Raw genomic sequence first — 57,671 nt, forward strand, 5'->3', positions numbered from 1 at the left:
TGGAATGTAAGTGCCTGTGCAGAAGCGTAAATTTGTCCAGATAGACTGTCCAAAACTGCTGCCCTGTTTGAAGAAGTAAGTGCCTGAAGTTTGGCAGCTTTTCTTTCAAATTGGGCGACATTTCCAGCAGTTCCATTTTCAATGTTTTGATCTAACTTTTGGAATGCAGTTTCCAAGTTTTCGGCAGTAGTTTTTTGCATTTCATCAGATTCTGCAATTTTTTCTACATAATCCACCATATTTTTTCTGCTTAATTTTACATTTACCTTATTATCGACAGTTTCCACAGCCCCATTTATCAATTCAGGAGTTTCCACCTTATCAAAACTTCCATTAATTCCTTTTTCCGCTTCAATTACAGTTGAAGACAAAGGTTTTGCAGTAATATATCTTCCATTGCTTAATGTCTGTAAAGTTGCATTACCACCATTTAAGTTTACAGTTCCTTTTACTATAAGTTTTGATCCTATTTGAGCTTTTGTTACAGAACCTGCGGTTGCTTCATAGTTTCCAGTTATAACTGCTCCAGAACCTCTATTTTCTAAAGTTCCACCTTCATTTTTAACATCTTTTGGATAGGAAGTGGTTCCAATTACTGTTGTTGGAGTCAGAACTAAGGTTCCAGGAGATTTTATTGTGATATTTGAAGTGTTTGTGCTATATAGTTCCAAAGTTCCATTTTTTATCTTGGTAGAACCAGAATAGGAATTGGAACCTGACAGAATTAGTGTTCCTGAGCCATCTTTTATCAGTCCTGCCTCTCCTGAAATATTATTGGAAAAAATATAAGCTCCACGTGGAATATTCACAGTTACGTTATCAGCAAGTGCTAATCTTTTATCAAATCTGGCAGGCCCTTTTAATGCCTTCTGGACATTTAATTTTCCCCATCCGTAAGTAGAATCAACGCCAGTGGCACCAATATCTGTTGCTGTTGATAAAATTGTTTGACGAATCAAATTTCCATCCATAAAAGGATATTTCTCTTTTATTCGTGCAGCTGTTGCTACAACGGCAGGAATTGCATAACCTGAACCTTTAATAATTGTTCCGTCATTTAATTTATATTTTCCATTTGATGAAATTGTCCAGTTTTTTGCATTTCCAGCTTTTGCCATAGCAGTGTTTTCATCCAGTCCAACTACATTTATCCAGCCTTTTTCAAGTTCTGGATAAGTGTATGGCATTTTTGCCAAATCACTTACGGAATATTCGTTATTTCCAGCGGACCATACGAATAAAGCTCCATTTTTTATAGCGGATTCAAAATATTTATGTGTAGAATAATCTATATATCCATACAAACCTTGATTTCCCCAAGATTGTGCATAAATATTGATATTTTTTTTATTCAATTCAGAATAAATATTATGAAGATCATATCCGTTTATATATGTTAGTCCATTTTTTTGGACTCCTAAATCACTAACAATCAATGAAGTATTTTTAGCATATTTACGAATTAATTGAGAAACTATCCATCCACGTTCATCATTGGAAGTTGATGTTCCATGTATATCAATTTCTGAAAAATTTTTTTTAAACTGACTTGAATATTTATTTGATAAATAACTATTGTTAAAACCTATATCAACAATTCCTATTTTTACACCTGTTCCATTGTAATAGGTATCTGAATATGTTTCTTTATAGTAATAATTTGATGAAGATCCCGAAGAACTGCTTGAACCTGTTCCACCTGCACTATTACTCCCACTTCCGCTTCCTGAGGGAGTAAAATTTGATGATGAGCCTGATGAACTGCTTCCACCACTGCTGCACCCGATTATAGCAATTGCCGTTAATCCTAGTAATATTTTTTTTAATTTATTTGTATTCATATTAATGCACCACACTTTCTGAAAATAGTATTTAATAACTTAAGTAGAACTTTATAAAATTTGAGTTATGTTGGAAAGGAAAATAGATTTTTATTTGATAAATTAATATTAGCATAAAAAGATTAAAGAAAAATGAGAATTTTATTTTTTGTTACACCTTACTTGACAATACACTACAAATTAAAGTCAAGAAAAAAAACTTGACAACTTTTGAAAATTTTAGTATAATCATAACATACTTAGAATAATAAATTTTCAAGTTATTAAATAAATGGAGGTAAAATTTAATGTTAAAATTAAGATTAACTAGATTAGGAAGAAAAAAAGTTCCTTTTTATAGAATAGCGGCTATGGAGGCTTTATCAAGAAGAGATGGAAAAGCAGTTGCTTACTTGGGAACATTCAATCCACTTGCTGAAGAAGGAAAACAAGTAGTATTAAAAGAGGAAGAAATCTTAAAATACTTATCAAACGGAGCTCAGCCAACAGAAACTGTTAGAAGCATTTTGACAAAAGCAGGGGTATGGGAAAAATTCCAAGAAACTAAGAAAAAATAATTATTTATAAAAAGGCACTTGTATTGGTGTCTTTTTGTTTACCTAAATTTAAGAAAATTTATTATAAATTTTCAATTATACGTTATTTTATAAGAGAGAATTCTTCTCGTTGTTAAAAAGATTTTATTTTTTTATGAGGTATAATGCTAGAGTGAAAGGGAAAATTAGATAATGAAAATAGATGAAGTTCTGCAAAAAATTTTTAATATGAGAATGATTGATAAGAGAATAACTAATGAATCTTTAAATCAAAATAATGAAAAACTGAAAAAAATTTATGAGTTGCTGGGAGAGCCGTGTAAAAATAAGAAGATTATTCATATTGCAGGAACGAATGGGAAAGGTTCGACAGCTACATTTTTAGAGGGGATTTTTTTTGCAGCGGGATATTCTGTTGCAAAGTTTACTTCGCCACATATTTTACGGTTTAATGAGAGAATTTTAGTAGATAAAGAAATGATTTCTGATGAGGATGTTGTGACATATTATGAAATTGTTATGGATATTTTGGAAAAAAACTTGTTACAGATAAATTTTTTTGAGATAACAACTTTTATGGCTCTACTTTATTTTGAGGCAAAAAATCCTGACTTTATATTTCTGGAAACTGGTCTTGGTGGAAGATATGACGCTACAAATGTTGTAAATTCGACAATTGCGGTTATAACAAATGTGAGTTTTGATCACGTCAGTCTTTTGGGAAATTCACTTGAGAAAATTGCAGACAGGAAAACTGGGATTATAAAGGACGGACAGCTGTGCATTTATGCCCAAAATTTAGTCGAATTGGAGAATGCTGTAAAAAAGGAAACTGATAATTCGGTAAATGTCTTGAAAAAGTATGAGAATTTACAAGTCGAACTGGATACACAAAATTATAAGACAATTGTGAAGATTTTGAAAAATGAAAATTTAGACGAATCTGAAAATATTGAAGATAAAAAAAATAAACATAGTTTGGAAAAAACATTTATATTGCCACTTTTTGGAAAATTTCAGGCAAATAATTTTTTGATTGCTTATGAAATTGCTAAAATTTATGGTATCGGCGATGAAATTATTCAGAAAGGGCTTGATGAAATTTCGCTGGCTGGGCGGTTTGAGATTTTTTCACAAAATCCAGCTACAATACTGGATGTGGCTCATAATGATGATTCTGTACGAGTTCTTGTAGAAAATTTGAATGAACTTTTTAAAAATGATGAAGTAATTTTTATTCTTTCGATACTTGGAACAAAGGACATTGCAAATATTTTTGAGAAAATTTTGGAAAAAAATTACAAAATTTTTATAACGTCTTTAAAAGACGTTACTTACGGACTTTCTGCCAATGAAATAAAGAAAAATCTGGAAAATGCAAATATTTTGACAAATAATATAATTTTTGAAGATAATATTTTGGATGCCTATAATCAGGCAAAAGAAATGATTTTGGAAAAGAATAGTCGGTATAAGGCGATAGTGGTTTGTGGCTCTTTTTATGAAATTGCGAAATTTAAGAAGTTGTGTGGCAAAAGGAATGAGCACTTTTAACAGTAGAAAAGGGAATTATTTAATGCCTGTATAGAATTGTTTCACACGACATTAAAAAATAAACACACAATGAAAGATTTGAAAAATTAAAGGCTAGAATGTACGAATAAGTAAAAATATGATATAATAAAAAAATATAGAGAAAAATCTCGAAATATAAATGAACAGTTAAAGAAATTGAGAGAAAGAGTAGGTAATTAAAATGAAAAAATTGAAATTGTTGATATTATGTTTATTAAGTATTTTCTGTTTAAATTCTTGTTTTACTGTATCATCTTTTGTCATGGATCATGGACTTGCTAAGAGTTCAAATAATCTCTTTCGTGAAAGAGTGGAAGATATATCTTTAAATAATAAAATAAAAGTAAAAATACCAGAAACTAATAAATATATATATATACCAGAAGGATACGAATTGATAGAATATAATGAAAAAATTCAAAAAAAGTATGATGATAAATTTCCTCATTTTTTTGGTTCAATAAGTTTAACATTTTTAACTCCTGAGTATATTTTATATAATAAAAAAACTAAAAGTTCTTTTCCATTAGGAATACGTAAAAACTATAAAGTATCAAATGTTACTGAAAATTTGAATGAATTAATAAAACTAAAAGAAAATACGTATGTGGTTAAAGCTAGAAAAGGATATGGAGATGCATTTTTAAAACAAATAAACGATAACATTTTAGTTTATTCAGTATTTTCTAGTGCTATGGCAGTAACAGAAAAACAAAATGAAGAAATGTTAAAAGCTTATCTTGAATTAACTAAAGATTGGTAATAAATATTTAGATATTAAACTATTGAATAAATTTTAAATGTTGTTGGTAAGATTATGAAACAGGAAGATTTGATTAAACAAAGAAAGGACAATGTAAAAGATATGCTTATGAATGTTCCAAGAGTAAATCCAGATTATGGAAAAAATAAGGATGAAAAACTATTTAAGGCAAGAGATGATGCATTAACAGAACAGTTGAATAATGATTTATCAAGAAATAAACAAAGAAAAATCTCAAGATATAAATGAACAGTTAAAAAAATTGAGAGAAAGGGTAGGTAATTAAGATGAAAAAATTAAGATTATTGATATTATGTTTATTAAGCATGCTTTGTTTAAATTCTTGTTTGACATTAGGAATTGCTGCACAATCCTATATTTCAGAACATCAACTTTTTCAACCCAATCCTAAATATTTTTATGATGATACAAAAATGTCTTTAAATAAACGAGTGAGAGTAGAAATAGAGGGAACTAATAAAAAAATTTATATTCCTGAAGGATATGAATTAGTTAAATACAATAAATTTAAGCAAAAAAATGATGAAGATTTTCCTAATATTTTTATTGGTTCAAAAAATGTAACTCTTGAAGTTCCTGAATACATCTTATATAATCAAAGCAAAAAAACAGCTTTGTTATTGGGAATAAGAAGGAATTATAAAATAGAGGATATAATAAAAAATAAAAACGATTTAATAAAACTAAAGGAGAATACATATTTGGTTAAAGCCAAGAAAGGATACGGTAATTTATTTTTGAAACAGATAGATAAACAAATTTTAGTATATTCAGTAAGTTCTAACTGGCAGGGAACAACAGAGGAGTATAATAATGAAAAACTAAATTTTTATTTAGAATTAACTAAAGATTGGTAATAAATATTTAGATATTAAACTATTGAATAAATTTTAAATGTTGTTGGTAAGATTATGAAACGGGAAGATTTGATTAAACAAAGAAAGGATGAAAATATCAAAAAAATAAACTTTATATCAGTAACATTGATTATTGTATTTAATATAAATTTATTTACGGAATCATTTTTTTATAATCGTTGTTGTAAAAATAGCGGTTATTTTTTTATTTATAATTTTAAAAAATTTTTTTAATAAAATTTTCAATCCCTTTTCTTTCGTAAAAAATATGTTATACTTATAATGAGAGATTAAATATATAATAATATCATTTTAAAATAGAGGAAAATATGGAAAAATATGTGATATTTCGAGGAAAAGTTATAGATAAATGGTACGACTTTGATAAAAGGGCACATTATCATATTGTGGCGATGGATAGTGAGGGGAAAAGATTTGATTTGGCGGTTAATATCGGGAGTATTTATGAGAAGATGAATGAAATTGTTTCTTCCAATTTGAAGGTTTATTATAATGAGAATTATAATTGCCGAAAGAGAATTGTCTGTAAAATGCTGTTGCAAAAAAATGGGATTACAGAATGTCACAAGGATTTATATCTGGATTATATTAGAATGAAACTTTTTCCACATGAAAAAATGGTACAGATGAAGGGCTTTGATGTAACAAGTATTTACTTGACTGGGATTATTGAAAAGAATGTTGTGCAGGCTATGAATAATGATGATTATGAAGTGATTGCGTTTGGAAGGCTTTATGCGAATGGGAAAGGTTTGCACGATATTCATATGAATCAGGGAAGTACAGATAAATTTAGGAAAAATGATGCTTCGTATTCTGATGGAGGGCTGTTTTTTAGAAATAAACGAGATAATAAGATTACAGCTGTATTTATTGCATTTATTACTCAAAGTTTGAATATGCCTGAAAGTGTTTAGAGTCAGATTAATAAAAATTAGACGGAATTTATAAGATGGATTTAAAATAAATTTTTATAAAAATAATTAATAAAATATGGGGAAATATAAAAGTTCGAAAAGAAAAGAGGTGTGACAAAGATGTCTATAAGAAATCTTGCTACAAAACTTAAAATGAAACGTGAAGAGTTTTGGAAATACATTTCCATATCGCATAAAAAAGCTAAAAATAATAATGAGTTTGTAGACTATTTAATAGATATTCTGTCAAAAAAAACAGATGAGGAAATTTTTGATTTTGAAATAATTACATTTGAATTAATGCGTGAAAGTTACAATGAAAAGTTGTGGTGTGCCTCGTATCTTGTAAACGGTGACACAGCAAGCTGGAGTTTTGATTTTTTTAGGCTATGGTTGATTTCGCAGGGAGAAAAAATATATCATTCAATTATAAAAAATCAGGATAATTTATCAAAATATATAAACATATCTTTTGAAGCGAAATTTATGACAAATTATTTTGAAAATGAAAACTTTGCTTTTATCCCAGCCTATGCCTTTTCCAGAAAAAACTGCTCACACAATATTTTAAGCAAGAAAAGCTACAAAATTAATAGCAAAACTATTTTTCAAGATGATTTCATTGACGATTATAATAAAAAGTTGAATAACTATAAAAGAAAAATAGGATATATTAATAAAAAATATCCAAAAATAATATTTCACTGGTGTGCACAATTTCCAAACAGTATGAAAGAAGTGTGTCCAACATTATTTAAAAAAATGTACTTTTAAAAAAACAAGGGAGTGCCTCAATTTATGGGACATTCCCTATTTTTATAATTAATTTTATAATATTTAGTGTAAAATAATTAATTCCTTATTACTTTTATTTAATATTTCTCTACCATCTTTTTTAACTACAACGTCATCTTCAATTCTAACTCCTCCCCATCCGTCAAAATAAAGTCCTGGTTCAGAAGTTACAACCATATTTTCTTTTAGTTCAATGTGTGAAGCGCTTGATAAGTAAGGCAATTCATGAATTTCGGCACCAATTCCGTGTCCTAATCCGTGTCCAAAATATTCGCCATATCCTTTTTCAGTCAAGAAATTTCTGACAACTTTGTCAACATCATCTGACATAATGCCTTCTTTTATAGTATTTGCACCCAATATTTGTGCTTCCAGGACGGTATTATAAATTTCTACGTGTCTATCAGTAATGTTGTCACCATAATAAACAGTTCTTGTCATATCAGACACATAACCCTCATAATATGCTCCAAAATCCATTGTAATAAATTCTTCCTTTTGAATCTTTTTATCAGAAGCCACCCCGTGTGGCATAGCTGAACGATACCCGCTGGCTAAAATTGTCGTAAATGAACGATCATCAGCTCCTAGTTTTCTTTGAATATATTCCATGTATGAAGAAACTTCCTTTTCAGAAACACCTTCCTTTATAATTTTTAAAGCCTCTGAAAATGCCACATCACTAATTTCTACAGCCTTTTTAATAAGTGCAATTTCTTCTTCCGATTTTACCATTCTTTCCATCACAAGTTTATTTCCGACTGGCACTAATTCCACTTTGAAAATGTCTTTTATCGTTTGATAAAGAGAAAATGACACATTCACATCTTCAAATCCCACATTTTTTAGCCCAAATTTCTTTATGTATTCTCCAACTGTCTGAAGCGAACCACGTGAAACTTCTACAAATTCAAATCCCATTTCACTAACTTGTTTAGTCGCTTGCGTCTTGTATCTAAAATCCGAAAAGAAAAAATTCCCATTTTTTGTCGCAAGAGCAACTCCAGTTGTTCCAGTAAACCCAGTAAAATATCGAAGATTATACAAATCTGTAATAAACAATCCATCAATATTCAGTTCATTTAAAATTCTTGATAATTTTTCAGTTCTTTTTTCCATGTTTTTTCCTCTTTTTTATTAAAATTTTTTTACTTTTAAAGTGTAACACAAATTCAAAATTTTTTCTATTTATTTTTTCTAAAAGATTTCAATCAATGCTTATTTTTCCTTAAATTTTAGTTATATTAGCTTTTTTAACGCAGAGGTATCAAACGCCATACCTCTGCACTCTGGCTTGACGCAAAACTTTCTTATAAAAGAAAAATAGGACTCGCTTTTGAATACAAATTATTTTAATCCAATTAATTTTATTTAACTTAAAGTTTATTTCAAAAGCTCAAACAGCTATTTTTCTTCTAACGAAATTTTGCTTGAAATATATTTAGTGAGTTTTTCTAAATCTAAATGGTTTTGTTATTACTCCAGATGAGCAATTGTTAGTTTTGAAGTTTATTCTTATTCCTTTAGCGGCTTTTTTGGCTTCATTTAGAAAAATAGAACTTGCTCCTGAAGCTGAAATTACTGAGATGCCGCCACCTCTAGTAAATTTTACTGTAACATTTACAACAACATTAAATTCTCTGTTTAAACGTTGACTGCCTTGTGGCATTTCCAATGTTTCTCTGTATGAAACTGAAAAATCAGTACCTTCATGACATCCACCTCCCCGTGTACTTCCAGACTTTTTATCATTTCCATTTCCAGAACTAGTTGAATTTCCGCTTGTTCCTGTTCCATTTCCGTTTTTGTTACTTGTAGAGTTTCCGTTAGCAGTATTTCCATTTTTGTTTCCATGTGAAATTCCTGAATTTGAGAGAGTGTTTTTATGTCCAGAATTATTGGAAATAGTGGAGTTTGAAGCAGTTATGGTGTTTTGTACTGGTTTTGTACTGGCAGAATTTCCTGTGGATTGTGAAATTACTGGTTGTGTAGCATTTTTAGGGGTGGAGGTAACTGGGGGGATAATTGGGTGTGATGTAGGTTTTGGTTGTTCTTTTGGTATGGTGTTTTGAGGTACTTTGGGAGGTTGTGGTGCTGGTTGTTGTGGTTGTTTTGGCTGTATTGGTTGTGATGGTGGAAGTTCGGGCTGTTTTTGATTTTTAGGTTTGTCTGGCTCTGTGTTGTGAACTTTGGAATTTGTATTGTTTTTATTTTGTGGATTCCCCTTCTGTAAACCAGCCGTTCCGTTACTTTCCTCATCGTTATCCGTATTAACTGTGCTTTTTGTCTTATTTTCTTCTAAAATACTATTTTTTAAGTCAACGACAATAGTCTGTTTTTCTTTTTTTTCTTCAAGTTTCTGTTTTAAAACTGGAGTTGCAATTGGAATAAGGAGTATTCCTAAGTTTATTGCAGCTGAAATTATGTAATATTTCATTTTTCACCTTCATTCGTTTTCTTTAAATATCTAATTTTATATAGTTTTAATTTTTATTTTGAATATTTAAACTTATATTTTCTATATTCATATTTTTTAAAATACTCATCGTGTCCACAATGTCCCTATATTCCAAATGCTCATCGGCAGTTAAAGTTATATTTTTTAATGCTTCCTTTGGCAATTTTGAAAATTCAGAAGCTATTTCATTTTGGGAAAGTTCCCTAGTTTTGTCGTCTATTTTTAAAAAGTATTTTTTATCTTTATTTACGATTACTTCTATTTTTGTATCTTCCTTTTTTTCAAGCTGTGCTGATGTTTTGGGAACTGACAGCTGAAATTGGGAATAATTGTTAAATGTAGTTGCAAGCATAAAAAATATTAGCAGCATAAAAATTACATCAATTAAGTTTAACATTGATATATCCACATTTTGACGTTTTCGTCTGTTAGAAAATTTCATATTTTTCTCCTAAAATTTTTTTATTATATTCATTTGTAAAAGTTTATAAAACTTATTAATACAGTTTTTGTCAAAGATTTCTTCCTTTACTGTATAGATATTGTTGTTATTAAGTTTTTGTAATTTTTTATTTTTACAATTGCCTAGTTTTGATTAACACTTTTAAAAAATCAATCTTTTACTCTGCTTAAAAACTGTAATGCCGCTCTTTCCATCTCTGCCACAATAACATCAATTCGTCTATTAAAATAATTATAAAAGACTAATGCAGGTATCGCAACTATTAATCCAAATGCAGTTGTGTAAAGTGCTTCTGAAATTCCGCCAGCGACTATTTTCGCCGTGCTAGTTCCATTTCGGGTAAGAGCTGAAAAAGCTGTAATCATTCCTGTAACAGTTCCCAGAAGCCCCAGCTGAGGAGCTGCATTTACAACTGTTCCCAATAGACTCATACCTTTTTCAAGTTCAGTAGTCTGTTCCAGAATACTTTCACTAATAATCCCTTCTATAACTTGTCTATGTGAATTATCAAGTTTAGCGAAGTTAATATCCATATTGGAAACGATTTTTGTCACACTTTTTGAAACTGAATCAGTCTTATCTTTGCAAAGTTTTAAAATTTCTTCCTTCTTTCCAGTTCTAAGTGCTTTATAAAGCTGATTTTTCTCATTTTCTGACAATTTTTTTTCTTTTGATAAAAAAGTATACATTTTTTCAATAATAACGGCAAGTCCAGATATTGAGGCAAGTAAAATTACCCACATAAATATTCCGCCATCAATAAGGTATTTTAACATATTTTTTCCTTCTTTCTATATTATTTAGTTAATAAAATTATTCTACTATAAAAATATTTTTGTGTCAAATTTTATTTGTGAAATGGAGAAGCTGTCTTAATTGCACGACAATAAGGGAATTTGAATATATATTATATTTAAATTTTTTGGTTTAATTTTGAATATATCGAGTAATTATGCCATTTTAATTAAAAAAATTTAATTATAATTGCTATTTTAGGTTGATTATAATTAAAATAACTGTTATAATAATTATGCAATATAACAGATGGTATATTTCAGATTGAAAATTAAATAATTATAATTTGATAGGAAAAAAAAACTATTTTATAAGCGAAAAAAAATACACTATTAAAATTTATATGGTATTATTATAATATAAAGCTAGTATTTTAAATTGATTTTATATTCATATAAGTCTAAATAATTGGCTATTTAAAGGATAATTTTGTTAAAATCATGTATTTAAATACAAAAAATATCTTTGTATCTGAAAGGAAAAATATGAATAAAAAAACTAAGAATAAAAGCACTAATACATTGTCAGAAATACACAAAAAAGCAGAAAATTTTTCTCGTGGTGAAGAAATTGCCAATTTTGTAAGCCATACTGTTGGTGCTGGACTTGCTGTTGTCGCTTTCATTGCATTAACAATACGTGCGAGCTGGAGGCAGGATACTGGAACAATCATATCATTTATGGCATTTGGATTTGGATTGGTAGTTTTGTATACAATGTCTGCAATATATCATGGGTTAAAGCCGGGAACAGCTAAAATGATTTTTGAAATTTTTGATCATTCTGCAATATACATTTTAATTGCGGCATCCTATACACCTTTTCTATATCTGGTAGTTAATTCACCAATGAATAAAATCATATTGGTAATCCAATGGATAGTGTGTTTCTTAGGAATTATATTTAAAGCATTTTTTACTGGAAAATTTAAGTTATTTTCTACGTTGCTATATTTAATAATGGGATGGATGATTGTATTTGCCTGGAATGATTTGATACACAATATAAATCAGATTTCATTAATTTATTTAATTTTAGGGGGTGTTCTGTACTCGCTTGGAACAATTTTTTATTCATGGAAAATATGTAAGTTTAATCATATGATTTGGCATATTTTTGTTATTTTAGGAAGTGCTTTTCACTTTTTTGCTGTGTATTATTTAATCTAAATAAGTGTATTTAAAATGTTTGAAAAGGGTTAAGCAGGTTATTATATTATAAAAGTAAAGAATATATATTTTATTTTAAGAAAGGGTAATTTAATGGGAAGAAAATCGAAAATATCTAATGAACTAAAAATTGAGCTCGTAAAACGGGTATTATCAGGAGAAGCAAGCATTAAAAGTTTGGCAAAGGAATATGACATTGCAAAATCTTCGTTAATGACTTGGAAAAAGAAATATGTTGAAATTGGTGAAGAAAGTATAATGGTTGGTGATAAAAATAGACGTTATAGCCGTGAAATCAAGGAAAAAGCCATTAAAAGCTATTTAAGTAACGAAGGCTCACTATTTGACATTTGTAAAAAATACGATATTGCTTCTGTAAGTGTACTAAATTACTGGATTAGAGATTATAGAAGAAGTATGGATGCAAATGGAAATTATACAGTAGTAAAAAAACATATAAGAAAATCTATTGATGCAAAAGTTGAAGCTGTAGTTTTTTGTCAGAAAAACAATTATGATTACAATTTAACAATCAAAAAATTTGGCGTTTCATATCAGCAAATTTATTCATGGGTAAAAAAATATGAAAAAGGCGGAGTTGACGCATTAGTTGATAACCGTGGTAAAAGGCATGTTGAAAATAAAGATGAAAAAGCTAAAAAAGAGAAGTAATAAAAAACTGTCACGTTCTAATAATGAATTTGACAGTTTTTTTGTATGTAAATTTTTAAATTATAGTGGTTATATTTTATACTATTTCCTATTTAAATAGCGAATATTTAATAAATTTTGAATTTCATACTATTTTAACTAGAAATTTTAATTTCTAGTTTCTAATGGGGTTTAGTATCAGGTTATTCAGCTGAATCATTGCTTTTATTTTTTTCTTCTTTTTTAACTTCAACAGGCACAAATTTTCTATTTGGACTGCTAAAGTATTTTATTCCGATAATAGCGATAATAATCATAGCTATACTTATCAAATATGGAAGTCTTATTCCGAAAATTAATAAATCTTCCGCCCTGAATGTACTTACAAACATTCTGATAATTGCGTACATAATTAAATAAATCATTGATAAAACACCAGGATTATACTCTTTTTTTCTAAAGTAGAACCAAAGAATTATAAATCCAATCAAATTTAAAAATGCTTCATAAAGCATAGCCGGATGTAGTGGTAAATTTGGAAATTCTGAACCAGCAGGTGTATCTAACGGAAAACTTATTCCCCAAGGTACGAGTTGTTTAAACTGGGCTTTTGCAGCAATACTCATTGCCTGATATTCTGCCCACCATTTAGTGAATGTTCCTGAAAAAATTACACTAAGCGGCGTAAATGTTGGCACACCGTGTACTTCTCCATTTGCCAGATTTCCAAATCTTCCTAAGAATTGCCCAAATAGTAAAGGCCCGACAGCCATATCTGTAAGTACCCATAAACTCCGTTTATTTTTTCTGGCATACAGATATGATCCTATAAATGCACCAATAATTCCACCATGAATCGCAAGTCCACCTTCCCAGATATAAAAAATCGACAAAGGGTTTCCTATATAATCTGAAAATTTGAAAATAACATAATAAAGTCTTGCTCCAATTAATCCAGCCAGAATTGTTGTAAATGCAAAATCTTCAATAATTTTTCTATCATCAACCCCTCTTTTTTCGGCAACATCGTCGGCAAGTGCGATAAACATTCCAAAAAGAAAGGCTAAAATATACATTAAACTATAAATTCTAAGTTCAAAACCTCCAATTTTAAATAAATATGGTTTCATTTACGCTCCTTTTCAATATTTTGCAATAGGAACTGTTAAGTTAAACTAGTTTAATTTTTGAAAATTTAAATAATAAAAATACTTTAAAACAGCTCCTATATGTCTTCTATTTTTTTGTAAAATTTATAATTGTTTTTTTACTTCTTCTTCAAAAATTACAAAGAAGTCATCAATCTGTTCTTTGGAAATTTGCCCTAAAATCCCAATTCTCATAAGACTTTCGGCATATTTTCCTTTTCCGCCTGTAACAGTGTATCCCTTTTCCTCAAGTGCAGCAATAACTGATTTTATTACAATTCCTTCCCTGTATACTGAAATTAATGTATTTGTTCTATTTTCTTCATTTTTTACTAAAAGTTCAAATCCTAATTTTTGTGCTTTTTCTTCAACATATTTTCTTAAATCGTGTTTTTGCTTAATTGTACTTTCAATTCCGTTTTTTACCAAGTCTTTTAGTGATTGGTTCAATGCCAGAATTAAAGCGATTGCTGGAGTGTATGGTGTTTCTCCGCTGGCTTCAAAGTATTTTTTGTATTGTTTCAAGTCAAAATAATATTTTGGCAAGTCAGATGTTTCCATGGCTTTTTTTGCTTTGTCGCTTATAGCAACAAACGCAAGTCCCGGTGGTATCAAAAATGCCTTTTGGCTTCCAGCGATTGCCACATCAATATGCCAACCGTCAAAATCAAACTCATTTACCACAAGTCCACTAATTGTATCCACAACTAATAGAATGTCTGTATTTTTTGTTAAATCCCCAAGTGCCTTTATATTGTTTAAAATACCAACTGAAGTTTCACTATGAGTTGCTAAAATTCCTTTCAAATCAGGATTTTCAGAAATCACTTTCTTTACATCGTCCAAGTTATAGCTTTCTCCAAATTCATATTGTAAATTAATTACATTTAACCCATAAATTTCAGCAATTTTTCTAAATCTGTCCCCAAAATATCCAGTATTTATCGCTAAAACCTTATCTCCTTTTGAGAAGAAGTTTACAATGGCAGTTTCCATTGAGCCTGTTCCAGATGAAGTAAGAATAGCCACATCATTTGCTGTTTTGAAGACTTTTTTCAAGTTTTCGTTGTTTTCTTTCATAATTCTTCTAAATTCAGGTGTTCTATGATGAATAATGTCATTTCCTAAAATTTCTAAATATTCTTCCGGTATATTAGTTGGCCCCGGTGTTAATAATAATTTTGAACTCATAATTATAAATCCTCCTAAAAAATATATATTTTTATAATTCTTTTGTTAATCTATCATATTGTATTAATTTTGTTAAAATATCTTCAACATTGTCCAGTTTTAACATATTTGGCCCATCGGACAAGCCTTTGTCAGGTTCAGGGTGTACTTCTGCAAAAACTCCGTCCACTCCAACAGACACAGCTGCTCTAGCAAGTGGATAAACATAAGCACGGTTCCCTCCTGAAGTTTCCCCTTGTCCTCCTGGAATTTGTACCGAATGTGTCGCATCAAACACAACAGGATAGCCGAATTTTCTCATTTCCAGAAGACCACGCATATCAACAACAAGATTATTGTATCCAAATGAAGCTCCACGCTCACAAAGCATTATATTCTCATTTCCAACTTCCTCAAATTTCTTCACAACATTTTTCATATCCCAAGGTGCTAAAAACTGCCCTTTTTTGATATTAACAGCTTTTCCAGTTTCTGCTGCTGCGATAAGCAAATCAGTCTGTCGTGATAAAAATGCAGGTATTTGAAGCAAATCGATTACTTTGGCAGCTTCCTTACATTGCCAAGGTTCATGAATATCTGTTGCAAGAGCCACACCATATTTTTGCTTAACCCGTGCCAAAATCTCAAGTCCTTTTTCAAGGCCCGGTCCTCTGAATGAGGAAATAGAAGAACGGTTAGCCTTGTCAAACGAAGCCTTAAAAACATACTGAATCCCCAGCTTATCAGTAATATCTTTCATTTTTCCAGCCACTTCCATAACCAAGTCTTCCGACTCAATCACGCAAGGTCCGGCAATCAAAAAAATCTTATCATTACCAATAGTAATATCATCAGTAATCTTGACTTTTTTCACCTTATCTATCAACATAATATCAATCCTTTCCTAAAAATTTCCTATATTTTATTTTATCATAATATTGTTTTTTTTGCTAATTTTTTTCTGAAAAAGATAGAATAAAAAAATTTACTTTAAATTATTAAATTTAATCAATATTTGCAAAATAAAGTAAATGTGATAAAATGGAGAAAAATATAAAATATTAATTAGAAAAGAGGGAAATTTTGATGAATACAGATAATTCGAGAAAGATTTATGAAAAGGCAAAGAAATCGATACCGGGTGGTGTTAATAGTCCTGTGAGGGCGTTTCAGTCTGTTGATAAGGAGTATCCGATTTTTATTCAGAGCGGGAATGGAAGTAAACTTTATGATGAAGATGGGAATGAGTATGTGGATATGATTGGTTCATGGGGGCCGATGATTTTGGGGCATAATTATCCGAAGGTTATGGAGGTTGTGAGAAGGGAGCTTGAGAATGGGACTTCGTTTGGGTTGCCTACAAAAAAGGAAGTGGAACTTGCGGAGCTTGTGAAGAGCTGTTTTCCGTCGATTGAGAAATTAAGACTCACTACTTCGGGGACAGAGGCGGCGATGGCCAGTGTGAGAGTTGCCCGTGCGTTTACTGGGAAAAATAAGATTGTAAAATTTGAGGGATGTTATCACGGACATTCGGATTCACTTTTGGTTAAAGCTGGATCAGGGCTTTTGACGTTTGCACACCAGGATAGTAATGGGATTACTGAGGGAGTTGTGAAAGATACGATAACGTTGCCATTTGGGGACTTTGAGAAATTGAAGGAAATTTTGGAAAATGATAAGGATATTGCGTGTGTAATTATTGAGCCAATTCCAGCAAATATGGGACTTATTGAAACAGAGAAGGAATACTTGGAAAAGGTACGTGAAATTACAGAAAAGGAAAATGTTGTGCTAATTTTTGATGAGGTAATTTCAGGATTCAGAATTTCGATAGGTGGGGCTCAAAAAGTATTTGGAATTACGCCAGATTTGACAGTGCTTGGGAAAATTATTGGTGGTGGTTATCCAGTTGGTGGATTTGGTGGAAAAAAGGAAATTATGAATTTAATTTCACCAGTTGGTAATGTTTATCACGCTGGAACGCTTTCTGGGAATCCAATTTCAGTTGCTGCTGGGATAGAAACTATTTCGATTTTGAAAGAAAATCCAGAAATTTATGAAAATGTAAATAAAAAAACGGAGAATTTGGTAAATAAAATTAATGAATTAATAAAAAAATATGATGTTCCAGCAAGTGTGAATCACTTTGGAAGCCTTTTCACAATATTTTTTGCAAAGGAAAAAGTAAAAACTCTCGAAGATGCAATGAATACAAATGATGAATTTTACAGCATATATTTTGATACAATGCTTGAAAATGGTATGATTGTGCCACCTTCAAAATATGAGGCACATTTCATTTCTTACGTTCATAATGATGAGGATGTGGAAAAGTTATTGAAAGGTGTGGAAAAAACTTTTCAAAAGATTGCTGAAAAATTAAGATGAAATCATAAATAGAGGAATATATAAATGGAAAAGAGAAAGAGTGGAAAAACAAGGAAAATTTTATTTGATACAATAAAAAAAATAACAGCTTTAGACAAAAACAGAATGAAAAAAAAGGAAGATGAACTGAATTCATTGCTAAAAACTCCAAAAGGGCTGGGAAAACTGGAAGAGTTGGCAATAAGGCTTGAGGGAATGAGCGAAAATTATAAGCCCCGCAAAAAAATGGTGCTTGTAATGGCGGCTGATAATGGCGTAGAACGGGAAAAAGTGAGCAAATCCAAAAGAGTAATAACTCAATATGTCGTGGAGGCAATGTTAAATGGCAAATCATCAATTAATGCTCTTGCAATGGTATATAATGCTGATGTAAAAGTGGTAGATTTGGGAATTGATGAGAGTTCGGATGCTAAAAATGAGATAAATTTATCTGGAATTATTGACAGGAAAATTATGAAAACTGGTACTAATAATATTGTCAAAGGAGCCGCAATGGATTATGAAAAGGCTGTGAAGGCGATAGAAACTGGAATTGAGATGGTTGATGAATTTGTGAAGGATGGGTATAATTTATTTGCAACTGGAGAGATGGGGATTGGAAATACTACGACTAGCAGTGCTATTTTGAAGGTTTTGACAGATTTGTCGTTAGATGAGATTGTCGGCTATGGAAGCGGGATTGATGATAAAACTTTGGAGCATAAGAAGAATGTTGTCAAAAAGGCAGTTGAAGTGAATGGATTGTCAAAATTTTTTGAAGAAAATATAAATGGAATGATGAAAAAAGAAAATACTGAAAAAAACAAAAAAAATATCAACTTTGATAAAAAAGGAAATATGGCGAATATAGAAATTAACGAAATTAATGTATTTGAAAAAAATAAAATAATAGATATACTGGCAAAAGTTGGAGGACTGGATATTGCTGGAATGGCGGGAACTTATCTGGGATGTGCCAAAAATTGTATACCTGTTGTGATAGATGGCTTTATTTCTGCAATTTCTGCTCTTGTTGCTTATAAAATCTGTCCAGATTGCAGAGATTTTATGATTGCTTCTCATTTAAGTGAAGAGCCTGGAATGAAGTATATTATGAAGGAACTGGATTTAGAGCCGATGCTTTTTATGAATATGAAACTTGGGGAGGGAACAGGGGCGGTTATGATGTTTCCTGTAATAGAAGGGGCTTGCAATATTACAGAAAATGTGAGAAAATATCCCTATGTGTAACTATCTTAGTTTTAACTAAAAAAAATAAAAAAATAATGAAAAGAGGCAGGTGTAGTAATGAAAAAATTATTAGTTTTTGTAATAATTCTAGCTAATTTAGTTTTTGGAGTGCAGGGATTTTCACGAATGGATTCTAAGGAATTTGAAAAAATAATGGAGAAAGTGTCGAAAGAATATGATAGAGGTAATAATCAGAAGGCATTGTCAATGTTAAAAGAAAATATACGAAAAAATCCGTCTGATATTACACTAAAAGTCATGTTGGGAATATTGTATGATGATATGGGCAGAAAGAATGAGAGTGAAAAAGAGTTAAATGAAGCGATAGAGATGCAGAAGAAATATCCTTTTATAGCAGATGATGGGGGAAAATACGATATAAGGCTGATGATTGGAACAATTTATATGTTTGCAGAAAAATATGAAAAAGCATTAAAATGGATAAAGGAAGTTGATGATAAAAATTTTGAAAAATTAAATGTTGTAGATTATTTGACGGGACGGCTAAATTATGAATTAGGAAATGTGGAAGAAGCAAAAAAAATTTTGTTAAAATCATATGTTAAAGATGAAGATGGTTCATCAGAACAAATATTAGGACAAATTTATTATGATGAAGGAAATCAGAAGGAAGCGATGAAATGGTTTTTGGCAGCTGATAAAAAAAATAATTTTAATGCACAGGCAAGTTTAGGATTTGTTTATTTTGAGTTAGGTGACAAGGTAAAAGCGTTACAATGGCTGAGAAAAGCGTTAGGAGAAGCAAAAAAAGCAAAAGAGGAAGAGCAAGTTAAGGAAATACAGAATATTATTAAAGAAGTCGAAAGCAGTAACTAATTTTACGACTTTTTATAAAAAAAATAAAATAATTTAGAAATTTTGTAAAATAATAAAAAAAGATTTTAGATTAAAAGTGTTGAATAGAAAAATAGAAAGAAGGGATATTATGAAAAAATATTTGACTTTATTGTTAGTAATTGCAAATTTAGGATTAGGGGTTCAAGGTTTTTCGGCGATGACAAAAGAGGAAAAAACAAAGTTGGAAAAGCAGATAGATGATGCTTATGAAAAGGAGGATGAAAAAAAATTAATATCTTTAATTACAAAATATGTGAATGAATTTCCAAATAATGCTGATTACTTGAATAAATTGGGAGTTTTATATAGTAATAAAGATAACTATGCAGAAGCTGAAAAGCTATATTTAAGAGCCATAGATAATGGAAATTATCTTGCAATTTCAAATTTGGCGTATAATTATTTTGAAAAGGAAGAATATGACAAAGCGATAAAATATTACAAGGAATATCAGAAGATAGCAAATAGAAATGAAGATTATTTTTGGATTGCAGCTTCGTATGAAGGGTTAGGAGATTATAAAAGTGCGAAAGAATGGTTTTTGAAAGTAACAAAATTTGAAAAAGATGGTTCTTCGGAAAATAGATTAGGGTCAATTTTTGATAACGAAGGGAATCAGAAGGAAGCGATGAAGTGGTATTTGGTCTCTATTCAAAAAGGTAATTTGTGGGCATATGATAATTTGGCAGTTTTATACATTCAACTGAAAGATTATGAGAATGCCGAAAAATTAGTGAAAAGAGGACTGGAGTTAGCTAAAAAGGAAAATAATGCAGATGCAAAAAAAGATTTAGAGGAAACACTTGAGATAATTAGGAAAGAAAAATAGGATTTATTTGATTTTATCAAATTAATTGAAATTTTATTTCTATTTTTTAATAGGTTTAGTAATAAAAAATAATAGTTTTATTATAATCGTTAAATAAAAATTAACGAAAATATTTTAGAAAAAATTTTTATTCAAAAAAAAATAACAAAAAGAAAATAAAATTTAACAAAAAAGAAGATTTAAAATCTAACTAGTATGTACAAATTCAAACTTGTATGAATTTTATGAATTGAACTTACAAGGTGAAAACTCATTGTATAACTTTATTTAATAATTAAATAATTAAAAAAACTTAGGTATTTTTAAAATATTTTTAAAAACTTTTTTGTATTAAATAAAGGTCTATAAAAATTGACTATAACACCTGTTTTTTAATTATGTTTAAATAAAATAAAAATGGATTGTTTGATGGAAAATATTGGATTGATTGAGTTTATATGTTAAAAAATAAATTAATTTAAATTTTATGTTTAACAAATTTAAATGATAAGATTCAAAGAGAATTTATCAAAGATGAGAAATTTGTGCAAACTTGACAAAAAAAATTAGGCATGATACTATATAAAAAACAAAAATGCTTATCAAAAAATTGTTATTAACAAAAAAACAAAATATGGAGGTAATTTTAAAATGAAAAAAATATTACTGTTAATAGGAGCATTAGCAATTAGTGCAAATACATTCTGTGCCGCTTCAATTGTCGGTGGAGGACTTAACATACATGCAGGAGGTAATATATCAGGTGCAACAAATTATAATTTAGGTACCGGAACAAATACAGTTACAGTTACTGGTTCGAGTACAATATCTGCTGGAAATACATTTACTGTGCCAGCAGGGGGAACTTTAAATCTAGTAACAGATTCAGGAACAGTACAAACTTATACAGGGCCAACAATTGTAAAATTAAATTCGGCATTAAATGGAGGTGTAACAGCAGCGACAGTAAATTCAATAGTTACTTCGTCAACACCAACGCCAGCAACACCGAGTACACCGGCGACACCATCTACTCCTGCAACGCCAGCAACGCCTACACCAACACCAAGCACACCAACAGGATCTGTACCTACAGTTCAAGGTGCCAGATCAAGAGTAAACTATGACTTGGCAAAAACTGTAACAGCAAACAGTTTTAAAGATTTGGAACAGGCAAAAAAAGAAAATGGAGCTAACCTTAATGTTCAATATCTTGGTGGAATAGGTTCTTATGATCAGGATTCAAGATACAGCTCTAAAGCTAACGGAGTAGTTTTATCAGGAACTAAGAACATTGGTAACCTTACATTAGGAGCAGGATTTGGATATGAAAAATCTAATGTAAAATATAAAAAATCATTTGACGGTGTGAAGGAAAAAATAGATTCATACCAAGTGTCATTAAGTGGGAAATATGATTTCACAGATAACTTAGATGTGGCTTCAGTATTGACTTATGGAAGTAACAAACATAAGTATGACAATTATAACAATGTAAAATTTGATTCAGATGTAATTGATTTCCAAACTAGATTAGGATATAAATTTAGAGACGATTCAGATGAAAACACTTATGTAAAACCTTATGTTGGATTAGGAATGACAAGTGTTAAGGAAGATTCATTCACTGTTGGAAACACAAACTTTGGAAAAGCTAAAAGAAGTGGTGGAAATGCTACGGCAGGAGTTTACGGACAAACAAGAGTTGGAGCTGTAGACTTATATGGAAATGTTGAATATGAACAAAGATTTAATAAAAAATCATACAATGCTGAAAGAAGTATTTCTACGAATGGTGTAGAAGTTGCTAAATTAGCTGAATTGGATTACGATCAAGGTGTATTTAATTTAGGACTTGGAGCAAAATATAATGTTTCAAATAACTTTAACCTGTCAGCAGGATATGAACTATATGATACAAAAAATAGCATATTCAAAGTAGGGTTGGGATTAGAATTCTAATAACTTAAAATACAAAAATTGTTTTTTTTCCTAACGTTTATATATATCAATAAAAAAACACTCGAGGTAATAGATATCTTGGGTGTTTTTCTTTAATTTCTCATTTTTTAAAGCAGCTGATTTTTAAGGATTAATAAGATATATAAGTCATATATATAATATATATTTTACAAAATGATTGATTTTTGCTATAATAATTTCATACAAATAAGTGAAGCAAAAAATTGAAAAACTGGAGGAAGTTATGTCATTATTAATTTTAGTCTTATCATTATTACTGATTATTCAAATTTTAGAAATTATAGTCGTGCAAAATAAAAAATACACTGCCTTAAAAGTTTCTGAAAATGATTTTATTGTATCGGTAAATGATAAAGATAAAATGACTAATTTCATTGGGAAATAGTTAATAAAATCATACACAGCATTAATAATAAAAAAACTTTGAGGCGATTTATATTTAAAATCGTCTTTTATTTTTTTAGAGAATGTTTTTTAACCAAATTGAATAAATATTGTTTTTTAAAATTTTACTACACATATATAAAAAGGTAAAAAATTTATAAAAAATATGATAAAATATAGACAAAGCCGTTTAAAATTGAGTATGTAAATTTGAATTTCAGTTTGGGTTTAAAGAAATTTCAGTATTTAATCAAATTGCTTTAAAATAATTGGGTAAAGTGATTTTAAGGCCAGTTTGAATATATATTTATACAGCAAATGTGCAGGAAATCCTAGAAATTTGAGGTTGACTGTATTATAGGAAACAAAAAAATTAGGAGAGTGAAATCAATGACAATGAAAGGAAAAGGAAGAAGTAACAATTTAACAGAAGGGGCGGCAAGAGCACCGCATAGATCATTATTAAAAGGACTGGGGTTTACAAGTGATGAAATGGAAAAACCGATAATTGGGATTGCAAACTCGTTTAATGAAATTATACCGGGGCATGTTCATTTGAAAAACTTGGTTCAGTCGGTGAAAGATGGGATTAGAAATGCTGGTGGAGTTCCAATGGAATTTAATACAATCGGTATTTGTGACGGACTTGCAATGAATCACATCGGAATGAAATATTCATTGGTTACAAGAAATATAATTGCGGATTCGATTGAGGCCGTTGCGATGGCGACACCGTTTGATGCGATTGTATTTATGCCAAGCTGTGATAAGGTAGTGCCAGGGATGTTGATTGCAGCAGCAAGACTTAATATTCCTGCAATATTTGTAAGTGGAGGGGCGATGCTTGCAGGAGTTTACAAAGGTAAAAAAATAGGGCTTAGTAACGTGTTTGAAGCAGTTGGGGAATATAATACTGGAAAAATTACTAAAAAAGAGTTAAATTCGGTAGAAGAAATGGCTTGTCCAACTTGTGGATCATGTTCTGGAATGTATACGGCAAATACGATGAATTGCTTGACAGAGGCACTTGGGATGGGACTTCCTGGGAATGGGACAGTTCCAGCGGTATTTTCAGAAAGAGCAAGACTGGCTAAAAAAGCGGGAATGCAAATTATGGAAGTCTTAAAAGCTGACTTAAGGCCACTTGACATTATGACAAAAGAAGCATTTGAAAATGCTGTAGCTGTAGATATGGCACTAGGAGGCTCTTCAAATACAGCGTTGCATTTGCCGGCGATTGCACATGAGGCAGGGGTAAACTTGACTTTGGACGATTTTAATGAAATTGCACAGAAGACACCGCAAATTTGTAAATTGTCGCCTTCAGGGGAGCATTTTATCGAAGATTTGTATAGAGCTGGCGGAGTTACCGGAGTTATGAAAAGAATGTTTGAAAATGGAAGATTGCACGGGGATGTGAAGACAGTAGCACTTCAAACTCAAGGAGAATTGACAAAAGAAGCATATATTAACGATGATACAGTAATCAAGCCTTGGGATAAGCCAGCATATAAAACTGGTGGAATAGCAGTATTGAAAGGAAACTTGGCACCAGATGGCTGTGTTGTAAAAGAAGGGGCAGTAGATCCAGAAATGTTGCAGCATACAGGGCCAGCGAAAGTATTTAACAGTGAAGAAGAAGCTGTCGAAGCGATTGTCGGTGGAAAAATCGTGGCTGGAGATGTTGTAATTATTAGATATGAAGGGCCAAAAGGTGGGCCTGGAATGAGGGAAATGCTGTCGCCTACAGCGATGATTGCTGGAATGGGACTTGATAAGGATGTTGCGTTGATTACTGACGGAAGATTTTCTGGAGCGACAAGAGGTGCTTCAATCGGACACGTTTCGCCAGAGGCTGCTTCAGGTGGGAATATTGCAATAGTTCAAGATGGAGATATTATTGAAATTGATATTCCAAATAGATCAATTAATATTAAAATTTCGGATGAGGAAATTGAAGCAAGAAAAGTTAAATTAGAGCCATTCAAAATTGAAGTAAAAGGATATTTGAAAAAATACGCGATGCATGTGTCTTCTGCGGATAGAGGGGCTATTGAAATATTGGATTAATTATGAATATAAGAAAAATTAAGGATGATGTATTTGAAAAAATAGGAATAAATAAATATGAATTTTTTGTATCAGCAATGGATTATATTAATGATTTTCCAGATATTATAAATGAATTTTATACTGATGCTACTGAAACAAGTTCAGGAGAGTATTTAGGTTTTTTGATAAATGGGGGATGGGATAATGAGGATGAAACAGCAGTATATATATCTGAATATGACTATTTGAATAATGTTGAAATAAGAGTTTATTTTTCTTATGAAGAAATATTGCAATATTTTTTAATGTATTATTTTAAAAATATTCATTGTTATCCTGATATGATAGCTTTTATTGAACAGGAATTTGTTAATTATACTAATTACATTGGGGAATCTAAAAAATATAAAATCGATTTAGATGTTAAGAGTATTTTTGTGAGAGACAAACTTCGGGATTTTCTTTTAAAATATAACTATGAAAGTAATAAATATAACTTAGGAATTATTAATTTTAAAAGAGAAGCGATAAATTATTGGGATAAAGATATATTAAAATTATTTTTTTCTTATTTAATGGGTGAAAATATACTAAAAAATTTTTTAAATGGAAAAAATGAATTTTTTGAAAAAGAAAGAGAAAAATTTCGATATTTTGATGAAAGAGAATTATATTTTAATATAATGTCAAAAGGAGATAAAAATATTATATTTTATTACTATACAGGATATAAAAATGGAAAAATTTATGAATGGTTTGATAGAAAAAAATATAATAATATGATGAGTGATTTTATATTGGAAAAAGAAATTAAAACTTTAATTCCAGAAAGATTTAAAGGGAAGAGAGAAAAAGAAAATGTAGAAATAATTTCTAAAGAAAATTTTCTAAAAGAACTACAAGTTATTGTAACTGCTTATGAAAATATTTATAATGACAGCGGGATTCAAGAAATGTTTGAAAAATATAAAAAAAAAATTATCTTTTAAATAAAATGTCAATTGTTATATGGCTGATTATCAGATAAAATTTTTAAAACTGACATATTATAGAAACTTTAATATAAAAAAATTGATATACTCAAATAAACTTAAAAGGGTAAAACTTTAAGAAAATTTGAGTATATAATAAAGGAGAAAATTGAAATGGGAAATGATGGTGAAAGTAAAGTTTTAAATATTGAGCTGACACAGGAAAAGATAAAAACAATAGTGAATGTTACTTATTCACAGCCAATCAGCTATTTTAGAAAAAATATAAAATTGGAAATGGATATTTTAAAACCATATAAGGCGGAGAAATATCCTGCTGTGCTATTTGTAACAGGTGGCTCATTTGCACATAGCTACAAGGAAAACTATTTGCAGCAAAGGATAGAAATTGCAAAGGCGGGTTATGTGGTTGCGAGTATAGAATATAGAACTATTCCTGATGGAGTGTTTCCACAAAGCGTGGAAGATGTAAAGACGGCAATCAGATTTTTGAAGGCTAATGCTGATGAATATGGAATAGATAAGGAAAGAATAGCCATAATGGGTGATTCTGCTGGAGGCTATCTGGTGGCAATGGCTGGAGCGACAAATGGAACGAGGGATTTTGACAAAGGAGAAAATTTATCTGAAAATAGCGATGTAAAAGCAGTTATTGATATTTATGGCGTAACAGACTTTGGAGAAGAAGGAGATTTTGAAATTCCTGATGATATTGAGGAAGGCTATAGAGCAATATTCCTATCAGTAAAATTTTGGCTAAACGATGTAAGAAACGACATAAAAGTAACAAACCCTATATCATATATTTCCTCTAAAACTCCGCCATTCCTGTTAATGCACGGAGATGCAGACACTTTAGTCCCTCCAGTTCAAACTGAAAAACTTCATAAGGCATTAATTGAAAAAGGGATAGAGTCAACAAGGTATGTGGTAAAGGGAGCAGGGCATTCCGATGAATATTGGTTTCAGCCTGAAATTATAAAAATAATAATAGAGTTTTTAAATGAAAAATTGAAAAATAAAAATTTTGAAGAAGGTGGAGAAATTGCATAAACTTTATGATTTTATGGAAGCAAGAGAGAGATTAAACACTGTGATTACTAAAACTAAATTGATTCACAGTTCAGTATTTTCGAAAGAAACTGGAAATGATGTCTATATTAAGCCTGAAAATTTGCAAAGAACAGGTTCGTTTAAACTTAGAGGGGCATATAACAAGATTGCAAAATTGACGGAGGAAGAAAAGAGAAAAGGGGTTATTGCTTCATCAGCGGGGAATCATGCTCAAGGTGTAGCTCTTGCGGCTCAAAAACTGGGTATTAAGGCGGTTATTGTGATGCCTAAATATACTCCGCTTATAAAGGTTGAGGCGACTCGTCAGTATGGGGCTGAGGTTATTTTGGCTGGGGAAGAATATGATGATGCCTATAATTATGCGAGAGAATTGCAGGAAAAGGAAGGGTATGTGTTTATTCATCCGTTTAATGATGACGATGTTGTGGAAGGACAGGGAACGATTGCGCTTGAAGTGTTAGAAGAATTACCTGATGCTGATATAATTCTTGTACCACTTGGAGGTGGAGGACTAATTTCGGGAATTGCACTTGCGGCAAAACTGAAAAACCCTGTGATAAAAATAATTGGTGTGGAGCCAGAAGGGGCGGCTTCGGCAATTGCGGCTCTAAAAAATGGGAAAGTTGTGGAACTGCCTGAAACAAATACTATTGCTGATGGAACGGCAGTTAGGAAAATTGGGGAACTGAATTTTGATTATATAAAAAATTATGTGGACGATATAATTACAATTTCAGATTATGAACTTATGGAATCATTTCTTCTGTTAGTTGAAAAACATAAGATTGTTGCAGAAAATGCAGGAGTCCTTTCGGTTGCAGCACTTAGAAAGATTAATGAAAAAGGGAAGAAGATTGTGTCAATTTTAAGTGGAGGAAATATTGATGTGCTGACTATTTCTTCTATGATAAATAAAGGACTTGTTGTAAGAGGGAGAATATTTAGATTTTCAGTTGACTTGCCTGATAAACCGGGGCAACTGGTTGCTGTGTCACAAATTCTTTCTGAACAGAATGCAAATGTTATAAGGCTTGAACATAATCAGTTTAAAAATCTTAACAGATTTCACGATGTGGAACTTCAGGTGACGGTGGAAACAAATGGTGAGGAGCATATTCAGAAAATAATAGAGGAATTTAATAAAAAAGGATATGTAGTTAAAAGATTAAATTCTCAGGAAATAGAATAGAACAGTTTGACGATTACATGAATTTAGGAATATCATAAACCAAGAAAATTAAATTATCGACAAATTAATAAAAAAAATCAAAAAGAAAAGGTGGTTGAAAAATGAGTAGCGAAATGATAAATGGTGCGAGAATGCTGTTGGAGTGCCTTCATAGAGTGGGTGTGACTGATATGTTTGGGTATCCTGGTGGAGCAGTAATACCCATTTATGATGAAATTTACAGCTTTGATAAAATTAAACATTATTTTGCAAGACATGAGCAAGGGGCGGTGCATGCGGCAGATGGTTATGCGAGAGTTTCTGGAAAAGTAGGAGTTTGTCTTGCAACTTCTGGGCCAGGAGCAACAAATCTAGTTACAGGGATTATGACTGCACACATGGATTCTGTACCGTTACTAGCGATAACAGGGCAGGTAAGAAGCAACTTACTTGGTAGGGATGCTTTTCAGGAAACTGATATTGTAGGAATTACTGTTCCAATAACAAAAGGAAATTATCTGGTGCAAAACATTAAAGATATTCCAAGAATTATAAAAGAGGCTTATTTCATAGCTTCTACAGGAAGGCCGGGGCCTGTATTGGTAGATATTCCAAATGATATTCAGCAGCAGGAAATATCTTATGAGGAATTTAACAAGCTGTTTGACAAGGAAGTGCAGCTGGAAGGATATGATCCGACTTATGTTGGGCATCCTGTACAGATAAAAAGAGCTCTATCATTGATAAAAAAGGCTAAAAAGCCGTTAATTATAGCAGGAGCAGGAGTTATGAAATCAGGGGCTTCAAAGGAACTTTTTGAACTGGCAAATAAAATGGATATGCCTGTAACTACAACTCTTCTAGGACTTGGGGCATTTCCAGAAAATCATGAATTATCGCTTGGAATGCTTGGAATGCACGGGACTGTTCCGGCGAATTATGCTACAGATGAGGCAGATTTGGTAATTGCGGCTGGGATAAGATTTGATGATAGAATTGCAGGAAATCCGAGTAAATTTTGTGAACGTGCGAAATTAATACATATAGACATTGATCCTGCTGAAATTGATAAAAATAAAAAGGCTGATGTGCCGATAGTTGGGGATTTGAAAAACGTACTTTCTGAAATCAATAAGGAATTAGAGCCGCAGGATCACAAAGAATGGACAGATAAAGTAAAAGAATGGAAAAAAGAATATCCATTGGCACATAGAGATGTTGGTAAGGATAAATTGCTTCCACAGGAAGTATTAAAGGCAATTAACGATATTCTGGATGGGGATACGATTGTTGTAACAGATGTCGGACAGCATCAAATGTGGGCTGCACAATATATGACTTATAAAAATGCAAATAGTATTGTAACTTCAGGTGGAGCTGGAACAATGGGATTTGGAGTGCCAGCAGCAATTGGAGCTCAAGTTGGGGCGAGAGATAAGAAAGTTGTGTTAATCGTTGGAGATGGTGGTTTTCAAATGACACTTGAAGAAATTATGATGATTAGACAGTATAACTTGCCAGTAAAAGTAGTAATTATAAACAATTCATTCTTGGGAATGGTTAGACAATGGCAGGAATTATTTAAAGATAGAAGATATTCTTTTGTTGATTTGGAATGTAATCCTGATTTTGTGAAAATTGCTGATGCGTATGGTATAAAATCAGAAAGACTGAAGACAAAGGCAGATTTGGAGAATAAATTAAAAGATTTGATTTTATCAGATGAAGGAGTGATACTGGATTGTATTGTTGAAAGGGAAGAAAATGTGTTCCCAATGATACCTGCAGGAAAAACTGTAAGTCAGATGATAGGTAAGAAAGGAGTGCTGGAAAATGATTAAGGAGCATGAAATATTAATAATTACTAAAAATACAAACGGAATTGTATCAAGAATAATGTCGATGTTCAATAGAAGAGGATATTCAGTAAACAAAATGACAGCTGGAGTTACAAACAAGCCAGGTTATGCAAGATTGACACTTACTGTGGATGGAGATGACAAAGCCTTAAACCAGATTCAAAAACAAGTTTATAAAATCGTTGACGTTGTAAAAGTAAAGATTTTCCCATCGGAAGGCGTTATAAGACGTGAACTTATGCTTATAAAAGTAAAATCTGATGCTCAAACAAGAGCTCAAATCGTTCAAATTGCAGATATTTATCGTGGAAAAGTGCTGGATGTGGCACCAAACTCGCTTGTAATAGAACTTACAGGAAATGTGAAAAAATTACGTGGATTTGTAGAAATGATGAAAAGTTATGGAATACTCGAAATCGCCAAAACAGGGGTTGTAGCAATGAGTAGAGGCGAAAAAATGTAATATTTTCAGAATTTATACAAAACTCTTTTTAAATAACGAAATTATTACAAACTTTTCAAACAAGAAAACATAATAAAAATAGAAAAACTATTATTAAACAAAATAATTTGATACTAAATATCGTTAGAAAACAGAAACTGTAGTAATAATGAGAACCTTGCTAAATAATATGTATTTTAAAATTTATTAAATATTCACTATTTAAATCAGGAATAGTATCAAAGTGTAATTTTAAAAAAACAGAAGGAAAATATTAAAATGAAAGTAAGTCAGCATTGGGAAAAGGAAAAATATGAGAAAAATGCACGTTTTGTATCAGTTTACGGAGAAGAGCTGATTGAATGGTTAAATCCTCAAAAAGATGAGTATATCTTGGATTTAGGCTGTGGAGATGGAGTATTGACTAAGAAAATTACTGAATATGGGTGCAAAGTTTTAGGACTTGATGGAAGTCAGAAATTTGTTGAGGCAGCAAGAAAAATTGGGGTTGAGGCAGTACAGGGAGATGCACAGAATATGAAATTTGAAAATGAATTTGATGCGATTTTTTCCAATGCGGCGCTACATTGGATGACTAATCCGGAGAAAGTAATGGAAGGAGTATCTCGAGCCTTGAAAAAAGGTGGACGTTTTGTAGCCGAGACGGGCTGTAAAGGAAATGTGGGAAAAATAGAAAATGCTATTTTTGAAACTGTAGAAAAACATAACCTGAAAGCTAAAAAATGCTGGTTTTTTCCAACTCCAGAAGAAAAAACGAAATTACTTGAAAAATATGGATTAAAAGTCAAAAGAATGATAAGCTTTCCCCGTCCTACTTTGCTTCCAACTGGGATAAAAGGATGGCTGCAAACTTTTTCTGCACCTGCTCTTGTAAACGTTCCGGTGGAAATGCATGAAAAACTGATTGATGAAATAACTGAAAAAGTTGAAAAAGAACTGGAAAGAAACGAAAATGGACAAATTTTGGCTGATTATGTGAGATTGAGATTTGAGGCTGTAAAAGAATAGATAATTTGAAAGGAAGATGAATTTGAAAACTATAGGATTAATAGGAGGAATGAGCTGGGAAAGCACGGTAACTTATTATAAAATAATAAATGAAACTGTAAAAGAAAAGCTTGGTGGACTTCATTCAGCTAAATGCATATTATAGTGTGGATTTTCAGGAAATAGAAGAATGTCAGGCAAATGGCAACTGGGAAAAAAGTGGAGAAATCTTGGGAGAGGCTGCTAATAATCTTGAAAAAGCAGGAGCAGACTTTATAGTTATTTGTACAAATACAATGCATAAGGTTGTTAACCAGATTAAAGAAAAAATCTCCATTCCAATATTGCATATTGCTGAAATGACAGCAGAGAAAATATTAGAAAAAGGATTAAAAAATATAGCATTGCTTGGGACAAAATATACGATGGAACAGGATTTTTACAAATCAAAACTTATTGAAAAGGGTATAAATGTTATAATACCTGATAAGAATGATATAGAAATTATAAATGAAGTAATATATGACGAACTTTGTCTTGGAACTATAAATTCTGATTCAAAAAAGAAATTTTTAGAAATTGTTGATAAGCTAAGAAATAAAGGAGCAGAAGGTATAATATTAGGATGTACTGAAATAGGGCTTCTTATAAAAAATGCGGATACTGATGTTCCATTATTTGATACAGCGATTATTCACGCAGAGCAGGCGGCAATGTATTCTATAAAATAAAATGAAAAGTATTACCTATAAGGAGGAGATAATGAAAAAACATATTAAAATATTCGATACAACGCTAAGAGATGGAGAACAGACACCACGTGTCAATCTTAATACACAGGAAAAATTGAGAATTGCAAAACAGCTTGAAAGTCTTGGGGTTGATGTGATAGAAGCTGGATTTGCGGTGGCATCACCAGGAGATTTTGAATCAGTTAAATTAATTGCTGAAAATATTGAGAAATCTACAGTTACAAGTTTGGCAAGAGCTGTGAAAAAAGATATTGAAGTAGCGGCAGAGGCAGTGAAAAATGCGAAAAAACCAAGAATACATACATTTATTGCAACTTCTCCGATTCATAGGGAATACAAGCTAAAAATGACAAAAGAGCAGATTTTAGAAAGAGTAAAGGAAATGGTGTCTTATGCAAAATCGTTTATTGACGATATTGAATTTTCTTCAGAAGATGCGACTAGAACTGAAAAGGAATTTTTGGTGGAAGTATATGAAACAGCTATAAAAGCTGGGGCAACTACACTTAATGTACCTGATACAGTAGGTTATAGAACTCCAAATGAAATGTTTGAACTTATAACTTATTTGAAAAAAAATGTTAAAGGGATTGAAAATGTGGATATTTCTGTGCATTGCCATGATGACTTGGGACTTTCTGTGGCAAATTCGGTTGCGGCGATTCAAGCTGGAGCCACTCAGATTGAGTGTACAATTAATGGACTTGGAGAAAGAGCTGGGAATACTTCACTTGAAGAGATTGCAATGATTTTGAAAACGAGAAAAGACTTGTTTGAAGAATATTACACAAACATTGATTCAAAGCAAATTTACCCAACAAGTAAATTAGTAAGCCTTTTGACAGGAGTTTCAACACAGCCAAATAAAGCAATTGTCGGAGCGAACGCATTTGCACACGAATCAGGAATCCATCAGCACGGAGTTTTAGCAAATCCTGAAACTTACGAAATTATGAGTCCAGAATCAGTTGGAAGAAATCCAGACAGCTTAGTACTTGGAAAACATTCAGGAAAACACGCTTTTGTACAAAAATTAGAATCGTTAGGATTTAATCATGTCGGAAGTGACAGAGTGGAAGAATTATTTGCACAATTTAAAAAATTGGCAGACAAGAAAAAATATGTTTTAGATGAAGACATTATCGCATTAGTTGCCGGAGATGCAGCAAAAATCGAAGGAAGAATAAAACTTACTCACTTTGAAATTTCAAGACAGGAAGGGAAAAAGCCAAAAGCGACAGTTACCATTGAACTAGATGGAGAAAAACTGGTTAAAGAAGCTCTTGGAGATGGGCCCGTTGATGCGGCTTATAATGCTGTTAATCTAGCGGTAAGTGATACTTTTGTTCTGGAAGAATACAAGTTGGAGGCAATAACTGGAGATACTGATGCACAGGCACAAGTAGTTGTGATTATTGAGAAAAATGGAAACAGATTTATTGGTAGAGGACAAAGTACGGATGTGGTTGAGGCTAGTATTAAGGCTTATATTAATGGGATAAATAGATTATATAGTAATTAAATGGAAAATATTGGGGGATAAAAGATATGATAATGATGCAGTATAAAGTAAAACTTCCAAATGATTTTGATATGAATAATATTAGAAAAAGAGTGCAAGAAAATGGATTTAAAACAGATGGATTTGAAGATTTATTTTTTAAAGTCTATTTAATCTCTGAGCAAAATAAAGAATATTCGCCATTATACTTTTGGAAAGATAACAAAGGAATGAATAAATTCATATTTGATGGTTTCTATGATAATATTTTAAATTCTTTTGGATGGCAGACTATAAATATTGGAATACCATTGTTGCAAGAGTTTAATGAAAACTTTTCTAAAGCAAAATATTTATTAGAAATAGAGAATGAAATAAAACCGATGGAAAAAATGAAAAGAATGGAATTTTCTATATCAGATGATAAAATTGTCGGAAGAACATTAGTATATAACCCTGAAAATTGGAAACATACAGAGTATTATTTTTTTGAAGATGCTCCTAAAGAAGTAGAAAATTCAAAAGTGTACGAAGTTTTGCATATTTCTCAATAAATTAAGATAAGAGAAATAGATTTATTGGTAGAGGACAAAGTACGGATGTAAATTCGGCAATGGTAGAAGTATATTGGGAAATTGGAAGAAAAATCGTAGAAGGGGAACAGCGTGGGAAAGAAAGAGCTGAATACAGTAAAGAAATTATTAAAAATTTATCTAAGGAATTGACAGAAGAATTTGGAAAAGGATTTAGTAGAAGAACATTATGGGAAATGCGGAAATTGTATGTATATTTCTCAGATTATGAAAGAGTGCGAACACTGTTCGCACAATTGACATGGTCTCATTTTCAGAAAGTTTTAAGAGTTTCTGATGAGAAAGCTAGAATATTTTATTTGACAGAAGCAGCAGAAAATATGTGGTCTGTAAGAACGTTAGATAGAAATATATCTACACTTTATTATAATCGTATTATTGCAAGTATTGATAAAAAAAATGTTGAAAATGAAATGAAAGAAAAGACAAAAAAACTACAAGTTGAGGAATTTATAAAAAATCCAGTAGTTTTAGAGTTTCTAGATTTGCCAACAAATATGTCTTATACAGAAAATGAATTAGAAAAAGCACTAACAGATGATATTCAAAAGTTTATGATGGAACTTGGAAAAGGTTTTGCATTTGTGGAAAGGCAACAGCATATTCGTACAGAAAATTCAGATTTTTATATTGATTTGGTATTTTATAACTATATTTTGAAATGTTTTGTTATAATAGAATTAAAAACTGAAAAATTGAAACATCAGGATATTGGACAACTTGATATGTATGTCAGAATGTATGATAATTTAAAAAAACAGGAAAATGATAATCCGACAATAGGACTTCTTCTTTGTACGGATACAGACAGAACTATTATAAAATATTCAGTTTTGAATGACAATAAAAATCTTTTTGCAAGTAAATATGTAAATTATCTGCCTAGTGAAGAGGAATTAATAAACGAAATCGAAAGACAGAAGACATTGTTTGAAAGTAAAAAGAATAATGAAGTGGAATATTAATTATAAAATTGATTACGGAAAGAAGGGAATAAAAGTGAAAACAGTGATTTTTTCACATCCATGGGATGGAAGTTTTAATAAGGCAATTTTAGATCAAGTAGTGAAAAAGCTAGATGAAACAAAAGAAAAATACACAGTTATTGATTTAAATAAAGATGGATTTAATCCTGTGATAACTGAAAAAGAACTGAGCTTATATTCACAGGGAAAAAGTATTGATCCTTTAGTCTTAAAGTATCAGGAAATTTTGAAAAATACAGATGAACTAATATTGATATTTCCGATCTGGTGGATGTCAATGCCTGCAATACTGAAAAGATTTTTTGATAAAGTTATGGTTAAAGGCTTTGCATATGAAAGCACAAAAAATGGGATAAAGGGGCTTTTGACTAATATAAAAACCGCAAAAATGATTACGACAGCTGAAGCGCCTAAGATTCTATTAAGTATAACAGGATTTGGAATTACTATGAAGAAAGCTAATCTTGGTGGTGTTGGAATAAAGAAAACAGAATGGATTCATTATACTTTGAAAATGCAGGGAACAGATGAGGATAGAAGAAAATTTCTTGAAAAAGTTGGAAAATTTATGAGTAATTAACAAGGAAAGAAGGAGCTATCTCAAAATTGAAAAAATATGGAAACTATATTTATTCATTTTCTATTTTGAATTGTGAAATTATAAATAATTTGTAAATATAGTTTTTACAGTATTTTTTAATTTTTTAGACAGTCCCATTGGAAGGTTTATATTATGAAAAAGAAAAATTTAATTTTTGAAATTCTTAAATAGTTAAATAAAAAATTAGATGGAGAATAAAAATGAAAAAAGGATTTTTTTGGTTATTCTACTTGTTGTTTTTAATATTTTTTGATATTATTTTGGTGATTATAAGATTTAATAATAGCATTTATGATTTTTTAACAAGTTTGAATATAAAAAATGAGTGGATTTTAGAAAGATTATTTTCACTAGAAGAAATTATTTTTATCATCATTAGTTTGATTTTTGCTTATTTAATTTCAAAAATAAAAGTGAATAAAAAAAGTTTGTTAATCCCTCCATTAATTATAGTAACAATAAAAGCGGTGATACTTTTTTTTGTATTAAAATACATAACATCCCTTGATGATACAGGAGAAAGTATATTTTTTACATTTTTCATGGTAGCAGGCTTTGGAGCTTATATGGGAATGATGAATTTATACTTTTATTTGGGGTTATTGTTTAATTTATTTAGAAGGAGAAAAAATGAAAGGAAAAAGTTGGATTCTTAAAATTTTATATGGTTTTTTAGGATTAATTATAGTATTTTTAGTGTATTCGCATTACGAATATCGGAATATAAAGATTAAAACAATTGAGATAAAGTCTAAGGATTTGCCAAAAGAATTTGATGGAAAGAAAGTGCTGTTTGTAGCGGATTTTCAGTATGATACTATGGCACGATATAATAGAAAACAGCAGAAAAAGGCGATTGAGCTGATTAATGCACAGAAGAAGGATATGATACTGCTGGGGGGAGATTATGCGACTTGGGAGAAAAATATTCCTAAGTTTTATGAAGACGCTAAGGATATAAAGATTCCGGAACTTGGAGTATATGCGATTTATGGGAATCATGAGTATCCAGGAGAAAAAGAAACGGCTGAAAATATGAAAAAACTTGGATTTAATCTGCTCGTAAATGAAAATAGGAAAATAACAATTAACAATGAAAATATATATATCGCAGGAGTAACAGACTTGTGGCATGGAAAGCCTGATGCAAAAAAGGCTCTTGAAGGATTGAAAAAAGAGGACTTTGTATTATTTTTGACTCATAATCCTGAATATTTTGAGGAAATGACAGAAGATGAGAAGGAAAAGGCAGATATGACACTTGCTGGACATACTCACGGCGGACAGGTTACTTTCTTTGGAAAAATTATTATGTCGGCTATAAAGGATAAGAAGAAATATGGTTATGGAATGAAGGAATATAATGGTCATAAAATATACATTACTTCAGGATTAGGAGGGGCTTTTCTTGAAATGTTTATTAGATTTTTTGCACAGCCTGAGATTGTGATTTTTGAGTTAAAGAAAATTTAGATTTAGAAAGAGAGAAGAAATGGGAATATTTGATTTTTTTAAAAAGAATAAGGAAGAAGAAATTCCTTTAAGGATAGCTAAAGATTTTCATTTTCATTCAGTTGTTGGAAAAAATGGGGATGGAACTGCACGAAAAATTGTTGAGTATTTTGGAGATAAAGTGGAAGAAGCGGTTGATACGCATAAAAATTTTGTGGATGAAGATGTTCTATCATATTTTGAAGGGGAAGATGCTGAAAAGGAGTTTCCAATACAAGAGTGGACACGAATTTTTAGAATAAAATTAAAAGATGGTACAGAAATCAATGGGGAAATTGATGATAGTGAAATGGCTGCAAAATATGGTGCTGGGCTTGCAGAACATTTTTCAGATGTGAATATAAAAGATGAAAATTTGAAGCAGATGTTATTGACTCAAATTGCATTTTTCAATTGCAGAACAAAATTAACGGCAACTTTTGATTTTTACAAAAGTGGGAAAAAGAAAAACGAAAAGATAAAACTGTTGGATTTTATTTTGGGAGCAGGAAAAAGTTTTGATGGTTATTCGTTATTTAGTACAGAAACTTTATATTCGCCTGATAAAAAAGTATTTGTTTCAAAAAAGATAGGAACAGAATTTAAAGAGTTTACGCCGTTTATTCCTAAAGAATTGATTGATAATTTTGAAATGACAGATGAAGATAATGCTAGAATGGCGAGAAGTATTGAAAAAATAAAGGCTGATGGATTGCCATATCTTGAGAATATGCATACAAGTATTTCGGAGGCGAGGGCTGTTATTCCTGATAAAGAATTGATTATAAAAAGAGCAGCTGCAATACAGATGACAGGAATTGCATCAGAACTTTATAATGAAATGCAGGAAAATGCCAAAGAAAAAATCAAAGAGTTTTTTGAAATATTTGAAAAGCAATACGAGATTAAAGAAGTTTTGACTAATGAAGAAAAAAATTATCTTGAAAAATACACAGATGATGTAAGAATAAATTCGGAATATAATTGGCGTTATGAATGCCCACCAGTACTGCTATGGGCTTTATCATTACAGGAATTAACAGATTTGAGTACAATTTGCAATGTTAAAGGAACAATAGAATATTTTATGGAAAATGATTTAGAAACATTGATGAATAAAGCAGAATTACGTTCAAAAGATGAAATAATGGATATGCTTGATTATTTGTACAGGCTTAACTGGAGTGCAGTGGAACTGAGAATACGTCCTGAAAATCATAATAACAAGAAATTCCCTTATAATGAAAGTATTATTCATTTCAGAAGATTGGCACTGGAATGGCTTGTACAGCCTGAAAAAAGTATTGAATATGTTGAAGCGGAGATGCATACTTAGAAAATTTGACAAGATGAAAAACTAAATAAAAGGAGCTGCTGAAAATTATGAATAAAAAGATAGTAATTGGGATATTTGCAATGTTATTTTTCGGAGGAGGGTTTTTACTTTATAATTCTTATCAGGAAGGCAGAAAGTTGGATGTACAGGCAAAAAAATTAGATAATAGGGCTAAGGAGCATGAAATTTTACAAAACCAATCTGAAGAAAAAGCCAAAGCAACTACTGTCACATCGGCTACAGCTGAAGCCAAAAATACAAATAAGCAAGTAGCAAGTTCAGTAAACAGCAGTAATTCTGTAAAAAATAAAACTACTTATGAAAAGGATTTGAAAAGCAGAATGACTTCTGCAAATGAAGGTAATGTTAGTTCTGAAATTGATGCTTTAAGAAATAATGAAAATGCTAATGAGGCATGGACTAAAGAGCTTGATAAAATATATTCACTTTTAATGTCAGAACTTTCAGGAAGTCAGAAAACAAAACTTCAAAATAGCCAGAAAGCATGGATAAAAAGTGTAGAAAAAGAAGTAAATACAGCAATGGATGAGTATTGTCCTGCGGATTCAAATGGAGAAAGGGTAGGATGTGGAACATTAGGAGGACTGGAAGAGATGAGGATAAGAGTGAGAAGAACAAGATCTAGAACGTTGGAATTGGCAAGAATGTATGATGAAATGCACAATAAATAGATTTAATATTTGAAAAGGATTAAGAGGGAATCTTATGATAAATAAAAAGAACATATTATCAATTTTAGGAATTTTAACAATATTTTTTTTAATTTGTCTAATTTACGCACATTATGAGTATACACAGCTCAAGGTTAGAACAATAGAAATTGCCTCAAAGGATATTCCAAAGGAATTTGATGGAAAGAGAATTGTGTTTGCGGCGGATTTTCAGCTGGATACTTATGCAAGATTTAATCAGAAGCAGCTTGACAGGATTATTAAACTGATAAATGAACAGGAGAAGGACATTATAATTCTTGGTGGTGATTATACTAACTGGACTGGTAAAATTCCACGATTTTACAAAGGAATGGAAAAGTTGGAAAAGCCTAAATATGGAATTTATGCAGTTTTTGGAAATCATGATTATAATTCTGTGGAAAAAAATATGGCTGGACTGAAAAGTCTTGGATACAAAGTGTTGGTAAATGAAAATGATAAAATAACAGTAAATAACCAGAGTATCTACATTTCAGCAGTTGACGATTTACTAAAAGGGAAACCTGATGCACAGAAAGCTCTTCAAGGAATAAAAAAAGATGATTTTAATATTTTTGTTACGCACAATCCTGATTATTTTGAAGAAATGACAGATGAACAGAAAGAAAGAGCTGATATGACTTTGGCAGGGCATACTCATGGCGGGCAGATAACACTGTTTGGATTGATTTTATGGGCTGAGATTAAACATCCTTGGAAATATGGGTACGGTTTGAAGGAATATGACGGACATAAGATTTATACGACTTCAGGTGTTGGTGGCGGAGCATTTGAGATGTTCATAAGATTCTTTGCACAGCCTGAGATTGTGGTGCTAAAATTGAAAAAAATAAATTAAAAACTGGAAAGAGGTACGATATGGAAGATAAAGAATTAAAGAAGTTGGCAAAAGAGATTTTTGAAAAAATTAAAAAAAAGTATTATGAAACAGCAAAAGAAATGATTGTTGCAAATGCTTTAGTCAATGCTTCAAAAAAAATAAAAATAACAGACAGTAAAATTGAAGGGATTCCATATATTCCAAAAGGGAGTAAAATTCCAACAAATTCAGAAGGAAAACAATTTATGTTTCTTGCGCAGATAAATTGTGAGGATTTGAAGTAGCTTGAAGATTTTCCGCAGGAGGGGATTTTGCAGTTTTGGATTTTGGGAGAAGATTTACTGGGATTGGATTTTGACGATTATACAAATCGAGATGGATTTGATGTGATTTATTATGAAAAAATTGAAGATTGTCATTCGGAAGTTGAGTTTAAGAAAATGTATAATCCTTATAGGGAAAATTCAGGAAATTTAGAAATAGCAAATAAACCTTGTAAAATGAATTTTTCTTTGGAAAAACAGAAAGAAAGTTTTAATTATGAGTTTTTAGAAAAACTTTATGAAGAAGTGTTGAAGGAAGAAAATCTTAAATTTGAAGAAGATAATGAATTATATGAAGAAGTAGAAAGAATCTATGAAGATGAATTATATGAAGAAATTGTTGGGACAAAATGCAACGGATTTCCATATTTTACTCAATTTGAACCAAGAGATGAAGAACAATTGAAAGAATACGATACTTTGCTATTTCAGATTGACAGTGGAGGAGAAATTATGATTGGAGATTGTGGAGTGATGAATTTCTTTATTAATAGAGAGAAATTAAAAAATAAAGATTTTTCAGATGTTTTTTATAATTGGGATTGTTATTAATTATTTTACGAAAGGTCTGAAAGTTAATGAAGTTTAAATTTTTAAATTGTATATTTCTGATATGTTTTATATTTGGCGGTGTACTGTATTCGGATGAAAAAAGACAAGTTGAAGAAAAAGAAGTTGAAATTATTGATGGAAAGGCTTATGTAAAAGGAGAAAATAAGCCGTTTTCAGGGAATATAATAGTCCGATATGACAGTGGAGAAATTTCAAGTGTATATGCTCTTAAGGAAGGGTTGAGGCAGGGAATAACAAATTATTATTATAAAAATGGAAAATTAAAAGCCGAACTTATTTATGTTAATGATAAACTAAACGGAAATGTGAAAGAGTTTTATGAAAACGGAAATATCCAATCAGAAACAGAATACAAAGATGATGTTTTATACGGAAAAAGAATAGAGCGGTATGAAAATGGGAACTTGAAAATGACATCTGAATGGAATCGATTTTTGGATGGAGAAAAAATAGAATATCATAAAAATGGTAAAGTTAAGAAAAAAGAAAGTTTTAAAAAAATAAAAGATGAAATACAGGAAAAAATTTTGTAAGGGAAATAAAGATTATAACTGATAGAAAGTTGGGGAAAATGGATATAAAAAATATAAATTATGAATATTTTTTAGATTTATCAGTAAGAATGACATATCATTCAAATGCCATTGAAGGAAATACATTGACATTGAATGAGACGGCTACAATTATTTTGGATAGCACAATACCAGGCAGCAAGAGTGTTCGTGAAGTTTTTGAAGTTTTGAATCATAAAAGGGCGATTGACTATATGATAAGTGAACTTGAAAATGATAAAAAACTTGATATTTACGTGATAAAGAGTATAAATAAGGAAATTTTGGATAGGTTAAATGATAATGCAGGAAATTTTAAAAGAAATAGTAATGCAATAATTGGTGCAAATTTTGAAACTTCTACACCAAGTCAAGCACCAATTCTTACAAAAAATTGGATTGAAAATCTTAATTATAGGCTTGAATTATGTAAAAATGATGATGAAAAATTATTGGAAATATTAAACTCTCATATAGAATTTGAACGAATTCATCCCTTTAGTGATGGAAATGGATGAACGGGAAGACTGATTATGATGCATCTGTGTTTTCAGGAAAAAATAGCTCCATTTGTAATCGAAAAGGAAGATAGAGCCTTGTATATGAGTTATTTAAGGGAACAAAATATAGATATTATTTTTGAAAAAGTAAAGGAATTACAGAAATTTGAGCAAAAAAGAATGGATAAATTTTAAAAAAAATTTATAAATAAAAAAACGGAGAGAAAAAGTGGAGGATAAAAAGATGTCAGAAATGAAAAAACCAAAAACTTTGTTTGATAAAGTTTGGGAGAAACACGTAATTACAGGAGAGCCTGGAGAAGCACAATTGCTTTATATAGATTTACACTTAATTCATGAGGTTACTTCGCCACAGGCGTTTTCAGGATTGAGGCTTGCTGGAAGAAAGGTTAGACGTCCTGACTTGACTTTTGGAACGATGGATCATAACACGCCTACGATAATGTCGCAAAGACTAGATATAAAAGATAAGATTTCTAAGGCGCAGCTTGATGCACTTGCTGCAAACTGTAAGGAATTTGGGATTGAACTTGTTGATATGTTTAATGAAAATAATGGAATTGTGCATATGGTAGGGCCTGAACAAGGACTTACGCAACCTGGAAAAACTGTAGTTTGTGGAGATAGCCATACTGCGACGCATGGAGCATTTGGAGCGATTGCATTTGGAATTGGGACAAGTGAAGTTGAGCATGTTCTGGCAACACAGACAATTTGGCAAAAAAAACCTAAGACAATGGGAATTGAAATTACTGGAAAATTACAAAAAGGTGTATATGCAAAAGATATTATTTTACATATAATTAAGACTTATGGAATTGGACTTGGAAATGGATATGCCTTTGAATTTTTTGGAGATACGATAAGAGGGCTTTCGATGGAAGAAAGAATGACAATATGCAATATGGCGATTGAAGGTGGTGGAAAATCAGGAATTATTGCACCTGATGAAACTACATTTAATTATGTGAAAGGAAGAAGGTTTGCACCAAAAGGTGAGGAATTTGAGAAAAAAGTGGCTGAATGGAAGGAATTATATACAGATTCTGTAGAAGCCTTTGATAAGCATATAAAAATAGATGTTACAAATCTTGAGCCACAAGTTACTTGGGGAACAAATCCTGAAATGGGCATCAATGTTACAGGAACTTTCCCTGAAATTAAAGATCACAATGATGAAAAGGCCTACGAGTATATGGGCTTAAAACCGGGGCAGACTCCATTTGATATTCCTTTAAAGCATGTGTTTATAGGTTCCTGTACAAACGGAAGACTGAGCGATTTGGAAATTGTCGCAAAAATTGTAAAAGATAAAAAAGTTGCACCAAATATTACAGCAGTCGTGGTTCCTGGCTCACAAGTTGTAAAAAAGGCAGCTGAAGAAAGCGGAATAGCACAAATTTTGAAAGATGCAGGCTTTGAATGGAGAGAAGCTGGATGTTCCACTTGTCTTGGAATGAACCCTGACTTGATACCAGCTGGAGAGCATTGTGCCTCAACTTCCAACAGAAACTTTGAAGGACGGCAAGGAAAAGGAGCAAGAACTCATTTAGTGAGTCCTGCAATGGCTGCTGCGGCTGCAATTTATGGGAAATTTGTGGATGTAAGGGAATTGGATGAGATTTGCGAATAATTTAAATAAAAAGGAGAGGTTTTTTATGGAAAATTTTACAATTAGTTTATTTGAGAAAATAGAAAATAAAAAAAATAAAATAGAGTTTTTGAAAAAAAATATAAATTCAGAAATACAAAAAGAAATACAATTATTAATTAACAAAAAAAATAAAATGAATGGATTAGATTTGTTAAAGCAAATAAAAGATGAAACCTTAAAAGTGATATTTTTTGACCCGCAGTATCGTGGAATTTTAGATAAAATGTCTTATGGAAATGAAGGAGTTAAAAGAGGAAAGGAACGTTCTGAATTACCACAAATGACAGAAGAAATTATAAAAAAGTTTGTAAAAAATATAGAAAGAGTGCTGCTTCCAAACGGTTATTTATTTTTATGGGTAGATAAATTTCATTTAGTTGAGGGAATAAAAAAATGGTTTGATGAGGTTTCGGCTTTACATACTGTTGATATGATAACTTGGGACAAGAAAAAGATAGGAATGGGGTATCGCTCCAGAAGAAGAAGTGAATATCTTGTTATTATACAAAAAGAACCTAAAAAAGCAAAATCTACTTGGGTATTGCACGATATTCCAGATGTTTGGGAAGAAAAAATAGTGAAAAATCATACTCATTCAAAACCAATAGAACTTCAAAAAAAGTTAATACTAGCAACTACTTTTGAAGGTGATTTAGTGTGTGATCCAGCTTCTGGTGGTTATTCTGTGTTTGAAGCTTGTAAAGAAATAAATAGAAATTTTATTGGTTGTGATATTGTGTATGGAAAGGAAGAGGAAAATTAATGAAAATTAGGAATGCTAAAGGAAGAATAGATGGAAATTCAGGATATACAAGAACTTTAGGAAATGAAGAACTTGGAAAATTAATTTCAAAAGTGCAGGCAACTGTAATTTCAAATGGGACAGAGTTAGAAAGATTAATTATTGAAAGAAGTGAAATAATTAAAGATATTGATGATTTTATTGATAAAGCTACAAAAGGTAATATAATAAATGGAACTTATCTTTGTACTAAAAAAATTTTTAAAAAATCAAATAAATATACGAAAGGTGTAGAAGGAATAGAGCCTGATTTATTGATTTTTATTATAGAAAATATGAGGATATGTAAAGTTATTGAATTAAAAGATGGCGATACTTTTGATACAAAAAAAGTAATTGGTGAAAGACAGCATTTAGAAGAATTTTCAAAAAATTTTGGTTCTAAAATACCTTTTGTAATAGAATTTTATATATGTTCTTTTAATCAAGAAGATAAAGAAGCAATAAAAAATGGATTTAAGGGTGCATTTGAGTATGAAAATATAATGACTGGAAGAGAATTATGCCAAATTTTAGGAATAAATTATAATGAAATTATTCAAATTAGAAAAAATGATATAGAGGATAATTTTAATTATCTTGTAGAAGAACTTTTAAAAATTCCTGAAATAATGAATGAAATAAAAAAGATATTAAAATAAATTTTAAAAAAAGGAGGACGTATGATAAGAAAATACTTGGTTTATCATACAAAATAAAATGAAACCATTTACAAAATATGAAGGAACAATCGTTCCAATAATGAATGACAATATTGATACGGATCAATTAATTCCAAAACAATATTTAAAAAGTATCGAAAAAACAGGATTTGGACAATATGTGTTTGATGAATGGAGATACAATGAAGACAGAACAGATAATATGGATTTTAATTTAAATAAGCCTGAATATAAGACAGGAACAATTTTGATTACAGGAGATAATTTTGGTTGCGGTTCTAGTAGGGAACATGCGGCTTGGGCATTGCAGGATTATGGATTTCATGTAATTGTTGCAGGAGGGTATTCAGGAATATTCTACATGAACTGGCTAAATAACGGACATTTGCCAATAACTTTGCCAGAAGCTGATAGACTGGAACTGGCTAAACTTCCTGGGGATGCTAAAGTGGTAGTTGATTTGGAAAATAACAAGCTGACAGCAAATGGGAAAGATTATTTCTTTGAGCTGGAGGAAAGCTGGAAACAGAGATTACTGAAAGGGCTTGATTCGATTGGGCTGACTTTGGAGCATGAAGATGAGATTAGGAAGTATGAGGAGAATCATAGATAATTTATAGAAGTTTTAGAAAGGATTGCAAATGAAAAATTGGAAACTTACAGATACAGATTTTTATGATGATAATTATGAAGAATATGAGTATGTTCGGAAAGTAATGTGGAAAAATCATGAAATAGAGATTATTTTACTTTGTAATAATGAAAATAAAGTTAGTGAAGAAGAAATAGAAGAAATAGTTGACAAAATTATGGAAAATAAGGATTATTGGGATAAAAAATGTAAAAATTTATTTGCTGATAAATTTGTTGACTGGTTTAATGAAGAAAAATGGATAAAACCAGAATATTCTGAAATTTATTATGAAAATAAAGATATTTCTGATGTTGAAAAAAAATTAATTGAAATAATTGGAAAAGAAGATACAGAAAAAATTATGAAAAATAATTTTCTTACAAAAGAAGCGTTTAAAAAGTTACTTGATAATGAAGATATGGAAATAACAATTGATTTAACTGACGATGATGAAAATAGTTTTTCTATTACTATGTACGAAAGATTGTTTTTTGTTGATAAAATGTTTTATGCTGAGTGTAATTTTAATGGTGAAATAGACGAGTTTTATATGGATTAATTTTCTTAAATTTTTTTAGAAAGGAAAATCAGATATGGAAATTCAGGATTTTGGTGAAAATACATCTAGTAGTTATTTTAAAGAATGGTATGGGAAAATCATTTGGAAAGGTAAAGAAATACGGGTAAGACTAACAATTTCTAAAGAATGTGATAATATTGAAATTGAAAAAGAAAAAATGTTTAAAATTTTCGAAGAATTGTATCTTAATCAGGATGAATGGAACGAGAAAGTGAAAGATACGATGGTTAAGTATTTTTATGATGTGTTGAATGATGATTTTTTTGATGATGGAGCATTTCCAGAATATCCAACTTGTTACGATATGCTGTTTGAGGTTTTAAAAGATGATTTTACAAAAGAAGAAGCTGAAAAGGCATATAAAAATAATATATTTCCACTAGACAAGTTTAAAAAATATATTTTTGTTGAAAGTATTGAAATAACAAGTGAAGGAAATTTTTATTTTGAAGTAGCTGATGATTATACAGTTGTGGGGGATAACTGGATTTGGTTAAAAGGGAATATTGATAAGGGATTTTTTGCTGCAAGTTTTGATGATCTTTTTGAATTTGTCACTGACTTAGAATTAAATGACGAGTTTTCTTCAATTCTTCGGGAAAAATTTAAAATAGGTTATGCAGATGCTAGTAGTTTTTTTGTATCAAGAAGAGAAGGCTTGACAAAACTTTATTATAAGAAGAATCACAAATTAGCGGCAATTGGAAATTATAAAGCTGGGAAAAAAGAGGGAATTTGGGAATTCTATGATGAGGATGGGAAATTGACTAAAAAGGTTAATTATGTTAATGATATTGCTGAGGAAGAAGTTGTTTATTGAAATAATAGAATAAAAATTAGAAAGAAAAATTTAAAAGATGGCAGAAAAGTCAAAAAGACAATTAAAAATGGAAGAATATTTTAAATAAAATGGGATAGAGTATGATAAAAATTTTGTTTATGGTATTAATAAAAAAGAAAGAAATTTTGAATTTGTAACTGAAATTTTTTGTATTTTGCGAAGGGAGAATATTGATTTATGTTTTCAATATTAGGTGCAGTATTATTTGGAGTTATAGCAGCTATGACAGTTCTTGTTGCTTGCGGTTTGCCTTTGGGGGAATTTACAATGGGTGGACAACATAAAATCTTACCCAAGAAATTTAGAGTTATGGCAATCATTTCAGTGGCTATCCAAATTTTTGCAATGATAATTATTTTGCAAGCCGGAGGTTTTATTTCCTTGTGGCTGCCTTTTAAGGTTACTAAATATATTTGTTTTTTCTTTGCTGTCTACCTATCTCTGAATACTATTATGAACATGATTTCAAAAAGTAGAAAAGAAAAATATGCTATGACTCCGCTTTCATTTATAGCAGGAATATGTTTTTGGATAACGGCATTTCAGATGTAGTATGTAAAATGAGGATAATCTACAGTGCGTCAAATTAAAAATTTAAAGTAAAAAATACATATAAAAAAATTGATTTTTAATATTAATTATTTATAAGCTCATGTATTTTTAATTATATATATAATAAAACATTACATTTTTTTGATTGGTGCTATTTAATAACTAATTTATTTATATTTTTATAGCATTATGTAGTAGATAAAAAATCTAAAAAGAATATGTTAATCCTATATGGATTTTAACTTGATTCACAAAATTTAAAAAATATAAGTGAAAAAATAGAAACTATTTATTACCTATGTCTTTTTTTAAAACTTATATCATGATAAATTTTATGATGAGGATGGGAAATTAACTAAAAAGGTTAATGATGTTGTTGAGGAGGAAGTTGTTTATTAAAATAATAGAATAAAAATTAGAAAGGAAAATTTAAAAGATGGCAGAAAAATCAAAAGAACAGTTGAAAGTAGAAGAATATTTCAAGCAAAATGGGATAGAATATGATAAAAATTTTATTTATGGTATTAAAAGAGAAAGAAATTTGAATTCATTTTTGATGATGGGGCTTATTGGATTGATTATGAAAGCAGGGATGAAGCCGTGTTATATACTTTTTAAGGAGAATGAAATATTATTTTTCGAAGTTGGGATGCTTGGTGGAATTAAAGGGCTTTTAACAAGAATAGATGTTGATGATATAGAAAAAATTGATTTAAAAAAAGGAATCTTAAATTATAAATTGACGATATCAGTAAGAGTTGGGGATAAAATAAAAAAAGAAATAATAAATTTTGCCCAAATTAATGGAAAGGCATGGTGGATACAGAACAGAAATAATTTGATTGAAAGTGGTTATTTTGAAAAATTGGCTGAAAGAGTCGGAAAAAGAAGAATGTTGGAACAATAAATAAAAAAGAAAGGTGAATTTATGAAAAAAATATTACTTTTATTGTTAATTTTAGCAACTTTTGTAGTATCTTGCGGGAACGGAGGTAAAAATTCAAACGCAAATACAGAAGTTCAAAAGAGTGAAAAAAATAGCAAAGAAATTGATAATAGTTTTGATTTTGAGATATATGGAGAAACATTGGAAGAGGCTCATAAAAATTTTAAGACAAAGATTGTCGATGGGCAAAAAACGGAATTTGTACCAGATGGAAAACCAGGTATTCCCCCTAAAAACAGCAAGTTTTCATTGGTAAATTATCCATCAAAATTAGGAGAAATGCCAATGTATATTACAGCAAAAGAAAATAACGGGAAAAAATATCCTGCAATTATATATTTAAACGGTGGATTTGGTGGAATTGGAGATAGTGAGTTTGGCTGGGATGAAGAATCGCCTAAAAATAATTATCAAGGGGCAGGTGCATTTAAAAGAGATGATTTTGTACTTGCAATACCAAGTGCTAGAGGAGAAAATGCAAATGCTGGAAAATATGAAATGTTTTATGGGGAAATTGAAGACTTGGAAGAAGCCAGAAAATATGTGGCATCACTTCCTTATGTTGATCCAAATAGAATTTATCTCGTTGGACACAGTACAGGTGGGACAAAGGCTTTGCTTTTGAGCGAATATTCAAAAGGTTTTCGAGCAGTTTTTGCAATAGGTGCCTTGCCAGATTTCTTTTGGGCAACAGAAAAACCAGATGAATATGGCGGAGTTCCATTTGATTTGACAAATCCTAGAGAAATAGCAGTAAGATCATCACTTCGATACGTCCGTTCAATAACAGCACCAACTTTTCACTTTGAAGGGCAGGAAGAAAGAAGAGATATTCTATTTGAGCCTATGCAAAAAGCCGCAGACAAATACAAAATATCATTCAAGAAATACCGAATTGCAGGTGGAGATCATTTTAATATACTTTATCCATTAACGACAATGATTGCAAAAAAAATACTAGCTGATACAGGGGCAAAAACAAATATTCAGTTTAGCAATGGGGATTTGGATGTGATTTCAAAAGGGATTGTTAAATAGCAGATAATTTGATTTCAGAAATTTGATTGAAAATGAAAAATTGTCGATGTAAAAGTAGAAGATACGAGTTAGAAAATAAATTTCAAGTTTCAGATATAATCTGAAAAAAAGGAGATATCTATGTGGTCAAAAGGAATTGAGTATAGAAAGCGGGAAAAAGAAAAACTTTCTAAAATAAGTTCAAAAGATTTACCGTTTGATGTGTTTGTAAAAAATGGAGAATTAGTCAGCTGGAGAAGAAGTGGCTGGTGTAAGAGAGCTTATCAGTTTTACAAAAAAAGCTGTAATCGGAATTTTAGAAGAAATAAAAATCTTGAAACTTCAATTAAAGGGAATTATTACAGAAAGTGCTATGAGTTGCAGTATGCTTGGATTTAACAAAAAATTTTCAGATGACTAGGAGATAAAAAATTATGCGAACTATCAAAGAATGGAATAAAATAATAGAAAATTATTTTAATGAAAATAATATTGAGTATGACAGAAATTATTTGTGTTTTCTTCCTGAAAACAATTTTATAAAAGTGCTTTTTGATAAAAAACTTATTTACGATGTTAACGAGGATTTAAGAGAAAGTATTATAGTTTTATTTAAGAAAGACAATATAGAAATATTTTCGTGTGATGTAACATTAAAAATATCTTCAGGAATACAACTTTCAAATATAGGTAAAATAAGGAAAATAGTCTCACGGGAAAAAGTAAAGGTTTTAAAATTAGTAAAAAAAATAATGAGATATAAATTATATTTTAAATTAGATAATGAAAGTAAAGCTTTTAGAATTGATATTTTTTATAGATTTAATAAAAACTGGGTAGTTGAAAATATAAATTATTTGATAGAAAATAGATTAATAGATTTTAAAAAATGAAAAAAGTAAATTTTTTTTGAAAAAGTTAATTAAAATATTGATTTTTGCACTATTTAGTAATACAATTACATTGTATAACAAAAGTATTACAAAGGAGTGGTAAAAATGGCTACAGTAACAGCTAGAGTTGATGAAAATGTTAAAAAAGAAGCGGAAACATTATTTAAAAAAATGGGGCTTAATATGAGTACTGCTATGAATTTATTTTTGAAGAAGTGTATTTTGGAGCAGGGGATTCCGTTTGAGTTGAAAGTTCCAAATGGAGAAACTAGAAAGGTTCTGGATGAAGTTGAGAAAGGTGTTGGATTAAGTAAAACTTTTGATAGCATAGATGAGCTAACGGAAGACTTAGAAGATGATGAGAAAACTTCAAATAAAGAAACTTTAAAGGCAATGCAGGAAACTGATGATATTTTGAGTGGTAAAATTGAAAGAAAAGGGTATAATAGTGCTGAAGAATTATTTGAGGATTTAGGGGTTTAGTGGATGAAATTGACAATAAAGACGACCAAAAGGTTTGATAAGGACTTGAAAAAATTAAAGAAAAGAAAATATGATTTAATATTACTGGCACAGGTTATTAATAAATTATCTGATAGTGAAATTTTGCCTGAAAAATATAGAGATCATTGTCTTACTGGCGATTATAAAGGATTTAGAGAATATCATATTCAGACTGATTGGCTCTTAATTTATAAAATTGAAAAAAATATTTTGGTTTTGACATTGTTGAGAACTAGGACACATTCGGATTTGCTTTAAATTGGAGGAATTTTATGAAAAAGTTTATTTTATTTTGTATATTTATAATTGTGAATATCTCTTTTTCAACAACATTAGTAGTACCTTGCAATAGAGAGGAGAAAAAGTGTGTTATAAGAGGTTTTAAAGTTGATGGGAGAATAATAACTGAGTATCAGATATTTGATCTTAAAGAAATTGTAAATGTTTTAAATAAATTTGGAGAAAGTGGAACTGTAGATTTCGTAGGGTATACTGATTCAACTGGAACAAAGAAATATAATCAAAAATTATCGTTGATAAGAGCTAGAAATGTTGCTAGAATACTTAGAGAGCTTGGTTTAAAAGATACTATTTCAATTGGAGAAATAAGTGGTAAAGGAGAAGATGATCCAGTTGATAAAAATGAAACAGATATAGGAAAATATCATAATAGAAGAGTAGAGATTTTATTTAATAATTTAAAATGGAAAAATTTTGAATAAAAAAGTTAAAAAAGATGATATAAAAAATTTAGAAAGGAAGTAAAAAAATGAACTACAAAATTGCATTATTAAAAGGGGACGGAATTGGTCCAGAAATTGTTGATGAAGCGGTAAAAGTTTTGAATAAAATTGGAGAAAAATTTGGGCATAAATTTGAGTATACGCAAGGATATTTGGGAGGAGAATCTATTGATAAATATGGGATTCCTTATTCTGAAGAAACTGCGAAAATTTGTAAAGAGAGTGACTCGATTTTGTTAGGATCAGTTGGAGGACCTAAATGGGATAATGTTGATCCTGATAAAAGACCTGAAAAAGGACTTCTTGCGATAAGAAAAGACTTGGGAGTTTACACAAATTTAAGACCAGCGGTTTTGTTTAAGCAATTGAAAAGTGCTAGTCCATTGAAGGATGAAATAATTGGAGAAGGGCTAGATGTAATGATAGTTAGAGAGCTTACAGGAGGGATTTATTTTGGACCTAGAGAATATTCTGATGAAAAAGCTGTCGATACATTGCCATATACAAAAGGAGAAATTGAAAGAATTGCAAAAAAAGCATTTGAAATTGCAAAATTAAGAGGGGAAAAAATTACAAGTGTGGATAAACACAATGTTTTAGATACTTCAAAATTGTGGAGAAAAGTAGTGGAGGAAATTTCAAAAGATTATCCAGAAGTGGAAGTTTCGCACATGTATGTAGATAATGCAGCAATGCAGCTGATTGCTAATCCTAGACAATTTGATGTGATTTTGACTGAAAATATGTTTGGAGATATTTTGTCAGACGAGGCCTCAATGCTTACAGGATCACTTGGAATGCTGCCATCAGCGAGTCTTGGAGATGGAAAAGTCGGACTTTATGAGCCAAGTCACGGTTCAGCACCTGATATTGCTGGAAAAAATATTGCAAATCCGATAGCAACAATACTTTCAGCAGTAATGATGTTAAGATATTCATTTAATCTTCAAAAAGAGGCTGATGCAATAGAAAAAGCTGTGGAAGAAGTGCTAGAAGCAGGATTTAGAACAGCTGATATTTATACAGATGGTATGAAGAAAGTTGGAACTGATGAAATGGGAACTGAGATTGCTAATAGAATTTAGGAACTAAAAATTTTGAAAAAAGAAGGATATTTTTATGGAAGAAATATTACACTATGAAAATGTAACTTTTAAACGTAATGGCAGAGAAATACTGAAAGGAATTGACTGGCATATAAATAAAGGTGAGAATTGGGTACTTCTAGGGCTTAATGGTTCTGGAAAGTCAACTCTTCTTGGAATGATACCAGCCTACATTTTTCCAACTTCTGGAGAAGTGAGAGTTTTTGGGCATAAATTTGGTAATTATTCTTGGAAAAAAATAAAAAATCGAGTTGGATTTGTGAGTTCCACATTAAATAATTTTTCAAGCACATTAAATGGCGAAAAACTGGAAGATGTTGTAATTTCTGGAAAGTTTAGTTCTATTGGGATTTATGATGAAGTTACAGATGAGGACAGGGAAAAGGCGGATAAGATTATTGAGGATTTTAGAATTTCGTATATAAAAAATAATCGTTTTGGAACTTTGTCGCAAGGAGAGCAACGACGGACATTACTTGCAAGAGCGTTTATGAATGAGCCTGATCTGCTTATACTGGACGAGCCTTGTTCGGGGCTTGATGTAACTTCGAGAGAGTATTTTTTGAAAGTGCTTGAGGAAAATTCCAAAAATGATAATGCAATACCATTTATTTATGTAACTCACCAGATTGAGGAAATTATGCCGTCAGTAACACACGTGGCACTTCTTCACGATGGAAAGATTTTGGCAAAAGGGTTTAAAAAGGATATTTTGACTGATAAATTGCTTTCTCAGATGTTTGGTTTGGATGTGAAGATTGTTTGGGAAAAGGAAAGGCCTTGGCTGATTGTGAGATAAATTTAGGATTTGTCTAAAAGGAGATGATTTATTAAACATGGATAAAAGCAGAAAATTTATAGCGGTAATTTTAGCATTGCTTGCGGCTATTTTTTATGCAATAAATACACCATTTTCTAAAGTGCTTTTAAATAAGATTCCACCCACATTGATGGCATCTTTTCTATATTTGGGAGCTGGAACAGGTGTAGGTATTATGTACTTGTTTCATAGGAAAGTCGAAGAAAAGTATGAAAAGTTAAATAAGGCAGATTTACCTTATACTGTTGGAATGATTGTCCTTGATATTGTGGCACCTATATTCCTGATGATTGGTATAAATATTGGTTCAGCTTCAAATGCTTCACTGCTTGGCAACTTTGAAATTGTAGCAACAACAATTATTGCTCTTTTGATATTTAAGGAGAAGGTAACATCAAAGTTATGGATTGCTATCGGTTTTATTATAGTATCAAGCATAGTTCTTTCAGTTGAAGGGGCTGAAAGTTTCCAGTTTTCATTAGGCTCATTGTTTGTTATACTAGCAACTTGCTGTTGGGGACTTGAAAATAACTGCACTAGAAAAATCTCGGATAAAAGCACTTATGAGATTGTTTTGCTAAAAGGCTTTTTCTCTGGCAGCGGCTCATTTATAGTCGCCTTTATTTTGGGAGAAAGAATTCCTGAAATGAAATATATAATAGCTGCTTTGCTACTTGGATTTGTGGCATATGGACTCAGTATTTTTATGTATATCAGGGCACAAAGGGATTTAGGCGCTGCAAAAACTAGTGCATATTATGCTATAGCTCCATTTGTAGGAACTTTTTTAGCATTTATAGTAAATGGAGAAAAACTTACTTTGGTATATTTCATTGGTCTTGTTTTTATGGTAATCGGCAGTGTAGTTGTTGTATATGATACAATGGTTAAATATCACAGTCATAGTCATTCTCACATAATTGTTCATACGCATGATGGGAAAAAACATACTCATATTATCACGCATGAACATGAGCATAGTCATTTTATATCAGAGAAAAAGCATAATCATAAACATAAAGATTATATGAACAGCAAAGAACATAAATTGATACATGAAAAGGGACTGTAGATTTATAAAAGTTCTGTATTTGAAACATAAAAAATTAAAGTTTCAAATAAAAAATAAAAAAACAAAAAATTTAAGCAGGATTAAAATAGTTCAAGAAATTATAATTTCTAGAGGTGAGAAAAATGTAATGGCAACATATTCAACTTAAATCGAAATAGTATAAAATTACGAGGAGATTATAAGATGAACAATTATATAAAATTAAATGAAGATAGATGGAATAATGTAAAAAATGACTATACTGAGCCATTGACACATGAAGAATTAGAAGAAGTTAGAAATAATCCAATTTCTGTTGCATTAACTGTTGGGAAAAAAGTTCCAAAAGAATGGTTTGAAAAAGCAAACGGAAAAAAGATATTAGGTTTAGCTTGTGGTGGTGGACAGCAGGGTCCAGTTTTTGCTATAAAAGGTTATGATGTAACCATAATGGATTTTTCTAAATCACAATTACAAAGAGATGATATGGTTGCTAAAAGAGAAGGCTTAAAAATCAATACAGTTCAAGGCGATATGACAAAACCATTTCCATTTGAAAATGAAACTTTTGATATTATTTTTAATCCAGTTTCAAATGTATATGTAGAAGATTTAGAAAATATATATAAAGAAGCCTCTCGAGTATTGAAAAAGGGTGGATTGTTAATGGTCGGATTTATGAATCCTTGGATATACATGTATGATGCTGATATTGTATGGGACAAACCTGATGAGGAATTACTTTTAAAGTTTTCAATACCTTTTAATTCAAAAGAGCTTGAAGAGGAAGGCAAAATAACCATAAATCCAGAATATGGATATGAATTTAGCCATACCTTAGAAACTCAGATTAGAGGACAACTTAAAAATGGTCTCGCTATGATAGATTTTTATGAATCATGTGATAAAAGACATAGATTATCAAATTATGGAAATGACTATATAGCTACACTTTGCATTAAACTATAATATTATAAAACATACTTCAGGAGAATAGCTCATTTTATTTTCCTTAAGGGTTAAAATCTAAAAATCCTAGTTTACAAAGAAAAGAAAAAATAGATTTCTGAGAAAATATCTACAATAAAGCTGGAGGTGTATTGTTAATTTGAAAAAGTTTATGAAACAAAAATTGACTAATTTAGCTGTTGGAGAATTAGTGGCGGTAGTAGTATTCTGGATAAATTTTTTCCTATTCAAAAAATTGATTATTACTACAAAATCTCTAATTTCTATTTCTTTCTTGTATGATAAATATATAAATAATTATATAAAATACTGCTGTTGATTTGGACGGTGGTATTTTTTTGGTTTTCTATTTGACTTAAGAAATGAATTATCTTGTTTTTTTGTATAGAATGTGATATTCTAGTAATGTAATTTTTAAAAATATGCTTGAATTAAATTGAAATCGGATAGATGAAAAATTCGTGAATCTTGATTTGGGTAGAGTAATTTTGAAATAAAGAAGGATGTTAGAAAATATGGGAAAATCAGAAATAATTAGAGGAACAAGCAAATGTGCAAGATTTTTTGTCTGTGATACTACAGAACTTGTAAAAGAGGCAAAGAAAGTACACCGACTTGATCCAATAGCGACAACTGTTTTTGGGAAACTATTAACAGTAACAGCTATGATGGGGAAAGATTTGAAAAACGAAAAGGATTTGGTGTCGGTTAAAGTAAATGGTGATGGGCCTTATGGAAATATGCTTGCAACTGGGAATATGAAAGGGGAAGTAAAAGGTTATATTGGAAATCCTGAAGATAAATTTCATCAGATAATTGACGAAAATGGAAATTTTATAAAAGATGAGACTGGGCAAGTGAGATTTATTGGAAATGGAACAATGCAAGTTATAAAGGACTTGGGACTAAGAGATCCGTTTTCTGGCGTTACAAAAATAAATGAAGAGGATATTGCAGATATAATTGCTCATTATTTTCTTTTATCAGAGCAGATAAAATCAGTTGTTGCACTTGGTGTAAAGCTGGATGAAAATGGAGAAGTAAAAAGGGCTGGAGGTTATTTGATACAGCTGTTGCCAGGTGTGGAAGACGGATTTATTGATAAACTGGAAAATAAATTACAGCAGATTAGGACGATTACTGAACTTCTGGAAGGTGGAATGAGCCTTGAGCAGATTGTGGAACTGCTTTATGAGGATATTTCGGTATTTGAGGAAGAGACAGATGTTGATGGTGCTCATAAAAAGGTTTATGTGGAAGATTTTGAAATTTTGGAAAAATCAGAGCTGGAGTATAAATGTAATTGCACTAAAGAGAAGTTTTACAAGGGATTAATCACGCTTGGAAAAGAAGAAATTGATAAAATTCTGGAAGAGGAAGGCAAAATACAAGTAGAATGCCATTTTTGCGGTAAAAAATATGATTTTGGAAAAGAAGATTTTAAAAATTTATAAAATAGATTTGCTTGGAATTATATAGGTTTAAACGATTTTAAATAATTGTAAAAGTAATAATAAAAAAACTGGAAAGGAAGAGAAAATGTCAAAATTAAGAGTAGGAGTAATACGTGGGGGAGTTTCAACTGAAAGAGAAGTTTCTTTAAAGACAGGAAGTGAAATTGTAGCAAACTTGAATAGAGATAAATATGAGGTTTTTGATATTGTAATTGATTCAGAAAAGGAAGTTTTT

General features: G+C 30.6%; 60 protein-coding genes and 3 pseudogenes (1 of these 63 running past the window's edge). 55 read left to right on the forward strand and 8 right to left on the reverse strand.

What is annotated here, in order from left to right:
- Positions 1-1,841: S8 family serine peptidase (locus K324_RS16150; protein WP_036095815.1), on the reverse strand; the 1,841-nt coding region annotated here is incomplete at its 3' end.
- Positions 1,842-2,128: 287 nt separating this feature from the next.
- Here K324_RS16150 and rpsP point away from each other — a divergent pair.
- The 7 genes from rpsP to K324_RS0112620 all read left to right on the forward strand — a co-directional run bounded on the left by rpsP (position 2,129) and on the right by K324_RS0112620 (position 7,305).
- Positions 2,129-2,398 carry a 30S ribosomal protein S16 gene (gene rpsP / locus K324_RS0112590; RefSeq protein WP_026749446.1) on the forward strand — a complete coding sequence of 90 codons (270 nt, stop codon included), beginning with the start codon at positions 2,129-2,131 and terminating at the stop codon, positions 2,396-2,398.
- 171 nt (positions 2,399-2,569) lie between these two features.
- Positions 2,570-3,931, forward strand: coding sequence for a bifunctional folylpolyglutamate synthase/dihydrofolate synthase (locus K324_RS0112595; RefSeq protein WP_026749447.1), 1,362 nt, complete (start codon positions 2,570-2,572; stop codon positions 3,929-3,931).
- Between the two features lie 202 nt (positions 3,932-4,133).
- On the forward strand, positions 4,134-4,715 hold the full coding sequence (locus tag K324_RS0112600) for a hypothetical protein (RefSeq protein WP_026749448.1): 582 nt from the start codon (positions 4,134-4,136) through the stop codon (positions 4,713-4,715).
- 54 nt (positions 4,716-4,769) lie between these two features.
- Complete coding sequence (locus K324_RS0112605) at positions 4,770-4,964, forward strand: hypothetical protein (protein WP_026749449.1); 195 nt, start codon at positions 4,770-4,772, stop codon at positions 4,962-4,964.
- A 38-nt stretch (positions 4,965-5,002) separates the two neighbouring features.
- Positions 5,003-5,593, forward strand: a complete 591-nt coding sequence (locus K324_RS0112610; RefSeq protein ID WP_026749450.1) for a hypothetical protein — start codon at positions 5,003-5,005, stop codon at positions 5,591-5,593.
- A gap of 329 nt (positions 5,594-5,922) precedes the next feature.
- Entirely contained in the window at positions 5,923-6,531 is a 609-nt protein-coding gene (locus K324_RS0112615) for a DUF2278 family protein (protein ID WP_026749451.1), read from the forward strand.
- A 120-nt stretch (positions 6,532-6,651) separates the two neighbouring features.
- On the forward strand, positions 6,652-7,305 hold the full coding sequence (locus K324_RS0112620; protein ID WP_026749452.1) for a DUF4240 domain-containing protein: 654 nt from the start codon (positions 6,652-6,654) through the stop codon (positions 7,303-7,305).
- A 63-nt stretch (positions 7,306-7,368) separates the two neighbouring features.
- On the opposite strand, the gene K324_RS0112625 is transcribed toward K324_RS0112620, so the two are convergent.
- From K324_RS0112625 to K324_RS0112640, 4 genes are all read right to left on the reverse strand, one after another.
- A complete protein-coding gene (locus K324_RS0112625) occupies positions 7,369-8,445 on the reverse strand; it encodes a M24 family metallopeptidase (RefSeq protein WP_026749453.1) in 1,077 nt (358 codons plus the stop codon).
- 322 nt (positions 8,446-8,767) lie between these two features.
- Positions 8,768-9,763: an energy transducer TonB gene (locus K324_RS0112630; RefSeq protein WP_026749454.1), complete on the reverse strand. Its 996-nt coding sequence runs from the start codon at positions 9,761-9,763 to the stop codon at positions 8,768-8,770.
- A gap of 46 nt (positions 9,764-9,809) precedes the next feature.
- The gene (locus tag K324_RS0112635) at positions 9,810-10,226 is read right to left on the reverse strand and encodes an ExbD/TolR family protein (protein ID WP_026749455.1); all 417 of its coding nucleotides are present in this window, start codon (positions 10,224-10,226) and stop codon (positions 9,810-9,812) included.
- A 170-nt stretch (positions 10,227-10,396) separates the two neighbouring features.
- Positions 10,397-11,023 carry a MotA/TolQ/ExbB proton channel family protein gene (locus K324_RS0112640; protein ID WP_026749456.1) on the reverse strand — a complete coding sequence of 209 codons (627 nt, stop codon included), beginning with the start codon at positions 11,021-11,023 and terminating at the stop codon, positions 10,397-10,399.
- Positions 11,024-11,527: 504 nt separating this feature from the next.
- On the opposite strand from K324_RS0112640, the gene trhA reads away from it, so the two are divergent.
- Both trhA and K324_RS0112650 read left to right on the forward strand, forming a co-directional pair.
- The gene (gene trhA, locus K324_RS0112645) at positions 11,528-12,211 is read left to right on the forward strand and encodes a PAQR family membrane homeostasis protein TrhA (protein WP_026749457.1); all 684 of its coding nucleotides are present in this window, start codon (positions 11,528-11,530) and stop codon (positions 12,209-12,211) included.
- A gap of 93 nt (positions 12,212-12,304) precedes the next feature.
- Entirely contained in the window at positions 12,305-12,883 is a 579-nt protein-coding gene (locus tag K324_RS0112650) for a helix-turn-helix domain-containing protein (RefSeq protein WP_026749458.1), read from the forward strand.
- Between the two features lie 182 nt (positions 12,884-13,065).
- Here K324_RS0112650 and lgt read toward each other — a convergent pair whose 3' ends face one another.
- The 3 genes from lgt to kdsA form a co-directional block, all read right to left on the reverse strand.
- Positions 13,066-13,992, reverse strand: coding sequence for a prolipoprotein diacylglyceryl transferase (gene lgt, locus K324_RS0112655; RefSeq protein ID WP_026749459.1), 927 nt, complete (start codon positions 13,990-13,992; stop codon positions 13,066-13,068).
- 123 nt (positions 13,993-14,115) lie between these two features.
- Positions 14,116-15,201, reverse strand: coding sequence for a pyridoxal-phosphate-dependent aminotransferase family protein (locus K324_RS0112660; protein WP_026749460.1), 1,086 nt, complete (start codon positions 15,199-15,201; stop codon positions 14,116-14,118).
- 31 nt (positions 15,202-15,232) lie between these two features.
- Positions 15,233-16,069, reverse strand: coding sequence for a 3-deoxy-8-phosphooctulonate synthase (gene kdsA / locus K324_RS0112665; protein WP_026749461.1), 837 nt, complete (start codon positions 16,067-16,069; stop codon positions 15,233-15,235).
- A gap of 197 nt (positions 16,070-16,266) precedes the next feature.
- Between kdsA and hemL the strand changes: the two genes are divergently transcribed.
- From hemL to K324_RS0112900, 46 genes and pseudogenes are all read left to right on the forward strand, one after another.
- Positions 16,267-17,568, forward strand: coding sequence for a glutamate-1-semialdehyde 2,1-aminomutase (gene hemL, locus K324_RS0112670; protein WP_026749462.1), 1,302 nt, complete (start codon positions 16,267-16,269; stop codon positions 17,566-17,568).
- Between the two features lie 24 nt (positions 17,569-17,592).
- A complete protein-coding gene (locus K324_RS0112675) occupies positions 17,593-18,798 on the forward strand; it encodes a nicotinate-nucleotide--dimethylbenzimidazole phosphoribosyltransferase (protein WP_026749463.1) in 1,206 nt (401 codons plus the stop codon).
- Between the two features lie 57 nt (positions 18,799-18,855).
- Positions 18,856-19,635 carry a tetratricopeptide repeat protein gene (locus K324_RS0112680; RefSeq protein WP_026749464.1) on the forward strand — a complete coding sequence of 260 codons (780 nt, stop codon included), beginning with the start codon at positions 18,856-18,858 and terminating at the stop codon, positions 19,633-19,635.
- A gap of 109 nt (positions 19,636-19,744) precedes the next feature.
- Positions 19,745-20,485 carry a tetratricopeptide repeat protein gene (locus K324_RS0112685; protein WP_026749465.1) on the forward strand — a complete coding sequence of 247 codons (741 nt, stop codon included), beginning with the start codon at positions 19,745-19,747 and terminating at the stop codon, positions 20,483-20,485.
- A gap of 630 nt (positions 20,486-21,115) precedes the next feature.
- Positions 21,116-22,426, forward strand: coding sequence for an autotransporter outer membrane beta-barrel domain-containing protein (locus K324_RS0112690; protein ID WP_026749466.1), 1,311 nt, complete (start codon positions 21,116-21,118; stop codon positions 22,424-22,426).
- A gap of 244 nt (positions 22,427-22,670) precedes the next feature.
- On the forward strand, positions 22,671-22,832 hold the full coding sequence (locus K324_RS0112695; protein WP_026749467.1) for a hypothetical protein: 162 nt from the start codon (positions 22,671-22,673) through the stop codon (positions 22,830-22,832).
- Between the two features lie 389 nt (positions 22,833-23,221).
- Positions 23,222-24,901: a dihydroxy-acid dehydratase gene (gene ilvD, locus K324_RS0112700; protein ID WP_172619066.1), complete on the forward strand. Its 1,680-nt coding sequence runs from the start codon at positions 23,222-23,224 to the stop codon at positions 24,899-24,901.
- Positions 24,902-24,903: 2 nt separating this feature from the next.
- Entirely contained in the window at positions 24,904-25,872 is a 969-nt protein-coding gene (locus K324_RS0112705; protein WP_026749469.1) for a hypothetical protein, read from the forward strand.
- A 156-nt stretch (positions 25,873-26,028) separates the two neighbouring features.
- Positions 26,029-26,928, forward strand: coding sequence for an alpha/beta hydrolase (locus K324_RS0112710; RefSeq protein WP_026749470.1), 900 nt, complete (start codon positions 26,029-26,031; stop codon positions 26,926-26,928).
- Complete coding sequence (gene ilvA, locus K324_RS0112715; protein ID WP_026749471.1) at positions 26,921-28,138, forward strand: threonine ammonia-lyase; 1,218 nt, start codon at positions 26,921-26,923, stop codon at positions 28,136-28,138. Before K324_RS0112710 ends, ilvA begins: the two co-directional genes overlap by 8 nt.
- Positions 28,139-28,239: 101 nt before the next feature.
- On the forward strand, positions 28,240-29,958 hold the full coding sequence (ilvB, locus tag K324_RS0112720; protein ID WP_026749472.1) for a biosynthetic-type acetolactate synthase large subunit: 1,719 nt from the start codon (positions 28,240-28,242) through the stop codon (positions 29,956-29,958).
- Positions 29,951-30,439 carry an acetolactate synthase small subunit gene (gene ilvN / locus K324_RS0112725; RefSeq protein WP_021769600.1) on the forward strand — a complete coding sequence of 163 codons (489 nt, stop codon included), beginning with the start codon at positions 29,951-29,953 and terminating at the stop codon, positions 30,437-30,439. Before ilvB ends, ilvN begins: the two co-directional genes overlap by 8 nt.
- Before the next feature lie 258 nt (positions 30,440-30,697).
- Positions 30,698-31,447, forward strand: coding sequence for a class I SAM-dependent methyltransferase (locus tag K324_RS0112730; protein WP_026749473.1), 750 nt, complete (start codon positions 30,698-30,700; stop codon positions 31,445-31,447).
- A gap of 22 nt (positions 31,448-31,469) precedes the next feature.
- Positions 31,470-32,157, forward strand: a pseudogene (locus K324_RS14955) (aspartate/glutamate racemase family protein).
- A 31-nt stretch (positions 32,158-32,188) separates the two neighbouring features.
- Positions 32,189-33,700, forward strand: coding sequence for a 2-isopropylmalate synthase (locus tag K324_RS0112740; RefSeq protein ID WP_026749474.1), 1,512 nt, complete (start codon positions 32,189-32,191; stop codon positions 33,698-33,700).
- A gap of 26 nt (positions 33,701-33,726) precedes the next feature.
- Positions 33,727-34,233: a DUF4865 family protein gene (locus K324_RS0112745; RefSeq protein ID WP_026749475.1), complete on the forward strand. Its 507-nt coding sequence runs from the start codon at positions 33,727-33,729 to the stop codon at positions 34,231-34,233.
- Between the two features lie 23 nt (positions 34,234-34,256).
- Complete coding sequence (locus K324_RS14960; RefSeq protein ID WP_051354472.1) at positions 34,257-35,237, forward strand: PDDEXK nuclease domain-containing protein; 981 nt, start codon at positions 34,257-34,259, stop codon at positions 35,235-35,237.
- 34 nt (positions 35,238-35,271) lie between these two features.
- Positions 35,272-35,838, forward strand: coding sequence for an NAD(P)H-dependent oxidoreductase (locus K324_RS0112755; RefSeq protein ID WP_026749476.1), 567 nt, complete (start codon positions 35,272-35,274; stop codon positions 35,836-35,838).
- Positions 35,839-36,059: 221 nt separating this feature from the next.
- Entirely contained in the window at positions 36,060-36,515 is a 456-nt protein-coding gene (locus K324_RS0112760) for a hypothetical protein (protein ID WP_026749477.1), read from the forward strand.
- The gene (locus K324_RS0112765) at positions 36,490-37,332 is read left to right on the forward strand and encodes a metallophosphoesterase (protein WP_026749478.1); all 843 of its coding nucleotides are present in this window, start codon (positions 36,490-36,492) and stop codon (positions 37,330-37,332) included. The genes K324_RS0112760 and K324_RS0112765 overlap by 26 nt, the downstream gene beginning before the upstream one ends.
- Positions 37,333-37,351: 19 nt before the next feature.
- Positions 37,352-38,686 carry a DUF4272 domain-containing protein gene (locus tag K324_RS0112770; protein ID WP_026749479.1) on the forward strand — a complete coding sequence of 445 codons (1,335 nt, stop codon included), beginning with the start codon at positions 37,352-37,354 and terminating at the stop codon, positions 38,684-38,686.
- Positions 38,687-38,733: 47 nt separating this feature from the next.
- Positions 38,734-39,378, forward strand: coding sequence for a lysozyme inhibitor LprI family protein (locus K324_RS0112775; protein WP_026749480.1), 645 nt, complete (start codon positions 38,734-38,736; stop codon positions 39,376-39,378).
- A 34-nt stretch (positions 39,379-39,412) separates the two neighbouring features.
- The gene (locus K324_RS0112780) at positions 39,413-40,258 is read left to right on the forward strand and encodes a metallophosphoesterase (RefSeq protein WP_026749481.1); all 846 of its coding nucleotides are present in this window, start codon (positions 39,413-39,415) and stop codon (positions 40,256-40,258) included.
- A 101-nt stretch (positions 40,259-40,359) separates the two neighbouring features.
- A pseudogene (locus K324_RS14965) lies at positions 40,360-41,115 on the forward strand (YwqG family protein).
- Between the two features lie 26 nt (positions 41,116-41,141).
- Entirely contained in the window at positions 41,142-41,669 is a 528-nt protein-coding gene (locus tag K324_RS0112790; RefSeq protein WP_026749482.1) for a toxin-antitoxin system YwqK family antitoxin, read from the forward strand.
- Between the two features lie 38 nt (positions 41,670-41,707).
- Positions 41,708-42,382: pseudogene (locus tag K324_RS14970) on the forward strand (Fic family protein).
- A gap of 49 nt (positions 42,383-42,431) precedes the next feature.
- A complete protein-coding gene (gene leuC / locus K324_RS0112800) occupies positions 42,432-43,841 on the forward strand; it encodes a 3-isopropylmalate dehydratase large subunit (protein ID WP_026749483.1) in 1,410 nt (469 codons plus the stop codon).
- Between the two features lie 25 nt (positions 43,842-43,866).
- Positions 43,867-44,625, forward strand: coding sequence for a DNA methyltransferase (locus tag K324_RS0112805; protein ID WP_084533666.1), 759 nt, complete (start codon positions 43,867-43,869; stop codon positions 44,623-44,625).
- Complete coding sequence (locus K324_RS0112810) at positions 44,625-45,305, forward strand: hypothetical protein (protein WP_026749485.1); 681 nt, start codon at positions 44,625-44,627, stop codon at positions 45,303-45,305. Before K324_RS0112805 ends, K324_RS0112810 begins: the two co-directional genes overlap by 1 nt.
- A 58-nt stretch (positions 45,306-45,363) precedes the next feature.
- A complete protein-coding gene (leuD, locus tag K324_RS0112815; protein WP_026749486.1) occupies positions 45,364-45,939 on the forward strand; it encodes a 3-isopropylmalate dehydratase small subunit in 576 nt (191 codons plus the stop codon).
- 28 nt (positions 45,940-45,967) lie between these two features.
- Positions 45,968-46,519 carry a DUF2262 domain-containing protein gene (locus tag K324_RS0112820; RefSeq protein ID WP_026749487.1) on the forward strand — a complete coding sequence of 184 codons (552 nt, stop codon included), beginning with the start codon at positions 45,968-45,970 and terminating at the stop codon, positions 46,517-46,519.
- A 34-nt stretch (positions 46,520-46,553) separates the two neighbouring features.
- Positions 46,554-47,360: a DUF2262 domain-containing protein gene (locus K324_RS0112825; RefSeq protein ID WP_026749488.1), complete on the forward strand. Its 807-nt coding sequence runs from the start codon at positions 46,554-46,556 to the stop codon at positions 47,358-47,360.
- 198 nt (positions 47,361-47,558) lie between these two features.
- A complete protein-coding gene (locus K324_RS0112830) occupies positions 47,559-47,933 on the forward strand; it encodes a hypothetical protein (protein ID WP_026749489.1) in 375 nt (124 codons plus the stop codon).
- Positions 47,934-48,369: 436 nt separating this feature from the next.
- Positions 48,370-48,840, forward strand: a complete 471-nt coding sequence (locus K324_RS0112835) for a hypothetical protein (protein ID WP_026749490.1) — start codon at positions 48,370-48,372, stop codon at positions 48,838-48,840.
- A 21-nt stretch (positions 48,841-48,861) separates the two neighbouring features.
- Positions 48,862-49,917 carry an alpha/beta hydrolase family protein gene (locus K324_RS0112840; RefSeq protein ID WP_036095818.1) on the forward strand — a complete coding sequence of 352 codons (1,056 nt, stop codon included), beginning with the start codon at positions 48,862-48,864 and terminating at the stop codon, positions 49,915-49,917.
- Positions 49,918-50,037: 120 nt separating this feature from the next.
- The gene (locus K324_RS0112845; RefSeq protein ID WP_026749492.1) at positions 50,038-50,295 is read left to right on the forward strand and encodes a hypothetical protein; all 258 of its coding nucleotides are present in this window, start codon (positions 50,038-50,040) and stop codon (positions 50,293-50,295) included.
- Positions 50,296-50,330: 35 nt separating this feature from the next.
- Positions 50,331-50,789: a hypothetical protein gene (locus tag K324_RS0112850; protein ID WP_026749493.1), complete on the forward strand. Its 459-nt coding sequence runs from the start codon at positions 50,331-50,333 to the stop codon at positions 50,787-50,789.
- Positions 50,790-50,894: 105 nt separating this feature from the next.
- Positions 50,895-51,272: a type II toxin-antitoxin system RelB/DinJ family antitoxin gene (locus tag K324_RS0112855; RefSeq protein WP_026749494.1), complete on the forward strand. Its 378-nt coding sequence runs from the start codon at positions 50,895-50,897 to the stop codon at positions 51,270-51,272.
- A gap of 3 nt (positions 51,273-51,275) precedes the next feature.
- Positions 51,276-51,551 (forward strand): type II toxin-antitoxin system YafQ family toxin, encoded by a 276-nt coding sequence (locus K324_RS0112860; protein WP_026749495.1) that lies wholly within the window; start codon positions 51,276-51,278, stop codon positions 51,549-51,551.
- Positions 51,552-51,565: 14 nt separating this feature from the next.
- Positions 51,566-52,015, forward strand: a complete 450-nt coding sequence (locus K324_RS0112865; RefSeq protein WP_026749496.1) for an OmpA family protein — start codon at positions 51,566-51,568, stop codon at positions 52,013-52,015.
- 47 nt (positions 52,016-52,062) lie between these two features.
- A complete protein-coding gene (gene leuB, locus K324_RS0112870; RefSeq protein WP_026749497.1) occupies positions 52,063-53,121 on the forward strand; it encodes a 3-isopropylmalate dehydrogenase in 1,059 nt (352 codons plus the stop codon).
- Positions 53,122-53,155: 34 nt separating this feature from the next.
- Positions 53,156-53,941: an ABC transporter ATP-binding protein gene (locus K324_RS0112875; RefSeq protein WP_026749498.1), complete on the forward strand. Its 786-nt coding sequence runs from the start codon at positions 53,156-53,158 to the stop codon at positions 53,939-53,941.
- A 37-nt stretch (positions 53,942-53,978) separates the two neighbouring features.
- The gene (locus K324_RS0112880; protein WP_026749499.1) at positions 53,979-55,034 is read left to right on the forward strand and encodes a DMT family transporter; all 1,056 of its coding nucleotides are present in this window, start codon (positions 53,979-53,981) and stop codon (positions 55,032-55,034) included.
- A gap of 183 nt (positions 55,035-55,217) precedes the next feature.
- Positions 55,218-55,982, forward strand: a complete 765-nt coding sequence (locus tag K324_RS0112890; protein WP_026748646.1) for a class I SAM-dependent methyltransferase — start codon at positions 55,218-55,220, stop codon at positions 55,980-55,982.
- A gap of 515 nt (positions 55,983-56,497) precedes the next feature.
- Entirely contained in the window at positions 56,498-57,436 is a 939-nt protein-coding gene (locus K324_RS0112895) for an Hsp33 family molecular chaperone HslO (protein WP_026748647.1), read from the forward strand.
- An 85-nt stretch (positions 57,437-57,521) separates the two neighbouring features.
- On the forward strand, positions 57,522-57,671 hold the 5' portion of the coding sequence (locus K324_RS0112900) for a D-alanine--D-alanine ligase (protein ID WP_026748648.1). Its footprint extends 777 nt past the window's final position; only the first 150 of its 927 coding nucleotides appear in the window; it begins with the start codon at positions 57,522-57,524; its stop codon lies beyond the right edge, outside the window.

This window comes from Leptotrichia trevisanii DSM 22070, assembly GCF_000482505.1.
Taxonomy (GTDB): Bacteria; Fusobacteriota; Fusobacteriia; order Fusobacteriales; family Leptotrichiaceae; genus Leptotrichia; species Leptotrichia trevisanii.

Coding starts and splice junctions, on each gene's coding strand:
- rpsP (WP_026749446.1), top strand. CDS start 2,129: ATGTTAAAATTAAGATTAACTAGATTAGGAAGAAAAAAAGTTCCTTTT.
- K324_RS0112595 (WP_026749447.1), top strand. CDS start 2,570: ATGAAAATAGATGAAGTTCTGCAAAAAATTTTTAATATGAGAATGATT.
- K324_RS0112600 (WP_026749448.1), top strand. CDS start 4,134: ATGAAAAAATTGAAATTGTTGATATTATGTTTATTAAGTATTTTCTGT.
- K324_RS0112605 (WP_026749449.1), top strand. CDS start 4,770: ATGAAACAGGAAGATTTGATTAAACAAAGAAAGGACAATGTAAAAGAT.
- K324_RS0112610 (WP_026749450.1), top strand. CDS start 5,003: ATGAAAAAATTAAGATTATTGATATTATGTTTATTAAGCATGCTTTGT.
- K324_RS0112615 (WP_026749451.1), top strand. CDS start 5,923: ATGGAAAAATATGTGATATTTCGAGGAAAAGTTATAGATAAATGGTAC.
- K324_RS0112620 (WP_026749452.1), top strand. CDS start 6,652: ATGTCTATAAGAAATCTTGCTACAAAACTTAAAATGAAACGTGAAGAG.
- K324_RS0112625 (WP_026749453.1), bottom strand. CDS start 8,445: ATGGAAAAAAGAACTGAAAAATTATCAAGAATTTTAAATGAACTGAAT.
- K324_RS0112630 (WP_026749454.1), bottom strand. CDS start 9,763: ATGAAATATTACATAATTTCAGCTGCAATAAACTTAGGAATACTCCTT.
- K324_RS0112635 (WP_026749455.1), bottom strand. CDS start 10,226: ATGAAATTTTCTAACAGACGAAAACGTCAAAATGTGGATATATCAATG.
- K324_RS0112640 (WP_026749456.1), bottom strand. CDS start 11,023: ATGTTAAAATACCTTATTGATGGCGGAATATTTATGTGGGTAATTTTA.
- trhA (WP_026749457.1), top strand. CDS start 11,528: ATGAATAAAAAAACTAAGAATAAAAGCACTAATACATTGTCAGAAATA.
- K324_RS0112650 (WP_026749458.1), top strand. CDS start 12,305: ATGGGAAGAAAATCGAAAATATCTAATGAACTAAAAATTGAGCTCGTA.
- lgt (WP_026749459.1), bottom strand. CDS start 13,992: ATGAAACCATATTTATTTAAAATTGGAGGTTTTGAACTTAGAATTTAT.
- K324_RS0112660 (WP_026749460.1), bottom strand. CDS start 15,201: ATGAGTTCAAAATTATTATTAACACCGGGGCCAACTAATATACCGGAA.
- kdsA (WP_026749461.1), bottom strand. CDS start 16,069: ATGTTGATAGATAAGGTGAAAAAAGTCAAGATTACTGATGATATTACT.
- hemL (WP_026749462.1), top strand. CDS start 16,267: ATGAATACAGATAATTCGAGAAAGATTTATGAAAAGGCAAAGAAATCG.
- K324_RS0112675 (WP_026749463.1), top strand. CDS start 17,593: ATGGAAAAGAGAAAGAGTGGAAAAACAAGGAAAATTTTATTTGATACA.
- K324_RS0112680 (WP_026749464.1), top strand. CDS start 18,856: ATGAAAAAATTATTAGTTTTTGTAATAATTCTAGCTAATTTAGTTTTT.
- K324_RS0112685 (WP_026749465.1), top strand. CDS start 19,745: ATGAAAAAATATTTGACTTTATTGTTAGTAATTGCAAATTTAGGATTA.
- K324_RS0112690 (WP_026749466.1), top strand. CDS start 21,116: ATGAAAAAAATATTACTGTTAATAGGAGCATTAGCAATTAGTGCAAAT.
- K324_RS0112695 (WP_026749467.1), top strand. CDS start 22,671: ATGTCATTATTAATTTTAGTCTTATCATTATTACTGATTATTCAAATT.
- ilvD (WP_172619066.1), top strand. CDS start 23,222: ATGACAATGAAAGGAAAAGGAAGAAGTAACAATTTAACAGAAGGGGCG.
- K324_RS0112705 (WP_026749469.1), top strand. CDS start 24,904: ATGAATATAAGAAAAATTAAGGATGATGTATTTGAAAAAATAGGAATA.
- K324_RS0112710 (WP_026749470.1), top strand. CDS start 26,029: ATGGGAAATGATGGTGAAAGTAAAGTTTTAAATATTGAGCTGACACAG.
- ilvB (WP_026749472.1), top strand. CDS start 28,240: ATGAGTAGCGAAATGATAAATGGTGCGAGAATGCTGTTGGAGTGCCTT.
- ilvN (WP_021769600.1), top strand. CDS start 29,951: ATGATTAAGGAGCATGAAATATTAATAATTACTAAAAATACAAACGGA.
- K324_RS0112730 (WP_026749473.1), top strand. CDS start 30,698: ATGAAAGTAAGTCAGCATTGGGAAAAGGAAAAATATGAGAAAAATGCA.
- K324_RS0112740 (WP_026749474.1), top strand. CDS start 32,189: ATGAAAAAACATATTAAAATATTCGATACAACGCTAAGAGATGGAGAA.
- K324_RS0112745 (WP_026749475.1), top strand. CDS start 33,727: ATGATAATGATGCAGTATAAAGTAAAACTTCCAAATGATTTTGATATG.
- K324_RS0112760 (WP_026749477.1), top strand. CDS start 36,060: ATGAAAAAAGGATTTTTTTGGTTATTCTACTTGTTGTTTTTAATATTT.
- K324_RS0112765 (WP_026749478.1), top strand. CDS start 36,490: ATGAAAGGAAAAAGTTGGATTCTTAAAATTTTATATGGTTTTTTAGGA.
- K324_RS0112770 (WP_026749479.1), top strand. CDS start 37,352: ATGGGAATATTTGATTTTTTTAAAAAGAATAAGGAAGAAGAAATTCCT.
- K324_RS0112775 (WP_026749480.1), top strand. CDS start 38,734: ATGAATAAAAAGATAGTAATTGGGATATTTGCAATGTTATTTTTCGGA.
- K324_RS0112780 (WP_026749481.1), top strand. CDS start 39,413: ATGATAAATAAAAAGAACATATTATCAATTTTAGGAATTTTAACAATA.
- K324_RS0112790 (WP_026749482.1), top strand. CDS start 41,142: ATGAAGTTTAAATTTTTAAATTGTATATTTCTGATATGTTTTATATTT.
- leuC (WP_026749483.1), top strand. CDS start 42,432: ATGTCAGAAATGAAAAAACCAAAAACTTTGTTTGATAAAGTTTGGGAG.
- K324_RS0112805 (WP_084533666.1), top strand. CDS start 43,867: ATGGAAAATTTTACAATTAGTTTATTTGAGAAAATAGAAAATAAAAAA.
- K324_RS0112810 (WP_026749485.1), top strand. CDS start 44,625: ATGAAAATTAGGAATGCTAAAGGAAGAATAGATGGAAATTCAGGATAT.
- leuD (WP_026749486.1), top strand. CDS start 45,364: ATGAAACCATTTACAAAATATGAAGGAACAATCGTTCCAATAATGAAT.
- K324_RS0112820 (WP_026749487.1), top strand. CDS start 45,968: ATGAAAAATTGGAAACTTACAGATACAGATTTTTATGATGATAATTAT.
- K324_RS0112825 (WP_026749488.1), top strand. CDS start 46,554: ATGGAAATTCAGGATTTTGGTGAAAATACATCTAGTAGTTATTTTAAA.
- K324_RS0112830 (WP_026749489.1), top strand. CDS start 47,559: ATGTTTTCAATATTAGGTGCAGTATTATTTGGAGTTATAGCAGCTATG.
- K324_RS0112835 (WP_026749490.1), top strand. CDS start 48,370: ATGGCAGAAAAATCAAAAGAACAGTTGAAAGTAGAAGAATATTTCAAG.
- K324_RS0112840 (WP_036095818.1), top strand. CDS start 48,862: ATGAAAAAAATATTACTTTTATTGTTAATTTTAGCAACTTTTGTAGTA.
- K324_RS0112845 (WP_026749492.1), top strand. CDS start 50,038: ATGTGGTCAAAAGGAATTGAGTATAGAAAGCGGGAAAAAGAAAAACTT.
- K324_RS0112850 (WP_026749493.1), top strand. CDS start 50,331: ATGCGAACTATCAAAGAATGGAATAAAATAATAGAAAATTATTTTAAT.
- K324_RS0112855 (WP_026749494.1), top strand. CDS start 50,895: ATGGCTACAGTAACAGCTAGAGTTGATGAAAATGTTAAAAAAGAAGCG.
- K324_RS0112860 (WP_026749495.1), top strand. CDS start 51,276: ATGAAATTGACAATAAAGACGACCAAAAGGTTTGATAAGGACTTGAAA.
- K324_RS0112865 (WP_026749496.1), top strand. CDS start 51,566: ATGAAAAAGTTTATTTTATTTTGTATATTTATAATTGTGAATATCTCT.
- leuB (WP_026749497.1), top strand. CDS start 52,063: ATGAACTACAAAATTGCATTATTAAAAGGGGACGGAATTGGTCCAGAA.
- K324_RS0112875 (WP_026749498.1), top strand. CDS start 53,156: ATGGAAGAAATATTACACTATGAAAATGTAACTTTTAAACGTAATGGC.
- K324_RS0112880 (WP_026749499.1), top strand. CDS start 53,979: ATGGATAAAAGCAGAAAATTTATAGCGGTAATTTTAGCATTGCTTGCG.
- K324_RS0112890 (WP_026748646.1), top strand. CDS start 55,218: ATGAACAATTATATAAAATTAAATGAAGATAGATGGAATAATGTAAAA.
- K324_RS0112895 (WP_026748647.1), top strand. CDS start 56,498: ATGGGAAAATCAGAAATAATTAGAGGAACAAGCAAATGTGCAAGATTT.